Source organism: Nitrobacter sp. TKz-YC02 (assembly GCF_049852135.1).
Taxonomy (GTDB): Bacteria; Pseudomonadota; Alphaproteobacteria; order Rhizobiales; family Xanthobacteraceae; genus Nitrobacter; species Nitrobacter vulgaris.
Map to the genome: position 1 here is coordinate 3,811,279 of NZ_CP180728.1, position 57,671 is coordinate 3,868,949.

Annotated in this window: 48 protein-coding genes, 1 tRNA gene and 1 pseudogene; 19 read left to right on the plus strand and 31 right to left on the minus strand. The window is 59.9% G+C overall.

Annotated features, from left to right (window positions below):
* Positions 1-84 precede the first annotated feature (84 nt).
* Positions 85-753, minus strand: a complete 669-nt coding sequence (locus ACM561_RS18315; protein ID WP_425906989.1) for a recombinase family protein — start codon at positions 751-753, stop codon at positions 85-87.
* Positions 754-1,032: 279 nt separating this feature from the next.
* On the opposite strand from ACM561_RS18315, the gene ACM561_RS18320 reads away from it, so the two are divergent.
* Positions 1,033-1,806, plus strand: a complete 774-nt coding sequence (locus ACM561_RS18320) for a hypothetical protein (RefSeq protein WP_425906991.1) — start codon at positions 1,033-1,035, stop codon at positions 1,804-1,806.
* A gap of 394 nt (positions 1,807-2,200) precedes the next feature.
* On the opposite strand, the gene ACM561_RS18325 is transcribed toward ACM561_RS18320, so the two are convergent.
* Positions 2,201-2,425: a cold-shock protein gene (locus ACM561_RS18325; protein WP_425906993.1), complete on the minus strand. Its 225-nt coding sequence runs from the start codon at positions 2,423-2,425 to the stop codon at positions 2,201-2,203.
* Between the two features lie 503 nt (positions 2,426-2,928).
* Between ACM561_RS18325 and ACM561_RS18330 the strand changes: the two genes are divergently transcribed.
* Positions 2,929-4,071, plus strand: a complete 1,143-nt coding sequence (locus tag ACM561_RS18330) for a hypothetical protein (RefSeq protein ID WP_425906994.1) — start codon at positions 2,929-2,931, stop codon at positions 4,069-4,071.
* Positions 4,072-4,110: 39 nt separating this feature from the next.
* On the opposite strand, the gene ACM561_RS18335 is transcribed toward ACM561_RS18330, so the two are convergent.
* From ACM561_RS18335 to ACM561_RS18350, 4 genes are all read right to left on the minus strand, one after another.
* The gene (locus ACM561_RS18335; RefSeq protein WP_425906996.1) at positions 4,111-4,239 is read right to left on the minus strand and encodes a hypothetical protein; all 129 of its coding nucleotides are present in this window, start codon (positions 4,237-4,239) and stop codon (positions 4,111-4,113) included.
* A gap of 901 nt (positions 4,240-5,140) precedes the next feature.
* Positions 5,141-5,437, minus strand: coding sequence for a hypothetical protein (locus ACM561_RS18340; RefSeq protein ID WP_425906998.1), 297 nt, complete (start codon positions 5,435-5,437; stop codon positions 5,141-5,143).
* 52 nt (positions 5,438-5,489) lie between these two features.
* On the minus strand, positions 5,490-5,861 hold the full coding sequence (locus tag ACM561_RS18345) for an STAS/SEC14 domain-containing protein (RefSeq protein WP_425906999.1): 372 nt from the start codon (positions 5,859-5,861) through the stop codon (positions 5,490-5,492).
* Positions 5,862-6,130: 269 nt separating this feature from the next.
* Complete coding sequence (locus tag ACM561_RS18350) at positions 6,131-7,885, minus strand: hypothetical protein (RefSeq protein ID WP_425907000.1); 1,755 nt, start codon at positions 7,883-7,885, stop codon at positions 6,131-6,133.
* Positions 7,886-8,254: 369 nt separating this feature from the next.
* Here ACM561_RS18350 and ACM561_RS18355 point away from each other — a divergent pair, with 369 nt between their 5' ends.
* On the plus strand, positions 8,255-9,130 hold the full coding sequence (locus ACM561_RS18355; protein ID WP_425909825.1) for a caspase family protein: 876 nt from the start codon (positions 8,255-8,257) through the stop codon (positions 9,128-9,130).
* Between the two features lie 230 nt (positions 9,131-9,360).
* Here the strand turns inward: ACM561_RS18355 and ACM561_RS18360 are convergent, their stop codons facing one another.
* Both ACM561_RS18360 and ACM561_RS18365 read right to left on the minus strand, forming a co-directional pair.
* The gene (locus ACM561_RS18360) at positions 9,361-10,266 is read right to left on the minus strand and encodes an efflux RND transporter periplasmic adaptor subunit (protein ID WP_425907002.1); all 906 of its coding nucleotides are present in this window, start codon (positions 10,264-10,266) and stop codon (positions 9,361-9,363) included.
* Between the two features lie 348 nt (positions 10,267-10,614).
* Positions 10,615-10,866 carry a hypothetical protein gene (locus tag ACM561_RS18365; RefSeq protein WP_425907004.1) on the minus strand — a complete coding sequence of 84 codons (252 nt, stop codon included), beginning with the start codon at positions 10,864-10,866 and terminating at the stop codon, positions 10,615-10,617.
* Between the two features lie 693 nt (positions 10,867-11,559).
* Here ACM561_RS18365 and ACM561_RS18370 point away from each other — a divergent pair.
* Positions 11,560-11,793, plus strand: a complete 234-nt coding sequence (locus tag ACM561_RS18370) for a hypothetical protein (RefSeq protein ID WP_425907006.1) — start codon at positions 11,560-11,562, stop codon at positions 11,791-11,793.
* 145 nt (positions 11,794-11,938) lie between these two features.
* On the opposite strand, the gene ACM561_RS18375 is transcribed toward ACM561_RS18370, so the two are convergent.
* Positions 11,939-12,934, minus strand: coding sequence for an alpha/beta hydrolase (locus tag ACM561_RS18375; RefSeq protein ID WP_425907007.1), 996 nt, complete (start codon positions 12,932-12,934; stop codon positions 11,939-11,941).
* Between the two features lie 679 nt (positions 12,935-13,613).
* Between ACM561_RS18375 and ACM561_RS18380 the strand changes: the two genes are divergently transcribed.
* Both ACM561_RS18380 and ACM561_RS18385 read left to right on the plus strand, forming a co-directional pair.
* On the plus strand, positions 13,614-13,886 hold the full coding sequence (locus ACM561_RS18380; RefSeq protein ID WP_425907009.1) for a hypothetical protein: 273 nt from the start codon (positions 13,614-13,616) through the stop codon (positions 13,884-13,886).
* 251 nt (positions 13,887-14,137) lie between these two features.
* Complete coding sequence (locus ACM561_RS18385; RefSeq protein ID WP_425909827.1) at positions 14,138-14,749, plus strand: pyridoxamine 5'-phosphate oxidase family protein; 612 nt, start codon at positions 14,138-14,140, stop codon at positions 14,747-14,749.
* 133 nt (positions 14,750-14,882) lie between these two features.
* On the opposite strand, the gene ACM561_RS18390 is transcribed toward ACM561_RS18385, so the two are convergent.
* From ACM561_RS18390 to ACM561_RS18410, 5 genes are all read right to left on the minus strand, one after another.
* Complete coding sequence (locus tag ACM561_RS18390; RefSeq protein ID WP_425907010.1) at positions 14,883-16,814, minus strand: AsmA family protein; 1,932 nt, start codon at positions 16,812-16,814, stop codon at positions 14,883-14,885.
* A 184-nt stretch (positions 16,815-16,998) separates the two neighbouring features.
* The gene (locus ACM561_RS18395; RefSeq protein ID WP_425907012.1) at positions 16,999-20,121 is read right to left on the minus strand and encodes an efflux RND transporter permease subunit; all 3,123 of its coding nucleotides are present in this window, start codon (positions 20,119-20,121) and stop codon (positions 16,999-17,001) included.
* On the minus strand, positions 20,121-20,969 hold the full coding sequence (locus ACM561_RS18400; protein WP_425907014.1) for an efflux RND transporter periplasmic adaptor subunit: 849 nt from the start codon (positions 20,967-20,969) through the stop codon (positions 20,121-20,123). Before ACM561_RS18400 ends, ACM561_RS18395 begins: the two co-directional genes overlap by 1 nt.
* Positions 20,970-21,158: 189 nt before the next feature.
* Positions 21,159-22,634: a caspase family protein gene (locus tag ACM561_RS18405; RefSeq protein WP_425907016.1), complete on the minus strand. Its 1,476-nt coding sequence runs from the start codon at positions 22,632-22,634 to the stop codon at positions 21,159-21,161.
* A gap of 203 nt (positions 22,635-22,837) precedes the next feature.
* Positions 22,838-23,476 (minus strand): OmpA family protein, encoded by a 639-nt coding sequence (locus ACM561_RS18410; protein ID WP_425907018.1) that lies wholly within the window; start codon positions 23,474-23,476, stop codon positions 22,838-22,840.
* 380 nt (positions 23,477-23,856) lie between these two features.
* Here ACM561_RS18410 and ACM561_RS18415 point away from each other — a divergent pair, with 380 nt between their 5' ends.
* The 7 genes from ACM561_RS18415 to ACM561_RS18445 all read left to right on the plus strand — a co-directional run bounded on the left by ACM561_RS18415 (position 23,857) and on the right by ACM561_RS18445 (position 31,433).
* Positions 23,857-25,302 carry an MFS transporter gene (locus tag ACM561_RS18415; protein WP_425907020.1) on the plus strand — a complete coding sequence of 482 codons (1,446 nt, stop codon included), beginning with the start codon at positions 23,857-23,859 and terminating at the stop codon, positions 25,300-25,302.
* Between the two features lie 11 nt (positions 25,303-25,313).
* A complete protein-coding gene (otsB, locus tag ACM561_RS18420; protein WP_425909828.1) occupies positions 25,314-26,123 on the plus strand; it encodes a trehalose-phosphatase in 810 nt (269 codons plus the stop codon).
* On the plus strand, positions 26,120-27,913 hold the full coding sequence (locus tag ACM561_RS18425; RefSeq protein WP_425907022.1) for a glycoside hydrolase family 15 protein: 1,794 nt from the start codon (positions 26,120-26,122) through the stop codon (positions 27,911-27,913). The genes otsB and ACM561_RS18425 overlap by 4 nt, the downstream gene beginning before the upstream one ends.
* Before the next feature lie 180 nt (positions 27,914-28,093).
* Entirely contained in the window at positions 28,094-29,569 is a 1,476-nt protein-coding gene (locus tag ACM561_RS18430) for a trehalose-6-phosphate synthase (RefSeq protein WP_425907024.1), read from the plus strand.
* Positions 29,570-29,918: 349 nt separating this feature from the next.
* A tRNA-Ser gene (locus tag ACM561_RS18435) sits at positions 29,919-30,008 on the plus strand.
* Positions 30,009-30,142: 134 nt separating this feature from the next.
* Entirely contained in the window at positions 30,143-30,847 is a 705-nt protein-coding gene (locus ACM561_RS18440) for a tyrosine-type recombinase/integrase (protein WP_425907026.1), read from the plus strand.
* Positions 30,834-31,433 carry a tyrosine-type recombinase/integrase gene (locus tag ACM561_RS18445; RefSeq protein WP_425907028.1) on the plus strand — a complete coding sequence of 200 codons (600 nt, stop codon included), beginning with the start codon at positions 30,834-30,836 and terminating at the stop codon, positions 31,431-31,433. The genes ACM561_RS18440 and ACM561_RS18445 overlap by 14 nt, the downstream gene beginning before the upstream one ends.
* Positions 31,434-31,646: 213 nt before the next feature.
* Here ACM561_RS18445 and ACM561_RS18450 read toward each other — a convergent pair whose 3' ends face one another.
* The 4 genes and pseudogenes from ACM561_RS18450 to ACM561_RS18465 form a co-directional block, all read right to left on the minus strand.
* Positions 31,647-32,561, minus strand: a complete 915-nt coding sequence (locus ACM561_RS18450) for a helix-turn-helix domain-containing protein (protein WP_425907030.1) — start codon at positions 32,559-32,561, stop codon at positions 31,647-31,649.
* 322 nt (positions 32,562-32,883) lie between these two features.
* Positions 32,884-34,386 carry a lipase family alpha/beta hydrolase gene (locus tag ACM561_RS18455; protein ID WP_425909829.1) on the minus strand — a complete coding sequence of 501 codons (1,503 nt, stop codon included), beginning with the start codon at positions 34,384-34,386 and terminating at the stop codon, positions 32,884-32,886.
* A gap of 9 nt (positions 34,387-34,395) precedes the next feature.
* Positions 34,396-34,617: pseudogene (locus tag ACM561_RS18460) on the minus strand (ATP-binding protein); the annotation flags it as partial.
* A gap of 66 nt (positions 34,618-34,683) precedes the next feature.
* Complete coding sequence (locus ACM561_RS18465) at positions 34,684-35,064, minus strand: hypothetical protein (RefSeq protein ID WP_425907032.1); 381 nt, start codon at positions 35,062-35,064, stop codon at positions 34,684-34,686.
* Positions 35,065-36,614: 1,550 nt separating this feature from the next.
* Between ACM561_RS18465 and ACM561_RS18470 the strand changes: the two genes are divergently transcribed.
* Positions 36,615-37,055, plus strand: coding sequence for a globin family protein (locus ACM561_RS18470; RefSeq protein WP_425907034.1), 441 nt, complete (start codon positions 36,615-36,617; stop codon positions 37,053-37,055).
* A gap of 82 nt (positions 37,056-37,137) precedes the next feature.
* On the opposite strand, the gene ACM561_RS18475 is transcribed toward ACM561_RS18470, so the two are convergent.
* Complete coding sequence (locus ACM561_RS18475; protein WP_425907036.1) at positions 37,138-39,084, minus strand: 3-hydroxyacyl-CoA dehydrogenase NAD-binding domain-containing protein; 1,947 nt, start codon at positions 39,082-39,084, stop codon at positions 37,138-37,140.
* 130 nt (positions 39,085-39,214) lie between these two features.
* Between ACM561_RS18475 and paaG the strand changes: the two genes are divergently transcribed.
* The 4 genes from paaG (at position 39,215) to ACM561_RS18495 (ending at position 42,507) form a co-directional block, all read left to right on the plus strand.
* Positions 39,215-40,009 carry a 2-(1,2-epoxy-1,2-dihydrophenyl)acetyl-CoA isomerase PaaG gene (paaG, locus tag ACM561_RS18480; protein WP_425907038.1) on the plus strand — a complete coding sequence of 265 codons (795 nt, stop codon included), beginning with the start codon at positions 39,215-39,217 and terminating at the stop codon, positions 40,007-40,009.
* Entirely contained in the window at positions 40,006-40,455 is a 450-nt protein-coding gene (paaI, locus tag ACM561_RS18485; RefSeq protein WP_425907040.1) for a hydroxyphenylacetyl-CoA thioesterase PaaI, read from the plus strand. Before paaG ends, paaI begins: the two co-directional genes overlap by 4 nt.
* Positions 40,456-40,484: 29 nt before the next feature.
* On the plus strand, positions 40,485-41,795 hold the full coding sequence (paaK, locus tag ACM561_RS18490; protein ID WP_425907041.1) for a phenylacetate--CoA ligase PaaK: 1,311 nt from the start codon (positions 40,485-40,487) through the stop codon (positions 41,793-41,795).
* Between the two features lie 112 nt (positions 41,796-41,907).
* Positions 41,908-42,507 (plus strand): TetR/AcrR family transcriptional regulator, encoded by a 600-nt coding sequence (locus ACM561_RS18495; protein WP_425907043.1) that lies wholly within the window; start codon positions 41,908-41,910, stop codon positions 42,505-42,507.
* A 65-nt stretch (positions 42,508-42,572) separates the two neighbouring features.
* Here the strand turns inward: ACM561_RS18495 and paaZ are convergent, their stop codons facing one another.
* From paaZ to ACM561_RS18555, 12 genes are all read right to left on the minus strand, one after another.
* The gene (gene paaZ, locus ACM561_RS18500; protein WP_425907045.1) at positions 42,573-44,648 is read right to left on the minus strand and encodes a phenylacetic acid degradation bifunctional protein PaaZ; all 2,076 of its coding nucleotides are present in this window, start codon (positions 44,646-44,648) and stop codon (positions 42,573-42,575) included.
* Positions 44,649-44,730: 82 nt separating this feature from the next.
* A complete protein-coding gene (locus tag ACM561_RS18505) occupies positions 44,731-45,483 on the minus strand; it encodes a Phenylacetic acid catabolic protein (protein WP_425907047.1) in 753 nt (250 codons plus the stop codon).
* 18 nt (positions 45,484-45,501) lie between these two features.
* Positions 45,502-46,578: a 1,2-phenylacetyl-CoA epoxidase subunit PaaE gene (gene paaE, locus ACM561_RS18510; RefSeq protein ID WP_425907049.1), complete on the minus strand. Its 1,077-nt coding sequence runs from the start codon at positions 46,576-46,578 to the stop codon at positions 45,502-45,504.
* Positions 46,579-46,596: 18 nt separating this feature from the next.
* Positions 46,597-47,121 (minus strand): 1,2-phenylacetyl-CoA epoxidase subunit PaaD, encoded by a 525-nt coding sequence (paaD, locus tag ACM561_RS18515; protein WP_425907050.1) that lies wholly within the window; start codon positions 47,119-47,121, stop codon positions 46,597-46,599.
* Between the two features lie 9 nt (positions 47,122-47,130).
* A complete protein-coding gene (gene paaC, locus ACM561_RS18520) occupies positions 47,131-47,982 on the minus strand; it encodes a 1,2-phenylacetyl-CoA epoxidase subunit PaaC (protein WP_425907051.1) in 852 nt (283 codons plus the stop codon).
* On the minus strand, positions 47,982-48,266 hold the full coding sequence (gene paaB, locus ACM561_RS18525; RefSeq protein WP_309775800.1) for a 1,2-phenylacetyl-CoA epoxidase subunit PaaB: 285 nt from the start codon (positions 48,264-48,266) through the stop codon (positions 47,982-47,984). The genes paaC and paaB overlap by 1 nt, the downstream gene beginning before the upstream one ends.
* A gap of 55 nt (positions 48,267-48,321) precedes the next feature.
* Positions 48,322-49,311, minus strand: a complete 990-nt coding sequence (gene paaA / locus ACM561_RS18530) for a 1,2-phenylacetyl-CoA epoxidase subunit PaaA (RefSeq protein ID WP_425907053.1) — start codon at positions 49,309-49,311, stop codon at positions 48,322-48,324.
* 13 nt (positions 49,312-49,324) lie between these two features.
* Positions 49,325-49,531, minus strand: a complete 207-nt coding sequence (locus ACM561_RS18535; protein ID WP_425907055.1) for a hypothetical protein — start codon at positions 49,529-49,531, stop codon at positions 49,325-49,327.
* Between the two features lie 1,382 nt (positions 49,532-50,913).
* Positions 50,914-54,108, minus strand: a complete 3,195-nt coding sequence (locus ACM561_RS18540; RefSeq protein WP_425907057.1) for an efflux RND transporter permease subunit — start codon at positions 54,106-54,108, stop codon at positions 50,914-50,916.
* A 9-nt stretch (positions 54,109-54,117) separates the two neighbouring features.
* Positions 54,118-55,245: an efflux RND transporter periplasmic adaptor subunit gene (locus ACM561_RS18545; protein WP_425907059.1), complete on the minus strand. Its 1,128-nt coding sequence runs from the start codon at positions 55,243-55,245 to the stop codon at positions 54,118-54,120.
* Between the two features lie 162 nt (positions 55,246-55,407).
* The gene (locus ACM561_RS18550; protein ID WP_425907060.1) at positions 55,408-55,773 is read right to left on the minus strand and encodes a ferrichrome ABC transporter substrate-binding protein; all 366 of its coding nucleotides are present in this window, start codon (positions 55,771-55,773) and stop codon (positions 55,408-55,410) included.
* A 161-nt stretch (positions 55,774-55,934) separates the two neighbouring features.
* Complete coding sequence (locus ACM561_RS18555) at positions 55,935-56,489, minus strand: flavin reductase family protein (protein ID WP_425909831.1); 555 nt, start codon at positions 56,487-56,489, stop codon at positions 55,935-55,937.
* Positions 56,490-57,094: 605 nt separating this feature from the next.
* On the opposite strand from ACM561_RS18555, the gene ACM561_RS18560 reads away from it, so the two are divergent.
* Complete coding sequence (locus ACM561_RS18560) at positions 57,095-57,667, plus strand: carboxymuconolactone decarboxylase family protein (protein WP_425907062.1); 573 nt, start codon at positions 57,095-57,097, stop codon at positions 57,665-57,667.
* Positions 57,668-57,671: the final 4 nt, after the last annotated feature.

The following is a 57,671-nucleotide window of genomic DNA, read 5'->3' on the forward strand; positions in this document are numbered from 1 at the left end:
CGGATCGGCAAGAGCGCGTTGTGAGTATTGGTAGAGCCGTCTCGCGGATTTCGCTGTGGGACGGCTTGATTGGCAGTTCGGATTTCATCCGGCCACTTCCCGTCCTAAAATGCGCTGAACGGTCTTCGCATCCAGCGCGCCCAGGCCGAAATTATGCTTCCACTCCGAAGCAACGGCACGCAGACTGAGGCCGTTGGCGCGCATCGTCCTTGCAGCATCAAGTGCAGCCTGCTCTTTGACGTTCGGCACCAGCCGACCTTCCACCACATCGAATCCGAACGGCCGCTTCCCGCCGTTGTAGAGCCTCTGGGAGGCCCGATGCTGTTTAGCGTCACGCACGCGCTCCCGGATGCGGTCACGCTCGTTCTCGGCGACTGCGCTCAAGATCGTGAAGACCAGCTTGCTGATTCCGTTGCCGGTGACGTCGCCGCCGAGATCGATCATGTGCAACGCGACCTTGTCGTCCTTCAGTTGCTCAAGGGTACCGAGCGCGTCGGCCGCAGAGCGGAAGGCGCGGTCCAGCTTCGCGGTGATGACGACGTCACCGGGCTGCAACGCCGCCAACATGCGCTGACCTTCCGGCCGATCAGCAAGCGGTACAGAGCCCGATACGCCAGCCTCAACGAAGAACCCATCCACCTGCCAGCCCTTCATCATCGCGTAGCCAGTGATTTGCTGGCGCTGAGTGTCGAGCGAAAGTCCACCATTCGCCTGCTCGGCAGTGGAGACTCGGCAATATCCATAGACCTTCATGGGCGCCTCGTTGTGGCGTTGCTGTAGCAATGCCACATAATCGGCAACGCCACAGATAAATGCAAGCAAAATCAGAGGCAAGTACGCGAGGCTGCTCGGGCCCTCAAAGTGCGCGGATGGGGGCGAGCGGGGCGCTGGCTAGGGCGTCAACCGCAGGTCGGGTTGGCGGCCCATCGGCTCAGGTTTTTATTCTGGAACGTGTCTGCGCTTAGGACAGATGCTGTTGATAGCCGCGAGCAGCACTCGCTCCCTCCGGGCATAAACCTGTAACTTCTTTCGATGGATTGGAATTTGATAGGCTGGCTGGCTGCTTTTGCTTATGGCGGGGTCGGTGTTGCCTTGCCCATCCTTTTTCCCGAGTACAGGTCGTCGGGATACTTCTTTCTGTCGAGTGCTGGCCTGGCTGGATTGCTGACGGTGATTGGCCTTGTGCAAAGGGTTGGCGGCGCTCTACGTACTCGCATTGGAATGGGGCGGACTGTGCTGATCGGCGGGCTGATAGGTACTTGGCTTTTTCTGACCTTCAGCATTGGTGTTGCGGTCTGGCTGCTGCTTCAACCCTCATCAATGGTCTCAACACAGCCGACCGCGGCGGCTCAAGATGGCCCGTTGACGTGGTACACGAACTTATCAATGGAGGGCGGTCCCCCTATCGGGCGGCCGGTCTATAGTTTGACCTTCTTGGGGCAGAACACCTCCCAAAAAGAGGTCGCGCTGAAAAGTGCCAGCATCATTTCGTTGAAAAGCGGCAGAAAGATCGACTTAGAGGTTATTGCACAAGACAACGCCGGCGACGACCGAATTGTGCCCACCGATGAGATCAATCTGATTCCACCCGGCGCACCGATCAAGTTGATTGCAAAATTCGGAGATCCGGACCCCAACGCCCCCGGAAAAATTCGGGGCTTGGAGTCTAAGACCTTTCTAGAGACGTGGAGTCAGTTTCACTTAAGTGTGAAGGATGACACGCGATCTTATCGTCTGCCCTTTAATGAAGGGAGCTTGATGGCGTTCTTCCCCGGAATGGTCGGCCCGCATATCACGACGAAGTAGGCTGGCTCCGGAGTGTTGGTCCGCGCCGCACCGTTCTTTCTACTCTTCGGTCCTTGCCTGTTGGTGAGACCCGAGCGAAAGGCATAGGACGACCAGCCCCACCGAGATGGCGGGGTTGGTCCCTACGCCCTTGCGATCTTGCCTGCCGGAGCCGACCGTCGCTTTAGGCGGTGATCTTCGCGACGGTGCGGATCACCTTGATGCCAACTTTACGGTGCTCTGCGTCGCACCGGCGATCAGCCCTCGCATCTTTCGGACCGGGCCTTGTCTATGATCGCGCCCCACAGTAAACAGTCCATCTTGCTGTGATGGTGGCGCCGCTGCCGTGACTTATCCGAACCAGCGCCATTTTTGCGGGCTCGACCTCGGGAAAAGGTCGGGCCCGTTTTCGTTTTTATGAGTGATCGACGTCGACGCTGATGGCCTTCAGGCCCTTGTCACTTTCGACCACGGCGAATGACACCCGCTGGCCTTCGACAAGCGTCAGGGCTTCGTTGTCAGCCCCGCGGAATGCCAAGGCGGTGCGATGGACGAAGAGCTCATCGCCGCCGTCATCCGGGGCGATGAAGCCGTAGCCAGACTTTTCTTTGAAAAATTTCACCCTGCCGGAGCGCCTCATGCGGCCCTCCGGGCAGCGACGGCTTCGGCAAATGAGCGGCTCTCGAACGGGCCGGCAGCGCCGTCGTGCCAGCCGACTGCGAACTTTCCATCGTCGCGCTCGACGACCAGGAAATGGTTTGCGATGGGGGTGCTAAGCCATTGACGCCTTTGAGGGCACAAAGGGCTCGGTTTGCAAATTTGTTGAGACGCCTCAGATCGAGGGCTTAGACTACGAATCTGGAGGTCAGGAGTTCGAATCTCTTCGGGCGCGCCAGCTTTATCAAGTCGGATCAGGCGCTTGGGCCGCGGCTCGCTTCGGCCTATGACTCCGCGTTTCAGAAAAGCACCGGATAAGCACCGTTTTCGGCGTTCGGGCTATATGTGCCTCCTTTGATGGGCAACCCTGCAGTGGTTTTGCAAACCGAAGGGCGAGAGTTCGATCTTTCACTCGGCACCATATCCAGCGCTGTTACACGGGCTTAGCCCTTCAACGTCCGTCGGCAACAGACTATCCTATACCGTATGACGCTTGAAGAATTCACCGCTCAGCTGAACGCCAACACATTCTGGAAAGAATTCACCTTCTCTGAGACGCGGTTCTTCCCCCGTCCGAAGCAGCAGGTTGAGTTGGCAGACGGGATAGTCAAAATCGGCTCGCTAGCCCTTGTGTTCCAGCTCGAGGAACGGACTGAGGAGACGTTGGATCCCAAAACCGAGCGCCAGTGGTTTCGGAGAAAGGTGCTCGGGAAGGCGATGGATCAGATCAAGGCATCGTTGCGGTACTTGGCCGAAAACGAGAAGACGGACAAGGCCACGAGATTGCGGTTAGAGGTGGTGACCTTGAAGACATCAAAAAGATCGTCGTTTTCCTCCCTGGACAGTCGCTACCTAAGGACTGCTGGGAGACCAAATTCCACGTCTCGACGACCGCCGGCTTTATCCACTGTGGCAGCACATGACTATCTAGGCATCTTGGACAAGCTCCGTGTCCCCGACGATGTACGACTCTACTTCGAGTATCGAGAAGCAGTGCTGCCGCGGCTGCGTGAGGCTGGAACGGTCATGGAGGAGCCCGATATCATGGTCGCGTTCCTGTCAGAGAAGGATTTACCGGAGCCGGAATCTATCGGGCGGTTGCACGCCTTCGTGCAAGACCTCGACGCGTTCGATCTTTCAAACATCATGCGCGACCTCGAAGCTCATATCGTCAACCCTGAAAGGAGTTCGGACTACTATCGGATCATGGAGGAGTTCGCTCGCGTTCCACGATCTGTCTGGCGTGAATTCAAAACTCGGCTCGTTATCTCCCTTGAGGCCCGTGCTTTCAGGTTCGCATTGCCGAAGACCGACTGCACGTTCATGGTCGCCAGCATGGACCCGGATTGGCCAGTGACGGGCGTGGACGGAACGAGAATGAGGACAAATGCCGTCGTAATGTTTACCAGAGCGGCCAAGTACGATCTGAAGACCCGGGTCGGGGTAGGACTTCTGATCTCGAAGGACGGTGAGTATTTTCAGCTCGACTGGTGTGTCGTCGATGAGTCCTGGGCGGCTAACCCCAAGATGGAAGAGTTGCTCGCAACGACCTCTCTGTTCGGACCCACTCGTGAGAGGATGGTGGACAGCTTCCTCTTCCTCAACGCCAACTCCGAGATGGAAGTCTAGGATTCGTGGCGGGCCTGATCGGGACATGGAAAGCAAATTTTAAAGTGTCACCGATGCCAGGATGAAGCCGGACCCGACGAGGGCCGCCAAGACTCCGAAGCTGCCGAGAAAAAAGAACAGATCGCTAGCGCGCTTCTGGGCGGCGTGATCATCTCTGCATTCATCCATTGCAACCATCCTACTTTTTAAAACTCCACGTCGGGCCAGATAATGCGCGGGGCGGGGAAAGGGTTCCGAGAACTGAATCGTTGTGCTGAATCTGCGCCTAGCTGCCGCTTTCCCCACTTGTGGTCCGTCAAGCCGCTCTGTTGAGCCTCGGGTCCGCACTCTTGGTTGATCGAGATTGCGTCTGGGCGATGCGGGCAGCGCTTCAGTGCTTGGTTCGGGGTTGATGATGTGCGCGGCGGGATAGGCTATGTCAGGGGACCGCCGCAAGGAGGCCAGTTGACTACGGTGCAGATTTGCGCTCCCCGTTGGCGATAATTCGGAGCGGCGTCCCTCGTGGGCGCACAAACAATAAGAGGGATGGGTATGCCTAGCACCGGACGGCGCTTTTGGACCCTGAGCGGTCGTGGCATGAAGACGATTATTGCCATTGCTGTTTTGATGTCTGTGACGCCAGCTCTGGCTGATAATAGCTATATCTCGGAGAGTGGAACCTGCCCTACCGGTTACGTCCTTAATGGGAGATTCTGCGTAGCTATCGAAACCGGATATGAGGTTCGCTCATGTCCGAGATCAACATTCCAAAGTGGCGCTTTCTGTAAGGTGAAACCCGATCCCGCGTATCATCTCCTTGATCAATGGTTTTCAGATCTCGGCTTTTGGTCTCGATAGCCCAGTGACCAGCCAGCGCTGGCCTATGCGCGCGCCGGTTCATTTCAAAACCAATCTGCTGCGTTACCGCAGTCAGACGACATTGCTTAGGCAGCGGGCTAAGGCCACGTCTCTCACCGATCCCTCGCCAGTTTCCGCTTTCCCCAATTGTGCCCCGGATTGCCGATCGGCGGCGGCTTCTCGCCGTGCACGGCCTTTGAGAATACGATGCGCGTTGTTCGCCGTCATGATCTCACCCACCTTTGGCGGCCCTCAGGACACTCTCAGCTTCGCCACCCTCTGTGCGGGTTCGCAAATCACCTTCCACGCGGACCCACTCTCCGTCGAATCTCTCGGACTGCGCGACGACTATTCCACTTTGCGGAGACGAACTGTCGAGCCACTCAGTTACTTCCGCAATTAAACAATCCGGATTCTCGCCGAGTTCTGCCAGCCTTACGATAGCAGCGGCCTCATCCGGGTACCTGCCTTCGTCTGTGAAGACGCCTTTGCTCTTGCGGACGGCCGTTACCCAGTAGTGATTGCTCATAATCTACCTCCGAATAGTCGCAAACATAGGTAGATTGCGATAACAGATGAAGTTACGGCGCTAGGTTTTGTAACCATTCGAGCGCCTTGACCCTCTCTCCACTGGCGAAGACCCTAATCTCAGGATGAGCAAAGTGTTGTGCTATCGTGGGGGCGATTTTCAAAAAGGCATCGTCCGTAACAATGGCAACGCGATCAATGTTGCGGTGGTGGTCGTGTACGAATTTCAAATGCTCAATAAGCGCGCCGAAACTGTCCCATCCGGGAAATGACGCTGCCTCAATTAGCAATCCAGTCAGCTTGCCCTTCTCGCGAATGTAGGGGTCTATCCCTCCGGAAATTTCACGGAAATCTTCAGCCGAAAGTGCGCCTTTCGGCTCCACAACCAGCACGCCAGCATCGCTGAGAAGCTCGAACCTGATCACTGGACGTCTTCCTGTTTTCCTCCGGCCAGTCCCGGACTTGGGACATCGGGCGACGATTGGCCTTGATCTAAGTCAAACGGAAGTGAGTTTCGCTCGCGAGCCACCATGCCGCTGAGTGACGATTCTTCCGGAGCGTGCGGAGCAAATTTTGGCCAAGGGGACTATCGGTACCGACCGTTCGCCTTCCCTTACGGTGCATCGGGTTAGCGCGTCAGGGGAGTCACTCGCTAGCGCTTTGCCTCCTCGTAAAAGGACTTGGCAGAGCATCCTTAGCGGCACGCTCCGGACGTGTCGCTGGCCTCAGGTTTCATCGCCTTGCGTGCCAGCGCTAGCCCCATCAGCACGAAGGCGGAGGTCACCTCCGGACCACCCACCACGATGCGGGTCGGAGTTTTCATCTTGTTCCATTCATAAGCCCTGAAGGGTCCGCGCCGCCCGCCTTCGCCGGCGTGGCTGACGATGCAGTTCAGCGCAGGCGTGAAAGCCGCCCGATCCGCGCCGAGATGACCTAAGGCGATGAGCGCCAGCGCCGCATCGAACGCGTTCATTTCGGCGGCGATCAGGATGTCCTGCACATATACCAGAACCCGGCCGCGCATGTAGCCGAAGCTGTCATCGGGATCGATCGCCTGACGGGTCGCATCCGGCAGCATCGCGAATGCGGCGTAACAGCGTCCGAAGTAGGCGCAATAGAGCTCCGGCAGATAGTAGATATGCGATCTGGGATCGCTGAACGCGCCGCTCTCGACCAGGCGTTTTTGGAAGCGGATGATCCGCTGCACCGTTTGCAAGCGTCGCGGCGTCTCAAGAATGCGCCACCGCGAACAGTTGCGGAAGCTGACCTCGAGGACATCGAGATTGAGGGTAGGATCGAGATCGTTGCCGTAAGGACGGTCGCCCGCGAGATTGTCGATCCAGGTGACGATGCCGCCGTCGTAATCAATGTTGTCGTTCAATGGCACGGTCACAAGCGGTTCATTGGCGCCGCTATCGACCTGATAGCCGGCGTAGAAATCGAGCAAGGGCTGATCGAGGATCGGATCGTTCGAGCCGACTTGCGTGGCGACCGAAAACGAACAGGCCGTGGTATCGCAGTCCGGGACGTAAATGCCGAAGCCGAGATTCTGCTTGATGTGTGTGAAAAACCGGCTGAACCGCGGATGGGGATTCGGCGCCAGCGCCGTGATCACGCTGACCCGGCTACCGTCGCGCGAGAACACCTCCTCGCGGCTGGTTTGAAGGCAGAAATCGATCATCTCATTGCTCGCGCGGCGGATCGCATCGGTTTCCGCAAGCGTGGCAAGACCGGTTTCGGCAAAACTCAACAGCGCCTCGGTGAAGAATGCATCGTAATAGGCCGAGCGATGGCGGATCTGAACCGGCTCCCACATCGGTTCGGCGATGCCGCGCCACGGCGGGTTGATCACCTCGCGTGCCGGCGACCGCGCAATGAAGACCCGCGCTAGATTAAAGAGCAGCGTCGAGTTCTTGTAGCCGCGCGCGTCGAGCCCGGTAAGGGCGGCGAGAAAATCCCGACCACGCAGATCGGGATCGCCGATCAGATTGAACGCCGCAAAGGTGGGGATGAACCCGTTGTTTCGGAATGATTGAAGCAGATGCGCGCCGCAGGTCCGGATAACGCGCTCGATATCGGCAAGGCTCGGCTCCGGCGCAGAGCGGGACATTGCTCCGGGCCGGGGATGATTCAAAGTCACCGTGTCCAGCAATGCAGCCACCGGTCGGCCGATCGTCGCCCAATCTGGTGATTCATCGTCCCGCGCTTGTCGCAGCGCGTTTTGCAGTTCCTGAAAACAGGTCTGGTCCCTCAGTTCTGGCAGGCCGGCGCGCCGCAACAGCGGGCGCAGTGCCGGATTCGCCAGCGCGGTCTTGTAGAATCTGGCGAGATGGCCGTCGCCACCCTGGTGGCGCAACAGCACAGGATCGCACACATCGTACAGTGTTGGGCCGTCCTTACGGTTCGTCAGCGCGCGGTAGACAGCGCCGGCCACATGGCGAGCAGTCATTTTCTTTCGGCGTCCCCATGCACGCTCTAGGCTTGTTCCAGCCAAGCTATTGGAAAAATTACACGAATAGTGAAAAATAACAAATGGCGACCACCAAGCCACGGCATCCGGCCATCGGTAACACCTGCTTGATTATCGGACGTCCGGCCCTCCTAACTTTCGCGGCCGTAACGTTGCTTAACCAATTGTGTTTCCAATAAATAAAGGTTTCATGTTGTTCATTGAGGAGCCGCGATGTATGACCCTTTCTTATGCTGCGGTGCCGCAAAACGAGCGTAATTGACCGCAATAGGTCAGACGCTCCCTGAAACCAATCTGGCGTTGGCGCGACTTACAAGCGCAATTGAGCGCGACCAGGAATTGATTGTTATGAAGTTCGGGCAGTTTCGCGTTTCCCCACGGTCCTTCACATTGGCCGCAGTCTTCGTCGGGATGGTATCGCTGGCGATCGGAGCCCATGCAGCCTTTAACAAGCGCAGCCTGGAGGTCGCGAAGGCCCTCGACGTCGAGGACACGACCGGCAGCATCGCCGTCAAGTCGTCGCGGGTCGCGCTGGTGATCGGCAACGGGCACTACCCGGATGCGAACCAGCCCTTGAAACAGTCCCTCAACGATGCCCGGGCGCTGGCAACGGTTCTGCGGCGCGACGGCTTCGACGTCATCATGGTCGAGGACGCCGACAAGGACGACATGTCCCGCGCGGTCCGCCGTCTGGAATCAAAGATCGGTCCAGATACGACGGCGCTGCTGTTCTTCAGCGGGTTCGGCATTCAGTCTGGGCGCGAGAGCTACATGATCCCGGTCAATGCGCAGATCTGGAAGGAAGCCGACGTTCGGCGCGACGGGCTCTCCATCGAAACCGTTCTCGGGGCGATGAAGGAGCGCGCCGCCAAGGTCAAGCTCGCCGTGATCGACGCATCGCGGCGCAATCCGTATGAACGGCGCTTTCGCTCCTACTCGCACGGTCTTGCGCCGATCAACGTACCGGACAACGCGCTGATCATGTCCTCGGCCACGCCAGGACGGGTCATCGACGAATCGAGCGGACAATACAGCCTGCTGATGGCTGAATTGCTCAAGAGTCTCGACAAGCCGGATGCGGACGCCGAAGCCGTTTTCAGCAGGACTCGCGTAGCGGTTTCGCGTGCGAGCGAAGGGGAACAGGTCCCAACCGTGTCGTCCTCGCTGGCTCAGGGCGTGCCTTTCAGGTCTGATGCGGCGGTGGCCGTGCACAAAGGGCTATAGCTAGCGATGAGAGCCCTCTACTCTGATTGAATTAGAAGCAGGGTTCTCTGTTTTCGTTGACGCGTTTCCCTCACGCGAACCGGTAGCCACTTCCGCTCGAAAAGACCTGTCCTGCCGTGAGGCAGACGCTTCGGCCGATCCAGCATCGAGAGATCGAAACCGTCGCCCGATCCTTTCCTTGGACGAGGAGCGCTCACCGCGGCAACCCACTCCCGAAATCCGGGAGAGATCTAGCGGGCCGCACTCGCTTCCATGGCGATCGGTCTGACCGGATCGCCTTCGCGTAGCAAGGCGCCCGCGCGCGCCACCACAACGTCGCCTTCCGACAATCCCTCGCGGATCTCAACCTGCCCTCCCGATCGCAATCCAACCTCGACGTGCCGCATTTCAACACGCTGGCGCCGGACGACCTGAACCACTGCGCCCGCGTTTCCATACAGGATCGCGGTCAGGGGCACCGCAATGCCGCAGCTTTCGCCGGTCTTGATGATCGCGCGGCCAAACGCATTGACCAACAGGTGCTTGCTGGGGTCAACGGAGATAAAGACCTGCCCGAGTTGGCTGTTCGGTTCGACCGTCGGCGCGATCAGTCGGACCTTGCCGTCCATTTCGCCGGCACCGACGGCCTTGACCTTAACGGTCTGATCGACCGCGAGCTTCGCCAGGTCGCTGCTCGGCACCTGACCCACCAGATCGAACTCGTTGCCTGTGACAATATTGAACAACGCCTCCCCCTTGCCCGACGCCACCGCCCCGATCTCGGCAGACGAACGGCTAACGAGTCCCGCCACCGGAGAAGAAACCTGGATCGTTCCGCCTTCGGGCCGAGTAACGCGGGCAAGCGCCTGCCCGGCGGTGACGTTCTGTCCCGGCTCTGCCAGAACCTCAGCGACCTTCAAGCCCGGCCGCTCCGGCCGTACCGCGGTCTCATTCTTCGGGATCAGGATTCCCGTTACCTGGACGCTCGCCAAGAAGCAGAATCTGGTGGCTTTCAGGACACTAACGGCGGCCGCATTCGGAGCAGCCTGTTCATCCGCGGACAATCCCGACGGAGCAATGACGGTTGCCACCAGCACAACGGCGAGAGCGAGAGCCTGCATTGTAATGTAGTACGGACCCGGAAGTTTCGTGGACATTGATCAAAGACTCTTTCCGGGAAAATCGCTGCGAGAACGCGACCCACTTCGCTTGAGAACGCTATAATCAAGCCACGATCGCGTTTCAACAACCAGCACGATCGTCTCCGGCCTGCAGCCTAGCGTACAGGTTCGCCCTCAGCGTGATCTCGCCAGCGATGAATCTCGACGGCCGCGATCGGACAAGGGAAGCCTTTCAGGACCAGCGGCGCCAATTCAGTCGCGTCGACCCGGTCGATCGACCATGCCATGGCCGCGCTGCAATAAGCTCACGCTCCCAACCAACCTCAATCTTTGCAAACAGCACGAGAAACCCCGCCGGAGCGGGGTTGTGCTTCGACTCGCGCTTTACGTCGACGCGAACTTTTGTCTCAGCGCTTTTTCTTCAACTCCGAGTGTGTCGCAAATCGCCTTCAGACGCGAAGGATCCGGAAACTGAATGCCGCGCATGTAGAGTGAGATCTCGCAACGGCGGAAATCCTGAGTGCCGCGAAACAGCTTCGATACTTTGCGGGCAAATTCCGCTTCTGTCCAACGCTTGTCAGCGACAAGTTTTGCAAGGCGATTTCCAAACCCTATTTTATCTGCATCTGTCATCATTTTCTTTTCTTTCTGAATTCCCCTTCACGCACATCAATCGTTCGGACGACGATCCGCGACGCAAGCCGCCGGCCTTCCGGCGAGTTTTCTTCCGTCAAAGGGAATGTATCTCTTACTATACATCGCTTCATTTACTTCCCACGCCAGCGTCGGAGCACCCCTGCGCATTCTGCATAGGGATTTCACTTTCGAGCATCGCACGCGGCTTCGAACGTAAAGCTCTTGACTCAACTCGCTTCCTCTCCGGTAATTTGACGGCCCGACTTCTTGCTTCAGCCATCGCCACGACGAGGGACGCGGTTGATGATTGGCGAGCGCCAGCGCAACGTGAGGATGACGATCACAGCGATGCGCCCAACGTCTTTCCGTTTCTGTTAAAGTCGGAAGCGTGAGTCGCTCTCGCTTGAACCACGACCCGTCATCGCGCTTTTCAAATATGGGGCGCCCATGTAGTCGGTCTACACGACCTTAAATCTGGCCAAACCAACTAAAGCCGAGTAATTCGGGATGGTGACTGGTCCAGCTCGCGCTATCAGATATGACAGAGGCAGACAGTCATCGTTGCAGTAACTATATCCATTTGAGCTAACCACAGCTTCTGACATGCGATCACTCCATTATCTAAAGTGAACTGCCGAAGCTCTGCCGACACAGATCGTCATCCTCCGTCGAAAGATCGAAAGTCAGTCTCATATGGCAACTCCCACGACCTCCGACCACGACCAGACACGCGTCGAAGCGCCCAAAGCTCAGGCCGACAAATCGCTTGACCCCGACTTCGATTCCATGACGGACCGCGAACTCCTTATGGCCGCGGCAAGCAACGCCTTTCATAACGGGAGAGCATTGCGTCAAATCAAGATCATGGCGACGGTGCTGGGGCTCGTCGTCAGTCTCATTCTCATAAAGCTTTTTGGCCTGACGTGACAGGATGCCGCGCCTGCAGATTCCCGCAGGTTTCGATCCGGTCGGCAGTGGTGATCTAAGATTACCACCAGCATGTTGGGGGGGGGGGTCGCAAGCCGCTATCAGCAGACGCTAATGCGGTATCATGCGCAGTCAGGACGCCGCCTCAGGCCCCGTCAACCGGGGGGCGTCCGTCAACGGCGCGTCGAATGACCTGACGGACCTTCGCATTAGACAGAAACAGGTCGTGGTTGATAAAGCCCCAACCCTGCGCCGAGGCGTCGATGACGCGCAGCCCAAGTTGCTCAAGTTTGGCCTTTTCGGCAGCGCCGACGCGGGTAATGCCACCCGCCAGGAAGCCCGAGAGAGCCAACGCGCGGTCGTTGGTAGCGGTGACGACCGTGATCTTCCCGGCGAGCGGACCGACGCGCTCGACCGAGGAGGTGAAGACATCGAGGTCAATGTCGGGCGAAGCGAAGACAACGGCTCCGATGCGATCGCCTGCCGCCGGCTGTCGCGCGCAAATCTGGCGCAGCGCCTCCATCGTCAGCATGGTGCCGACTGAATGCGCCACGATGTGGATGCGACCAGTGACCGGACTCGCCATCAACCCGGTCAACACTTGATCAAGCGCGTCGCGTGACCACATCGCGCTCTCTCGGTCGTAGCCGTAGTCGAGCAGGCTCGCTTTCGAAGGCCAGGAAAACACCATAGTCTCGCCGCGAAAGCGGATGCCTTCGGAGATTCGGGCGGCGTCGAGCGCCGCGTTTTCAAAGGTCTGATTGAAGCCGTGCACGTAGATAAGCACGTCACGGGTGCCGCCCGGCTCAGCGTAGAGGTCGCCGATTTGGCTGGTCGGCTCGATTGCGTCCAGGCGCCAATCGTCCAGCCCGACGGCATTGAGCGAGAAGCGCCCCCCGCTTGGCGGTGTGAGCTTGGCGCGAGCGACGTTCAGTCGCGCGGCTCGTTCAGACCCATACCATGGCTTGGCACGCGCACCGTTCACAGGCTTGCGCGTGGTGGCAACGAGAAGCGTCGGATTGGTGGAGAGTTCGGCGGCATCGAAGGTCGCGCCGCCGGAGGAGAGAGCGGCACTGGTGCAGCCGCCGACGGACGCGCCGAGAGTCAATGTGCAGGCGGCGCTTGCAAACGCGCGTAACACAGCGCGGCGGCACGCGAGCGACGGTTGGTGAACATGATGTGGCAATGTGCAGGTGTCCCCACGATTGAAGCGTGGTGCACGGCAATCGCGGCGAGAATGCGGACATATTGAATTGACGCGAGCAGACCTCGGTTCCCGAGGCCGCCCGCAGATTGTCTCTGACCCAGGGTATTTGTATGGCCGGTGTTGGTATGGCGTGGTTAGCAAGATGGCTAGCGCAAGCTTCGGACCGACGACGCATGCCGTGGTGTTGGCCATGCCTGAGCACTCGCTGCGCACCTGCCTTGGCTAGGTTGTCTTGGCAAGTTTGCCGCCAATTTGGCGCGCTTTTCACTGGTTCTGATCTCAATAATTTAGCGCTCCTCGCGGAGGCTGATGTCGGATCGATCACCAGAAAATCTGGCGCTCCGAGTTAACCGCACAAGGGTCTGGAACCATCGTTTAACCGACGGAGAGCTAAAATGCGGAAATTCATCTTCGCGTGACGACGGCATACAGCCCGCCGTAACGACACGGCGCCCAACAAGGGCGTGGCTTTCGGAAGCGACAGCGAACAGCATCCGGTATGGGGAAGTTTATGGCTCCGGAGTAGATATCCTGCATCACTTCGCTAAAAAGAGGAGACTAATTTAGCGACGGGGCCGTCGCTTACTTCATTTCGGATTCAGTCGGAGGATCGATGCTCTTTATTATCGTTGTGGCTTTGGTGGCGACCTACTTGATATCGCGGCTGGTCGGGCTGGTTGCCAGGAAGTGGCCAGACACAATCGGCAAGGCCGTGTGCGTCAATGCCGTGAGCGCTATAATTGCCGTGGCAGCGGGAGCATTGGCCTCCGCCGCGGACGGCGGGCAGCCGAAATTTTATTTCGCGTTTTTGATTTACGGCGGAGCGCAGTTGATTGTGCTGATTTTTGATGTGCTCCGGATTATGCGGCTTAAGTCGACAGCGTAACCACGTGAGTGCCGGTGGCTCAAAGACGATCCGGCCAAACCGGGACATGGCGCCGCTGCTGGAATGGAGGCGGACTCCTGCCCGACAACTATTGCGCGATCCATGAGGGTGCCGCGTGGACCGTTCACAACATCGCCAGGCTCGGGGCACGCAGTTTCACAGACGCGCGCCGCGCTGTATAGGATGGCATTCCAACTGGACCATCATCCACGGCAGAAGAGGCCGTCTCAGCGCAGGGAGTAGCAATCGTGGTGACCGCCATCGAGACGATCGAGCAGCTCGAGGCCATTTATGGCCAGCCGGGCGAGGCGGCGACGATCAAGGTGGCGCATCGGATCACGCCGTCCTATCGCGCGCTGATCGAAAGCTCTCCGTTCGCCATCTTGGCGACCTGCGGGGAGGAAGGGCTTGATTGCTCGCCGCGCGGCGATCTGCCCGGCTTCGTTCGGGTTCATGACGATCTCACGTTGATCATTCCGGATCGGCGCGGCAACAACCGCATCGATTCGCTGCGAAATCTCATCCGCGATCCAAGGGCCGCGCTTCTGTTTCTGATCCCGGGATCCGGCACCACCCTGCGCGTCAACGGCCGCGCGCTGGTGTCAGCCGACCCCGAGCTGCTCGCGTCGTTTGACGTCGAAGGCAAAACGCCCCGTTCGGTCATCGTCATGACTGTGGAGGAAATTTACTTTCAGTGCGCGCGCGCCATCATCCGTTCGTACCTCTGGGATCCCGGCCGGCACGTCGATCTCAAGACCTTGCCGACGCCTGGAGAAATCCTCGCGGAGATGAGCAAGAGCCGCGTCGGCGGCGAGGAATATGACAAGGCCTGGCTCGAGCGCGCGCGGCAGACGATGTGGTAATGCGTCTCCACGTCCGGCGCGCCATTGCGATCCTGCAACAGAGAGTTTGATTCAACGCAGTTGAATCGGACTCAATATTTTGATTGGACGCATTTTCTTCACGCGAACCGGATCTACTTCGCTCGAAAACGCTCTAGCGGCCGAACAGTTGTTTCATGATCTCATCGATAGGCGGCGGCTTGTCTCGGGATGGCACGTTCTGGTGCGACGGTCCTTGAGAAGGCTTGCCTGTAGCGGGCGGTCTGTCGGGAGCGGGATCGGTTCCTGCGCCGAGACCCTGCCGGATCAAGGTATCAAGGGTCTCTCCGATGCTGGGGCCGGACCGGTCAGAACTGCCGCTCCCGCTGCGGCCGAACAATCCCTGCCCCCATTCCCTCAGCTTCGCATCGACCGCGTCGGGATCGTCCAGAATGCCGGCCACATCAGGATAGATGCGCGGCTCACTCCATGCCCCTTGCACGACAATCGGAATGCCGAGGCCGATCGGATCGGCGCGACCCGCTTGGCCCTCGGTGGTCATGACGAGTTTCGGCTCGACCCGCAATGCCAGCGTCTTCGAGCCGAGATCGAAGGTGCCGGCGCCGCTCATCCGCACAAGTGGGCCGGTTAGAAACAGGTCGTTCGTGGTGGCCTGTCCTTTCGCGATGGTCGCGGTTGCGCTGAGTTGCGACATGTCAGTGGTCTGATCAGGGCGTTCCTGCCACCCCGACAGAGTACCGGACGTCAACGCACGGATCATTTTCGCAATGTTGAGGTTGCGGATCGCGCCGTCGCGGACGTCGATCGAAGCTGTCCCAGTGAGGCTCAACATGATCGCGCGCGCACTGACGCCAGTGCCGCGGACGTCGGCTGTCGCCCGCATCCTGCCATCGACATTGTCGAAGTCGGCAAGGCTCGACAACAGCGGCAGCGCGCGAACACCGCTCACGTCACCCTTGAGCGCGTAGGACGGATCGTTCAAGGACGCGTCGATCGACAGGCTGCCATTAGCTCGCCCGTCATAGGCGCCGAGGTTCGAAAATGACGCTTTCAACACGCCGCGATCAATGGCGGCGTCGACCTGAGCCGGCGCAAAGCGCGCTCGGCCGATATTCAGTTCCGCCACTGAAATCGTCGCCTGCGCGTCGACATACTTTAGCCCGCTGACATCGATCGGCGCATCGCTCCATGGTTGCGCGCCGGAGCGCGGTGCCGAAGGCTGGCTCGCTGCTGCGCCGAGGTCGAGCCGCTGAAAATCGAGATCGACTTTCACAAGCGGCTTGCTCGAAAGATCGACCGATGCCCAGCCGTTGAACTTTCCGTCGTCGAACGATCCGGACAAGCCATTGATGAGAAGCATTTCCCCGTTGATCCGGACCTCGGCCCTGGCTGTCAGTCGGCGGGGCGGCGCACCTAAAATCTCGAGCTTCAATTCGGTCGGGATATTTCGACGCCCGAGTAAACCTGCAGGCGGCGATGCTGCAATGGTGAATGTCAGCGAACGGTCGCCGGGACGCGCCTCGCCCCTGATGTTGATTCGCCGGTCAGCACCAAGCGTCACGCTCGCGTTCACACCATCGACGCGATTCTCCCAGCCGGTTTGCGGATCGAAGAAAACGATCGCGCCGTTTGAAACCGTCACCCGGTCAACCGGAAATTCCGTACTGTCTTCCGCTGTCTCTCCGGCCCGGTCCGACTTGGATGAAACGCCGCTGCCGGTGAGTTCACGAAGCAGCGGCACCCGCAGCGTGGGGCGGTCGATATTCAATTCCGAGATCTTTAAAGTCCCCGACAGGAGGCTCGCAGGCTCGAGAGCAGCGCGGATTTCCTCCACGGCAAACTGCGCATCCGTCGCGGTCTTTCCAGGACGATCGAGCGTAACATGACGCAGCGCGAATCCGAGCGAAGGCCATAGGTCAATTCCGATCGTGCCGTTGATCGCAATCCGGCACCCCGTGTCGCGCTCGATCCGGTCCTGCACCAGCGACGCGACGTAACCGGAAGGAAATCCGGTTACGAGAATCACGATGACGATCGCGATCAGGCTGGCTGCGACGACGCCTGCGATTCTTAATGCTCTTGCCATCTCGAAACAGCGCGTCCTTGCATGCAAACCGTCAGAAATTGAACAGCAATGTGATTCCGCGTTGAATATGGAGATGTCGTGTCAAACTGGCCGAAAAGAGCTAGTGGAATGAATTTGACATTCGTCAGAGACGCGTCAGATCAGAATCTGAAAACCCGCTTCTGAAACAGAAAGGCTATGGCACCTATTCGGCGCCCGGAAGCGAGGCGGCGTTTGGCGTTTTTTGTTCGGCGGCTGCAGGCTCAATGACATCGCCTGATGTGAATAGCCGTTTGCTGTGACGCCAGATGAACTTGCCGACATCATCCATCAGCAGGAACATCGCAGGCACGAACACGAGCGAGAGCATCGTCGAAAACAGCAGGCCACCGATTACCGCGAGCGCCATCGGCGAGCGGAATTCACCGCCGGCGCCGAACGCCAGCGCGCTCGGCATCATGCCCGCGACCATCGCGACGGTCGTCATGACGATCGGACGGGCGCGCTTCATGCCGGCATCAATGATCGCCTCTTCCCGCGCGCGGCCTCCGCGGATTGATCCGACCGCGAACTCCACCAGCATGATCGCGTTCTTTGTGACGATGCCCATCAGCATCAGGATGCCGATCCAGACGGGTGTCGTGAGCTGCTTACCGGTGAGCAGCAGAGCCATGATCGCGCCGCCGATCGATAGCGGCAGCGAGAACAGGATGGTGATCGGTTGCAGGAACGTGCCGAACAGCAGCACCAGAACCGCATAAACCATCATCAGTCCGGCCGTGATCGCTGTTGCGAATCCTTCAGATAGCTCGTTCAGGCTCTCGGCGTCGCCCGAAGGACTGACCTTCACGCCCTTGGGCAGGGTCTTCATCACCGGCAGATCGTTGATCCTCTTGGTCGCGTCGCCGAGCGCGGCCGTGCCGACGAGGTCGGCCGCGACGGTGGCCTGCCGCTCGCGGTCGTAGCGGTTGATGTTGGTGGGGCCTTGATCCAGCCTGATATCGGCAACGACGGAAAGCGGGACATGACCGCGGCCGCCACCGATCGGCACGCGCATCTGCTCCAGCATCTTCAAATCGGAGCGCGCGTCCTCTTCGAGTTGCACACGGATTGGAACCTGACGGTCACCGGCATCAAACTTCGCCAACGCCGGGCCAACGTCGCCGATCGTCGCTACGCGAATGGTTTGCGAGAGTTGCTCGGTCGATACCCCGAGACGCGCGGCGAGATCGGCTCGCGGCTGGATTCTGAGTTCGGGACGGTCGAGCGACGTCTCCGGCGTGACATTGGCAATCAGCGGAATGCGCTTCATCTGAGTCGCCAACTCATTCGCAACATTGCTGACGATGCCGATGTCGGGTCCGGTCACCACGAGCGAGACCGCGCGCAAGCCATTCTCGTCAAGGAACCAGTAACGGATGTCGGGAACACTTTCGAGTTCCTCCCCGATCGAGAGTTCCAGTTCCCGCTGGGTGATGTTGCGGTCTTGCTTCGGGGTGTAGTTGATGATCAGGGATGCACGGCGCACCTCCTGCAGTCCTGGCGGCACGCGCCCGCCGTCCACGAATACGCTCATCACCTCCGGCCGCTTGCGCAGCCGCGACGCGATCTCTTCCGTCACCTTTTCGGTATGAGCGAGCTGCGACCCCGGCGGCAGCTCCATCGCCAGCAGCGAGCGCGCGGTGTCCTGCGCCGGCAAGAAACCCTGCGGCAACAGCTTGATGCTCCAAATCGAGGCAGCAAAGACCGCGAAGCCAATCAGGACGGTGATGATGTAGTGCCGCACCGACCAGGTAACGAGGCTGATATAGGCGCGCAGCACGCGACCCGGCGGCGGCGGATCATGCGGATGGTCCTTCATGAAGTAAGCGGCGAGTACGGGCGTCACCAAACGCGCGGCCAACAGCGAGAAGAACACCTGCACCGACACCGTGATGCCGAACTGTTTGAAGAACTGCCCCGCGATGCCCGACATGAAACTCGCCGGCGCGAAAATCGCGATAATGGTGAGGCTGATCGCGATCACCGCGAGGCCGATTTCATCGGCCGCTTCGAGCGCGGCGCGGTAGGGCGATTTGCCCATTCGCATATGGCGCACGATGTTCTCGATTTCGACGATGGCGTCGTCGACGAGAATTCCGGTTGAAAGTGTGATGGCGAGGAAGCTGACCAGGTTCAGCGAGAAGCCGAGGATGTCCATCGCCCAGAAGGCTGGGAAAATCGACAACGGCAGCGAGATCGCGGCGATAATGGTGGCGCGGATGTCGCGAAGGAACAGGAAAACGATGATGACGGCGAGCGTCGCGCCTTCGAACAGGGTCGAGATTGCCGCCTCATAGTTGCCTTTTGTGAACTCGACGGAGGAGTCGATCAGCTTCAGATCGACGTCGGGATATTGCCCTTTCAGCGCGTCGATCCGATCCTGCACGGCCTTCGCCACCACAACGTCACTCGCTCCCTTGGAGCGTTTGATGCCGAGCGCGACCACCGGCTGGCCGTTGAAGCGGGCAAAGGTCCGACGGTCTGCGATAGTGTCAGTCACCGTGCCGAGATCGTCGAGACGGATTTCGCTGCCGCCCGGCAGAGAAATCATCGTGCCTGCCAGCTCGTTGAGGGTCTTGGCGCCGGCTAGGGTCCGGATCGCCTGATCGTTCTGTCCGATCTCCGCCCGTCCTCCGGCGACATCGACGTTGATACCACGCAGCCTCTGACTGACATCGACCGCCGTCAGTCCCACCGCGTGCAGGCGATCCGGATCGAGCGACACCAGAATTTCACGCTCGACACCGCCGATGCGCTCGACCTGGGCGACGCCACGGACGCCTTGTAATGCCCGCTTGACCACGTCGTCGACAAAGTATGACAGTTGTTCGGGCGTTTTGCCGGGCGAGATCGCGGCATAGGTGACGATCGGCAACCCGATGACGTCGACACGCTGGATCAGCGGCTCGTTGACGTTCTGCGGGAGATTGGCGCGGACCCGCGTCACGGCGTCCTTGACGTCGTTCAGCGCACGATCCGTATTGGTCTCGAGCGCGAACTGAATCGTGGTCAGCGACAAGCCATCTGTGATCGAGGACGAAATATGACGGACGCCCTCGACGCCCGAGACGCCATCCTCGATGGTCTTGGTGACCTGTGACTCGAGTTCGGCGGGCGCAGCGCCAAACTGCGAGACCGCCACAGAGATCACAGGGATATCCGCGCTCGGCAACCGTGTGATCGCGAGCTTGGTGAAGCTGACCCAGCCCAGTATCAGCAATATTATCGAGAAGAGGACGGACGGGAGCGGATGCCGGATCGACCAGGCGGAAATATTGGAGGCCATCAACGTGCTCGCAATCGATCGTGATCATCGGGGAATATGGCCTTGACCCGATCGCCGTCATGCAGCGACGTGCCGGCATCGGCCACGACGATTTCTCCGACTTTCAATCCTTCCAGGATCTCGACGGCGACGTCGGACGTCAGTCCGACGCGAACGCGCCGCGTCTCCACGACATCTCCGTTGACCACCTGAACCGTCAGGTGATCGATCGCGGAGCGGGGAATGGCTACGCCGCAACTGCGCTTGGCGTCGATGCTGGCGCGGGCGAACATTCCGATCCGCAACGTCGGATCTTCGCTCAAGGACAGCCGGACATGACCCATTTGGGTTTTGCGATCGATCTCGGGCGAAACCAGCCGGATGTGCCCGACCAGATCGGGCCCATCCTCGCGGCTGACGCGCGCGCTCGCGCCCGGGTTGAGCTTGAGCACATGAATCGACGGCACCTCGGCATCCAGTTCAACCTCATTATTGACTGCAATCCGAAACATCGGCCCGGCTCGCAGCGAGGCCGGCGCTCCGACGGCGGTACCGACTTGGGTGACGAGGCCCGCAGCAGGCGCGCGCACCGCCGATCCTGATTTTCCGCCGGGGGGTGGCGTCAGCCGGGCCAGTTCCTGATTCAGTGCGACGGTGTCGCCCTCGCGGACAAGCACGTCGGTGACCTGCGATCCTTCCGAGTCGGGGCTGACCACCGCTTCCCGGCGTGCAACAACGAAGCCGGTCACACGAACCATGTCGGAAAAGCAGGCATTGGTCGCGCGGGCTACCGTCACGAGGGCGCCTCCGGATGACCCGGTGTCGTCGGCGGCGTACAAAGAGTTCACGAGGCCGATAGTCGCCACCATTGCGCCCAAAAGCAGGCCGGAGACGAGCTTATGCGCGCACCGCGGCCGAAATCCTGAATCCGAAAGTTGCCTCACCCTGCAATTCTCACATTGAACGCGCCGCGTGTCTCGATACGGCGACAACCTATACGGCGCATCCGCAATCGCAAAACAAACGGGTCGAAATCATCGCCGTGCAGGTACACGACCTCAGCGCACGCCGTATCCGGTAAACTCCTTCGCGATGTCCGGATCCATTGCCTTGGCGTTGGCGATGTCAAGGTTACCCTCCGCGACGGCGCCGCTGCGCCGCCTGGCAAGGCCCCGGCCGTAAAGCGAGGAGGTCAGCCTGGGGTTGATCTTGAGCGCCGCATCGAAGTCCGCGATCGCGTCCTTGTTCGCGCCGCTCTTCAGGTTGAGCAGGCCGCGGCTGTCCAGCGCATCCACAAAATCCGGCCTCAACCGGAGAGCCTCGTCGCAGTCTCGCCGCGCGGACGGCAACTCGCCGATCACAGTCCGGGTCCAGCAGCGATTGTTGTAGGCCTCAACGTCCTTCGGATTGAGTCGGATCGTCGCATCGAAATCCTTGATGGCGAGTGCATAGGCGCCCTTGCTGGCATAGACCTGCCCACGCCGATACAGTGCGTTGGCGTCGTCTGCCTTGGCGGCGATCCTGGTCGTCAACGATTTGATCGTTGGATCGTCCGCCAAAGCCAGCGCGGTCTTTCCGTCATCCCGGGTTTGCTGCGGAGGTTCCGCCGGAGGTTTGGCTTGGCCCGATGAGGCTTTGGGCGTCGGAGGCGCCGACGCAACAGGTGTCGGTGCGGGCGGAGACGACGGAACGGGTGGAGATAAAGCCTCGGTCTGCGGGCTGGGCGGCAACGATGGCGCTGCGGCGACATCTGGCTGGCCATCCCGGCCGGGAATAAAATGGAAATCCTCGGCCAAAGACGACGAAATCCACGGCACCTGCTCAGCGCGCGAGGCTCGCGTCACCCCGACACGGGTGCGATTCAGCGTTTCCTCGGCTGTCAGGCCGGGGACGCGGATCTCCTTCAGCAATTCGCTGACGAACAGGCTGTGATCGGTGCCGGCATCGCTGGACACCGAACTCAGCGCCGCAGAATACATCACCAGCGTTCCGTTCGGCGCGATCACCGGAGCCAAACCGGCCGAAAAGCTGCGGAAGCGGCGCTCGAACGGATTGCGGCGGGAGGCGTCAAGCAACGCGATCTTGACTCCTGCACCGCGATTGTTGATCTCACCCAGAATGGTCTCGAGGCTGAAGCCGTCACGGCGCACATCCGCTTCGGTCCAGAGTTGTGCGTCGACCGGAATGAGGTAGCTTTGGCGTCCGGACTGGATACCGTATCCGCTGAAGAAGATCAGCGCGACGCTGCCAGGCTTGATGCGGGTGTATAGACGCTTTAGCGCGAGGCGCATGGCTTCGCCGGTCAGATTTTCACCTGTTTCGACATCAAAGCCGTCGTGCTTGAGTTCGGCGGCAACATCGCGGGCATCGTTGATCGGCTCCTTGAGCGGCGCTTCGCTGTCCGGATAGACGGCGTTGCCGATGACAAGCGCAATCCGCGTGCTTCCGTCGGTCGCGGCCGATGCGACCGCCGGCGCCATCGCAAGCGCCATCGTCAGCGTCCACACGGCCAGCACCGCAACTCGAATGTTCATGCGACGACCGTCCAAAGTCAGACGCCGTTCCAGCCCGCGCCGTGGTGACCTTATCTTACGCGATCCGCATTTTCAAACCAACGACGCGGCAGCTGTCAACGGCCGGCAAAATACAAGGCTTGCGCATCGACGACTACATCGGGCTGCGTAGTCATGTCAGCGACATGGTGTGCGGCATAAGCGCGGCACGCGCAATATCAGCATTATTTATTCGCGGCCTGCTCTTTCGCCGCCATGTTGACGACCTCGACGCGACGGTTTTCCGGAGAGAACGGGTCTGCAGAATTCTTGTATCCCTCTTTTCCATATCCGGCCGCGACCAGATTTTCCGCCGGAATCTTATATGTCTCAATAAGGAATCGCTTCACGGCTTCAGCGCGGCGTTCAGAGAGGTCATGATTGTAGGCATCGGAGCCCTTGCCGTCAGTGTGGCCACCGAGCATGATGACGGAGCCTGCCAGCTCGTCGCTCGTCAGCGCCTTCCCAAGGCTGTGCAATTGCGGCTCGGTCCGCGGCGTCACGGCCGCGGAATCGAAATCGAAGTTAATATCCAGATCGATCTTCGGGCGCTGGGCGGCAATCTCAGCCAGGTGATCGCGGTCGCCCATGGACAGCGAGCGGGTCTTGCCGCGCACGTTCCTGACGAAATCCAGATCGCTGGGGCTCAGCGCTGGCCGTGTTGGCGCGCTCAGGCTACGCGTCTTCGAAGTCTTAAGTCCGTCGATAATCTGCTGCGCGGAAAGGTCGCCGGCCGAGGCCTTCTGTGGTGCGGCGATCACAACCAGGCCGGACGCCAGAATGGCCGCCCTCAGCCTTTTTCCGGAAATCGTCTGAACCCACATGATCATCTCCCTTTCTGTTCATTGGTCCGCCACACGATAGTGTTGTTGCGCAGCATTCTATGGGTGACCTGCCGCCCGAACTTCCTGATTTGACGCCGCTCGGCGGAAGTTCGTTCAAAATTATTCAAGGCATGGACGCACATCAATAACGACGGGGACGAGGTCAACAGGCCTTCGAAATCGGGGAACTAGGGACCGGAGTGGCGCGTTTCTGGTCAGCCAACAGGCGGGAACAGGGCCTGCCAGCAGCGGCGGATTGCCAACGGACCCATGTGGAATATCACTGAGCGAGCCTGAGCATTAGCTCAATCTTGATCGTTGCTTGCGAACGGCGGGGAGAGCCGGCCGGGCAACGTGTTCTGACGACTGAAAGGTTATCATTGCAGGAACCGAAGGACCGGATCGTCGAGACAGACATTCCCGCGCGTCTCGACAGCCTGCGCTGGAGCCAATTTCATACGCGGGTCGTGACCGCCCTTGGAATCACCTGGATACTGGACGGGCTGGAGGTAACGCTCGCAGGCGCGCTGTCCGGCGCGCTCAAGGACAGTCCCACCCTTCGCTTCAGCAACCTCGATATCGGCGTCGCCGGCAGCGCTTATCTTGTCGGAGCTGTGCTTGGGGCGCTGGGCTTCGGCTGGCTGACGGATCGCATCGGGCGCAAGAAACTTTTTTTCATCACCTTGACGCTCTATCTAGCCGCGACGGCGGCGACCGCGCTGTCTTGGGATGTCGCCAGCTTCGCGCTGTTCCGGTTTCTCACGGGGGCAGGCATCGGCGGCGAATATACCGCGATCAATTCGACGATCCAGGAACTGGTGCCAGCGCGGTACCGTGGCTGGACCGACCTGACCATCAATGGCAGTTTCTGGATTGGCGCCGCTCTTGGCGCGGTAGGTGCGATCGTGCTGCTCGACCCACAAGTCATCGATCCGGAACTGGGGTGGCGGCTCGCGTTTCTCACCGGCGCAGTCTTGGGACTTGTGGTGTTTGTGATGCGACTGTGGATCCCGGAAAGCCCCCGCTGGCTGATGATTCACGGACGGCCGGACGAAGCGGTGGGCATCGTCGCCGGCATCGAACGGATAGCAGTTCGCCATTCCGATGCACCCACCGGAGGGGTCTGGCCGACGATCAGGCTTCGGATGCGCAGCCACACACCGCTGCGCGAGGTGGCGCGGACGCTGTTCAAAACGTATCGGCAACGCTCGCTGGTAGGCCTTGCGCTGATGACCGCGCAAGCGTTCTTCTACAATGCGATCTTCTTTACTTACGCGCTGGTGCTGTCGACCTTCTACAACATTCCGGCGGAGCGGATCGGGTGGTACCTTCTGCCGTTCGCGGCGGGTAATTTTCTCGGACCATTGCTGCTCGGCCGGCTGTTCGATACCGTCGGACGCCGCGCGATGATCGCGTTCACCTACGGAATCTCCGGCGTTCTGCTCGCCATAACGGGCTATCTCTTCGCCACCGGCGTTCTGACCGCACAGACCCAGACGATCGCGTGGATGGTCATCTTTTTCTTCGCTTCGCCGGCCGCCAGCTCGGCCTACCTGACCGTGAGCGAGACCTTTCCCCTTGAAGTGCGGGCGCTGGCGATCGCGGTGTTCTATTCTGTGGGAACCGCAATCGGCGGCGTCGCCGGCCCGACGCTGTTTGGTGCCTTGATCGACAGCGGCTCGCGTGACAGCGTATTCGCCGGATACTGTTTCGGGTCGGCGCTAATGATCGCAGCCGCGCTGATCGGCTGGCGATATGGAATCGCTGCCGAGCGGCAGTCGCTCGAGTCGGTAGCGTCGCCGCTTGCCGTTGTGGAGTCACGATGAATCATGGTGTGATGAATCAGGGTGTAATGGAAAACGTGCCGAACAAAACCGCTTCCGTGACCGACGACCCCGAGCCTCGCGCGCTGCCGCTCGGTACATCTGCGCTGTTGCTCGATATCGATGGCACACTGCTCGATCTCGCGCCGTCGCCCCACGAGGTTTACGTGCCTCCCAAGCTCGCTTCGTCGCTGTCGCGGCTGTTGTCGCGGACGGCTGGCGCGCTGGCGCTGGTCAGCGGTCGATCGCTCAGCGATATCGACCGGATCTTCGCACCGATGCTGTTTCCCGCTGTCGGTGGCCACGGTGCGGAGATGCGGATTTCGATCGAAAGCGAGGCCGTGGCTGCGCATGCGCCGCCGATGAATCCGGATTTAATCCAACGGTTTGCAGCGATCGCCGAATTGCATCCCGGCATCCTGGTAGAAAACAAGGGTTACTCGCTGGCGCTCCATTTCAGAAAGGCGCCGGATGTCGAACGCGCGATCTATGATCGGGTATCGGCAATACGCGCCGACCTGCCGAACGCGGCCATAGAGGTGCTGCCGGGCAAGTTCGTCTGCGAGATCAAGCATTCGGGATTTACCAAGGCGACCGGCGTGACCGAGCTGATGTCGCATAAGCCGTTCAAGGGACGGCGGCCGGTCTTCATCGGCGATGACGTAACCGATGAAACGGTCTTTGCCATCATGCCAGACCTGAACGGCTTGTCGTTCTCCGTCGGACGGCGCGCCCAAGGCGTGAACGGCCATTTTCAAGCACCCAGCAACGTCAGGGCCTGGCTGGCCCGTCTGCTCGACGACGAACGAGCGGTCGCTGAATGACCGATCATGGGCTCGATCTCGCTGTCATCGGCAACTGCCGGACGGCGGCACTCGTCGATCCGACCGCGCGGCTGGTATGGTGGTGTTTCCCGCGCTTTGACTCGGACCCGGTATTTTCGCGCCTGCTCGCGGGGGACGAAGAAAAAGGTTTCAGCGATGTCGTGCTGGATGGCATGGCCGATTTTCAGTCGGACTATGTTCGCAACACCGCGATCGTCTCCACCGTCCTGACCGATACGCACGGCAATGCCGTGCGTATCACCGACTTCGCGCCGCGTTTCCGGCAATATGGCCGCATGTTCCGGCCGCCGCAGTTGTTTCGCATCATCGAGCCTGTCGCGGGTCTGCCCCGGATCACCATCCGCATCCGGCCGACGCACGCCTACGGCAAACCGATGGTCCGGCACTCGATGGGCAGCAACCACATCCGCTATTTCGAAGAAGACGGCACCGCGATCCGCGTGACCACCGACGCGCCGCTGGCTCTGATCGAAAACGAAACGCCGTTCGTTCTGACGCGGCCGATGTATCTCGTCTTCGGCAACGACGAAGCATTTCCCGGCGATCTGGCGTCAACCGCCCAGCGTTTTGCGGACGAAACCAAAACCTACTGGCTGAGCTGGGTGCGTCGTCTTTACATCTCCTATGAATGGCAGGAAGCCATCATCCGCGCGGCCATCACGCTTAAGCTGTCCAACTTCGAGGAAACCGGCGGCATCATCGCCGCGCATACCACCTCGATTCCCGAGGCGCCCGGCTCGGGCCGCACCTGGGATTATCGTTATTGCTGGCTACGCGACGCCTATTTCGTTGTGAAGGCGCTCAATCGCGTCGGTGCGACGCGGACGATGGAGGACTTCATCGGTTTTACGCTCTCGCTCGCATCGAATGCCGAGGAGGATCTCAAGCCGGTCTACAGCGTGGTCCCGAATCTGCCGCTAGATGAGTGGACTGCCGTCGATCTTCAAGGCTATCGCGGCGACGGGCCGGTGCGTGTCGGCAATGCCGCGGTCGACCAGAAGCAGCACGACACCTATGGCAGCGCCATCCTGGCGGCGCTGCCGCTGTTCTTCGATCGCCGGTTACCGCGTCCCGGTGACGAAAGCCTGTTCACGCTGCTTGAATCGCTAGGCAACAGGGCGGCCCGCGTTGCGATGACAAGTGATGCCGGCATCTGGGAATATCGCGGTCGTCAGCGTGTCCATACCCACTCCGCAGCGATGTGCTGGGCCGGCGTCAACCGACTCGCGGCTATCGCGGAACGGCTCGGCCTGCCAGAACGCGCGGCGCACTGGAATGCAATCGCTGATCCGTTGCATGCCGAACTGATCGATCGCGCGTGGAACCCGAAGCGCGAGGCCTTTACCGCGGCATTCGGATCCGACGATCTCGATGCGAGCGTGCTGTTGCTACCCGAACTCGGGGTTTGCGAGGTTGACGATCCACGATTCATCAAGACTGTCGCTGCCATGGAGCGCGAGTTGCTGCGCGAAAAGCATGTAATGCGTTACGCGGCAGAAGATGACTTCGGTCTTCCCGTGACTGCGTTCCTAATCTGCCGGTTCTGGCTGATTGATGCGTGGTGGTCGCTCGGGCGGCGAGAGGAAGCCCGTGAGGCCTTTGTGGATGCGCTGGCGCATCGCAATCGCTTCGGGCTGTTATCGGAGGATGTCGATCCGAAAACCGGCGCGTTGTTTGGGAACTTCCCGCAAACCTACTCCATGGCCGGATTGATCCTGACCGGCATGAAATTGTCGCGCAATTGGGAGGATCGTTACTGGCGTAGCTGAATCGATGAAAAACACTTCTCGTTAAAAGTGACGAGATAACCGTTTCATTCTCAAATGACCGGGAACTTTGAGTTTCCTTCTAGACTGCCTGAATTTGGCGTCAATTTGGTAGGAAGGAGGCAGGAACCATATTGATGAACGCGCGTTTATCTGCGGGTGCAAAACCAGGAGGGGATCCTTGTGAACCTCGTTGTCGTTTCGAATCGCGTGGCGCGTGCGCGGGCTAATGAGCCCCTGACAGGCGGCCTAGCGGCGGCGCTGTTACCAGTTGTTGAAAAATCAGGAGCAATTTGGGTAGGTTCCAGCGGACGGGTACGCGACGGGTCGCACAAGGAACCCTTTGCTGAAGTTGAAGCCCTCGGATCCGGAGCACTTGCATTGCTGGATCTACCGGCCGCGCACTACGGCGGATACTACGAAGGCTTCGCGAATTCGGCGTTGTGGCCTGCGCTTCATTCCCGGTCCGATCTCATTCGCGTGTCGCACGAGGACTATCAATCGTATCGCGAGGTCAATGCCTTCATGGCGAGGGCTCTGATGCGCTTTCGCAAGCCCGACACTGCGTTCTGGATTCAGGATTATCATTTCCTCTCGCTCGGTGCCGAACTGCGCGATCTGGGTGTCAGCAATCCGGTCGGTTTCTTCCTGCATACACCCTGGCCGGCTCGCGCCGTCATGGGGGCGGTGCCGCATCATCGCGAATTGATCGAAGCGATGCTGGCCTATGATCTGATCGGATTCCAGACCGACGACGACTGCGAAAATTTTCTCAGCTATCTTCAATCGGAACTCGGCCTCAAGATACAAGACGGCGTCGTGACGTCGCGTTACGGCAAGTCGCGATGCGCCGTATTCCCGATCGGAATCGATGTCGAGAAATTTGCGTTGCAGGCCGCCAAGGCATCCTCGCATCCGGACGTGTCGCGATTGCGCCGTAGCCTGAACGAAGAACAACTAGCGATCGGCGTCGACCGCCTCGACTATTCGAAGGGCCTTGTGAATCGGATCAATGCATTCGATCGCATGCTGGTCTTGAACCCCGCGCTGAAGCGCACTGTCTCGCTGCTGCAAATTGCGACGCCCTCCCGCGGTATGATCGAGGCCTACGGCAATCTGCAAAGCGAACTTGCGAAATTGGTCACCGACGTCAATGGCCGCCACGGTGAAACCGACTGGATGCCGATCCGCTACCTCAACCGGGGTTACAGCCAGACCGTGCTGGCCGGCCTCTATCGCACCGCGCGCGTAGGCGTGGTGACGCCGCTGCACGACGGGATGAATCTCGTCGCAAAGGAATATGTGGCCGCGCAGAATCCCGCCGATCCGGGGGTGCTGGTATTGTCCAAATTTGCGGGCGCGGCGAACGAGTTGCAGACAGCGCTCCTCGTCAACCCTCACGAAATCGACGGGATGGCCCGCGCCATTGCCGCCGCATTCGCGATGCCGCTGACAGAACGCAGGACGCGTTGGGAGGCTATGATGCGGAAGCTACGTGCCGGGACCGTCCAGCAATGGTTTACGGACTTTTCCGAAGCACTGGAGGACGCGCGCGTGGCTAACAAAAAGACCGCAAGCGACCGTCCCGCTGCTGCGGTAACACCGAAATCATGGCCGCTGCATGTGGTGGGTTCGCGTAGCGGCGCCGGCGTTCACTAGGGCGCTTCGGCTGGAGTCGGAAGAGATTACTAAGGTGATTGACCCGATTTTTCGGTAAAACGTTTTCGACGAACCATCCTCCTCCGCTCTGAACGCAAATTGAAGCGATTTTCGCTCGGCAGAGCCGGTAATCCCAACCCGGGGCTTGCAATCCCGGGATCATCCGGCGTTTCCGCCGAGATTCTTCATTTGCGGAAATTCACATCCGTGCCGGACGGCCCCTGAATGGTGGGAAAAGTTCTGCTAGGGCGAAGAATAACTGCATCAGCCATACTGTTAGGGAAAATCCCGACGTCACAGCCACCGCTCTCTTGCAAAAACCGGCACGCCCCGTCATGAGAAGGTGCCCGGAGAGATGGCCGAGTGGCTTAAGGCGCACGCTTGGAAAGCGTGTGTGCGGGAAACCGTACCGTGGGTTCGAATCCCACTCTCTCCGCCATTTAGTTTCTCAGGCTGTCGCACAGCGTCTCAAGACCTCAAAATAACTCTGCAAAAATAGACATTTGGGTCTTTACGCGGGTCGTGCCGTCTCTCAGAATCTCACAGATGCTTGTGGGTAGATTGGGGGTAGCGATGGCAAAGACGGTCGGGAAGCTCACTGCGCTGAAGGTCGCGCGGCTTGCGGAACCTGGCATGTATCCCGATGGGGCTGGGCTCTATCTGCAAGTCACGGGTTCCAGCCAGCCTCGCTCCGACAACGATGCGACGCGTGGCTTGGCGAAGTCCTGGATTTACCGGTTCACGCTACATGGGAGGTCCCGAGAGATGGGCCTAGGCTCGCTGAACGCCATATCGCTCGCAGACGCCCGGATGGCCGCAGCCGACTGCCGCAGCCAGCGGCAGGAGGGCGTAGACCCCATTGAAGCAAGAAAGGCTGAGCAGGCTCGGGCGCGCCTAGAGGCCGCGAAGGCGGTAACCTTTGAATATTGCGCAGACAGGTACATCGCCGCCCACGAGACAAGTTGGCGTAATGCGAAGCATCGGGCGCAGTGGAAGTCGACGCTTTCAACCTATGTCTATCCGGTCTTCGGCTCCCTGCCCGTCGGTGCAGTCAATACCGGCCTTGTCGTCAAGGTTGTCGAGCCGCTTTGGGGCACCAAACCGGAGACGGCAAGCCGAGTGCGGGGCCGCATCGAAAGCATTCTGGACTGGGCGAAGGTCAACGGCTTCCGGGAAGGCGAGAACCCTGCAAGATGGAAGGGGCATTTGGGGTTTGTGTTGCCGAAGCGGTCGAAGGTGAAGCGCGTCCAGGCACCACCCCGCTTTGCCCTACGATGAAATTCCGACCTTCACAGCGGAGCTTCGCAAACGGGAGGGGCAGAGTGCCAGGGCTCTAGAATTTTTGGTCCTTACCGCTGCACGGACTGAAGCCGTTATCGGCGCGCTGCTCAGTGAAGTCGACTTCGACGAAAAGGTTTGGACCGTCCCACCCGACCGTGCGGGAACGAAGATGATGGAGGATGACCCCAAGCCGCGCCGCGTCCCGTTGTCCGATCGTGCGATCAAGCTTTTGAAGTCGCTGCCGCGTAACGATGGAAACCCGTACCTGTTCATCGGCGGGAACGTTGGGAAGCCGCTGAGCAACATGGCCATGCTGGAGCTAATGCGCGAAATGCGCCCCGGCTTTGTACCGCACGGCCTTCGTAGCACCTTCAAGGATTGGTGCGCGGAGACAACCAACTATCCAAATGAGGTTTCTGAAGCGGCGCTTTGGCATGCTGTAGCCGACAAAGTGGAGGCCGCGTATCGGCGCGGCGATCTCTTTGAGAAGCGACGGCGGCTAATGGCTGAATGGGCCAAATACTGCACGGGGCCGGATGTGGCGAAACGGGGCGCAGTCGTTCAAATCCGGGCCGCCATCTAGCGCGCGTATCCGCCGCTGGAGTGAAATCGCGTCCGGCGCCTCGGACCATCCTGGCCTTGCGCTTCGGAAAGGCCCCCCCCCTCAACTTTTTCGGCCGGGGCAGAAGGAAATCTCGCCCCCCTACACCTTCAGCGTTCCGAAAAAATTTGTGCTGCTGAGCAGTATACCTCCGCGAAAAATTTGAAAAATTTTGTGAGTATTGATCGGAGCTAATCAGTCGGGCCAATCGACGGTTACCATGTCCCTGACTACCGAAATTGAGCCCTTATACAAGCGGCTATAACCAGGCGTTGCCACGTGGGCTGCAACGAAATAGGTCGCGTCCTTCTGCAAAGACGTAGCGATTTTGATTTCAATGGGGTCCGGGGGCGTCTCCCGAAAGATTGGAAAGTCGTCGGGGGGAGCAAAGTTTCTAAAGACTGTGACTACGTCCTCTTGTCCAAGCGAAATTGCTCCGTTCGGGTACATTGGGCCTTGGTCAATGATCTCGAAACGACGATCAAAAAAGATGCGCAGCGCCGTGTAAATTGCTGGGGTGGAGTTCCTGTTTAAGAGTGCGGCTTTGATCGGGATAACGACGCTGTCTTCTCCAAATGGACCCTTCGATGCATATGCGCTTAGGTTCCATAAGTCCACGGCCAAGACCGGCTGCTCCCCACGGCGCATGACGTCCTTGATCTCGTAATCCTTCATCGGCGTGCAGAGGCCGTCAAAGCGCTTGTAGTATTTGTCGTCGGGCGCTTGGTGTGGCCCGGCTTGAGTTGCTGGCACTTCGACTACATAGATAGCCGCCCCCGAAGGAAGAACAATCCGAGTGATACTTATGCCGTCCATTCTTGGATGAACTCGACTGTTCAAAGTCTGTTGTATCCACTCGCGTGTTATCTTTGGGTCGGAAACGCCTTGATCTAATCCCTTAGGCTTTCGCGCCGTTTTGTCCTCTTCCACACCGTAGATAATCTGGCCACCCGCGGAATTCGCCATGGCCGAAACGTCCTTGCATAGTTCGTTGACATTGGCGCTGTCCCGAGAGAGCGCGGGAGAACCCTTATACTCAAGCTCCAGACCCTCTTCGATCCCGTCATCTATGAGCGACTGAACGTCCTCGATAGTCTCAAGCTTGAGCATTGGTCGAAATCCTTCTCCTAGTATCCCCTTTAACTAGGCCATGTACCTACAAACCCGGCGGCGTGTGTGACGGGTGACTACGTCCGCTTTGCTCCAATAGCGACCAGTTTTCGTGCGGCAGCGTAATATGTCGCGATGGGCCAACAGCGGACATTAACCTTCGTCAGCGTTCCTATCCTGGCGAACCTTATCAGTTGCCCACCGATTTTGACGAGATTTGGAAGACGCTTTGAGCTGTGGCGAAGCTGGAAATCTAGGCCGCGGCGGCGTGACCTTTGTCGAGCACGTTAGTTCGTGCGTGTGGCAGCACTGGCCAGGCAAGTCAGAAGCACTCTTTTCCTGACGAGTCCGTCACCTTGATAATGGAGACGTCCTCCGTGTATCTAAACGCTTCTGCGGAACCTGCATTCAGCAGCTGCAGCTCATTCTGGGCGTAAAGGTACTTGTCGATCCAAGTTCCGGTCACGGGATCACCATCGCGCCGGCGTGCGGACGCGATTACCTCGCTCTCCGGCCCCCAATAAAACCGATATTGGTCTAGCGTGACGCCGGACAAAGCACTAACTTTGGCATACGCAAGCGGCTGATTGATCGCAAAGGCTTGCCGGTACGCATCGGCCGAATACGACTGGTAGATCCACGGCTCAATGTCGGCCGGTATTAGCTGTCGGAGAAAGTCGACGCTCGCAAGCAGCTGCAACAGGTCCTGCAACGCGCTCAAATGACAAAGCGTGAGGAAGTTCGTAAGGCTCCTGGCAACGATATCGTCAAGCGCTGGCAGCCAGTAACCCCGCATCCGCTCGACCATCAGCTCCGCGCGCTTGTCAACCCCCTCGCGGATGCGTGCCACGTGCTCGGTGCTTCCGTACCCGCGATCGAGGAACTCGCGTATCGTTTCCGGGGGCTGACCATGAAATCGTGAGGTAGGCTTGCTGTGCTCCGCAGCGTCAACCAGAAGGCTGGCGACCAGCCTCTCGATCGCCAGCGTTGTCTCCGGCCAGACTGTGAGGACACCCGGAAGCTTCCCTTCGACCTCTTTCAGAGCAACCTGACCCTTCACAATATCGGCGCGGACTCCATCGGGGAATCCCACCCTCACCCGTCCGTCCTTCCCAATGGCTTCGACACCGGCCTGCACATGGGGGTCCAGTTTGCCAAGGAACTCCACCAACAAACGATGTTGGATCGCTTTCAGATCCGTGGGCGTGGGGATCGTGAAATGGGTGGAGAGCGGCACCCGGTAAGGTTCAGGAAAATATCTGGCGGCCGAGATGGGATCGACGACGGCTCGCATGAAAAAGAACTTCGTAACAATGAACTTGTCTTCGAACAGCTCCTTGCCGGTGATCTTTAACCGCTGAGCGTTCAGCATGGCCTTGAAATCCCGGTCCAGATCAAGGAGCCAGGCGTTCATGGCCGAACTTCTCAAGATGTCGTTTTGTGCGTGTCGGAGAAACACGGAGGATAAAGGGCTAAGAAAGGTGGAGTACTCGGACCCGAGGGAGGGCGAGGCTACCAGAAAGAGGCCAACTTCGATTTTGGCATCTAAGAGATCACGCTCTTCGCGCACCAGGTATCGCCTGGCCACGATACCACCCATACTGTGGCAGACGAAGACGAGCCGTTGGGCGGTCAAGACTTTGTCCAGCCGCAGATGAGTCGTAAGGGCATCAACCGCGTCGTTGATTCGATAGGTCCCCGAGAAAAGTCCGGTCTCGTATTCGAAGATGTAGACGCCGACGCCACGCGTGCGAGGGTCTTCGATGAGGAGGCTTGGCCAGTACGTGCCGTTGGCGTTCCGCCAGGCCTCGGCGTCGGAAATCACGCCGTGGATACCCAATTCGTCGAGAACGATGAAGTCCATCCGAGTTAGATGTTCGGCGAGCCTGCCCTGACGTCCGTTGCGGGTCTCGCTTTCGAGACGGTTGACGAGGTCGACCACGTTGTAGACGCGACCGCGCGCGCCGGAGCGAATGCAGCTTCTGGCGATTGCGATGGCCAGATTGGTCTTTCCGGTACCGGTACCGCCGACCAGAACGGCGATGCGTTGCTGGGCGGAAGCCGACGCCGGATACAATGCAACGTGATCGGAAAATTCTCTAGACGACAGCGTGCTCGGCCTTCATTGAGCTTTGCTCCTGTGTTTGCGCTCGGAAACATCGATGCAGCGCTTGCGGTCCACTATGATGCCAGGAAGCCCATCGAGATAATCCGGCAACCAGCAGCTCCCGGTGCCTCGCCCATGATGGTTCCGAAACAACACGGCGGCGGCATCCGCCTTGCTGTGGCAGTTGGCGATGTCGCGCACCAGAACCTGCACGATCACGCTCGTTGCTTCGTCCACGGCATGCCAGCGCTTTTTCCAGCCGATAAGGAACGGGTGCCTGCGTCGCTCGGTCTCGTCATCCGTCAGCTTCCGTAGAACATCAAGGCGGAGATCAGCGGGAACGCAAGCAAGCGCGGTTTCCATGGCTGTGGTCCAAGTGTCGACAGTCTCTGTCATCGAGTCATTCCTCTACATTGCCGGGCTGGCTGAGCGGTCGTGAGGGTGGCTCCTCGACCGTCTATAGACGATTGAGGATAGGTTCACGCACCTACGTATGATTATGATTACGACGAACCCGTCATACCCGTCAGGTTTAGTTTGGACCATTGCGGTAAGCTGATTGACAACCAGACTCGACCGAGGAGCATTCGTATTCCGTTTCCGTCCTGTCGCCAAAATAGGCGCTGATCTCCGAAACTATTGCCTAATGTCCACCTTCGCAACGCTCCTCCTAGTCTCAGTTTTCGCGAGCAACTTTGCGCCGGCACGTGCCGAGGCGCCTCGTCACTTCAGTATGATTGCAAGAAAAAACCTTTTCCCGCTTGGAGCAATACACTTCTCGCCGAAAGAGCGATGCGTGCTCGCATGGCGTCATGTCTGCGCCTGCAATATCAAAGCTCGAAAAAACTTCTGAGCCTTATCCGCATTCTTGCATTTGTCTGTGCCATCGTCGGAAAGTAGCATCATATTTGGGCTGTCTGGCATTGCAACACCGCTTCGGGTACAAAATCTTCCGGGGTTTTGATGTCTAGTATGACTGGCGTGTTGTCGCCCTCCTTGCCTCTCCAAGTGCAAAGGACGAATGGCGGATGGATATCCAACTTCTCCGCTTTGCCGTGCGACAGGCCACGATGACGTAAGTATTGTTGATCCATTCGATGCTGCGGATGCCGCGTCTCCCAAGTTCGTCGAGCTGCCATAGATTGCCAAAGACAGGGTTCTTGCCGGCATCCACCGCCTGTGTGTGCCGAAAACCTCATCCGAGTTGGTAATGTAACGGAATCGCCTCAACTGACGAAATGATCGGGCTGCTCTGTTTCGCTTTGGCCGTCCTGACCTCGCCATTCAAGTCGAAGTTGCAGCTTGAAGCTGAAAAGTCGCTTCCACTGCTCCCGCGGGAATCCTTACAACTCGCGGCTAGCTGGCGCACTTGATGGCATCTACATCTAGCGCGACCGTCACGGTTCGTGGTAAGTTTGGCAAGGGGAAGCGCGAGAGCCATCGGCAAGTGCGCGCACCGTCACTCGTCGAACCTCCGCGCTGCCCTCGGGCCTTCATTGAGGGAGGCGCCGCGCAATGGCCATCGATTTCAGGCTGACGACAGAACGGCAGAATCTGCGGGAGACCGCGCGTGACTTCGCGCAGAACTTGCTTGCACCGCTAGTTCCCGATGCAGACGCAACGCGAAGCCCGCATGAGGCCTTCGCCAAGATCAAGCCGGTAATGCCGAGTCTTATGAGCTTGAGTTCGCTATGGGCTTCCTCCCCAAGGAATACGGTAGCGGCAGCAAGTTCGACCTCCAGTTGGCCGCCAGGGAGATTTGCACCGTCGACCCGGACTTCGCGGCGAACGGCACAACGTGATGGCCTCGGAGCGGGCAGACGATTCGCGGGCGGAGCGAAGGTCGAGGCCCAGCGATGGGCCGTCGCGGCCTCTGACGGCTGCGGGCCGGTAGGTAAGGGGGACTGGCTGCCAAGCCAAAATCCTGAACTGTCTTGGAGCATACAATGTCCCCTGAACAGAAGGCACTCGTGAAAGAGACGTGGCAGAAAGTTGAGCCAATGGCAGACGCGGCGACGCGCCTGTTCTACGACCGGCTTTTTGAGATCGACGCAACAACGCGGCAGCTCTTCAAGACAACCGACCTAACGGAGCAGCGCCGGAAGCTCTTTCAAACCCTCACGATGATCGTAGGGGGGCTCGATCATCTCGAGACGCTTGTTCCGACCATTGAAGATCTGGGCCGCCGCCATGCCCAATTCGGAGTCACCGACGCTCATTACGAAACGGTCGGTGCGGCTCTGTTGTGGACGCTGGAGCAAGGGCTCGGATCGGGGTGGACGCCGGAGGTGAAAGGTGCCTGGTCTAGCGCTTATGCCCTGCTGGCCGATATCATGCGCGCAGCTGCTGCTCGATCCACTGCCTCAACGGCGACAGCAAACACTTAATCGACGTCAGGCTCGACAACAGGTCAGGTCAACATCATCGTCTTCCGAAACCCCGCACGTTTCCTGTGCCGTCCTGTCCAGTTCAAACGTCCTGCCTATGGCTGTGAGCACGCGCAAACATCGGTCCGCCCCTCCAGCGCGGAAAGCCGTAGCCGTGGATCTCGACGAGATCGATGTCGGACGGTTGCCCGGCAACGCCCTCGGCTAGAATCGCGTCGCCCTCCGCGGCCATTTCGCCAACCAGGTGGCATGCTATGGTGGAATGCGCCGTCATGCGGGCGATCTTCCCGGCCAACAGCTCCGCCACCACCGCAGACGGCTGCGGCTTGCGGTCCCCGGCATAGTCGTACCAGCCGCCGCCTGTCTTCTGGCCCTTGCGACCGGCGCGCACGAGAATGTCGCCAAACGTCTCGGGCACATCCTGTCCGTTGGCGCGAGCGCCTTCACGCTGAAGGTAGGCGATGTCGAGGCCACCGAGATCCTGTGCCTCGAAGGGTCCCATGGCGAAGCCATAATCACGCATGGCCGCATCGATCTCGGCGATGGGCACGCCGTCGCGCACCAGCGCCTCGGCTGCGGCGCGGTAGCGCTTGAGGATGCGGTTGCCGATGAAACCTTCGCAGATGCCTGCCTGCACCGGGATCTTGTCCAGCGCCCGCGCCAGCGCAAAGCTGGTTGCCAATGTCCGCGGTGCGGTTTCGGGGATCGGCACGATCTCCAGCAGCCTCATGACGTTTGCCGGGCTGAAGAAATGCAGGCCGATGAAGCGCGACGGATCGGGAACACCTTCCGCAATGAGGCGCGGATCGAGATAGGAGGTGTTGGTGGCAATGATGGTGTCGGGTCGGCAGAGCTTGCCAAGCTGATCGAACACGGCACGCTTGACGCCGAGTTCTTCGAACACGGCCTCAATCACCATATCGGCGTCGGCGAGAAGGCCGCAGTCTGTGGAAGCCGTCACGCCGGCCAGCTTCGCTTCGGCCTGTGACTTGGTCAGCTTGGCGCGCTTCACGCCGTCCTCGAAGATGGCACGGACGTTGGCGAGGCCGCGCGCCACGGCTTCTGCGTCGCGTTCGATCATCACGACGGGAATGCCGGCGTCCCGCAACGCCGCCGTGATGCCGGCGCCCATCGTGCCGCCGCCCACGACACCCGCCTTACGCAGCGGCAGGGGCTCCACGCCATTCAGGCCCGCAGGGTGCCGCGCGGCGCGTTCTGCGAAGAACACCGTGCGCAGCGCCGCGGCCTGTTCCGAACCGCGTAGGTCGAGGAAGGTCTTGCGCTCGAAGGCGAGCGCCTCATCGAATGACAACTCCACCGCCATGCGCACGCATTCCAGTGCGGCGAGCGGTGCGGTTTCGCCCTTCGCACGTTTGGCAATCGCCTCCTTCTTGTCCTCCCAAAATGTGGACGCAGGTGCCACGACCGTGCGCTGCGACAGCGGAACGGGCAGCGGCCGGGCCACAGCGTCGCTCGCGAACACAAGAACGCTTTGTAAAAGGTCGCCTTGCACGACGGCATCGACCAGACCCATGGAGAGTGCTTTGGCTGCCTTCACCGGCTTGCCGCCCGTCACCAGCTCCACCGCCGCCTCGGCACCGACTAGCCGCGGCGTGCGTACGGTTCCCGATGCGCCCGGCACGATGCCGAGCGTCACCTCGGGCAGGCCGATCGCGGCGTCTGGCACAGTAACCCGGAACCGACAGCCCAGCGCGATCTCGAAGCCACCACCCAGCGCTGTTCCATGGATCGCGGCGATCCAGGGTTTTACCGAAGCCTCGATGCGATTCACGAGATCGGGCAGATGCGGCTCCATCGGCGTCTTGCCGAATTCGGATAGGTCAGTACCGGCGATGAAGGTCCGGCCGGCACAGGCCAACACCACGGCCTTCACTCCGTCGTCGGCGTCCAGTTCGGTGGTCGCATCGAACAAGGCCCGGCGAACAGCCTGGCTGAGTGCATTGACCGGCGGGTTGTCGACGGTGACGACGGCGATCTCGCCCTCGCGGGAGACGGAGACGACGGGCATAGCAGACTCCCTTGCTCCGGCATCCAATCCTCATTTCGGCTCCTCGCCCTCGTTTATCATTGACCGACCGGACGGTCTATGCATTTTATATGCTGGACGGAGAAAGCGATCGTCGAGCAAGGAAGAAGAAATGCCGGCTTCCGAAACTGTGCTCTCGGCGCTGTCCGACGGCGTGCTGTCGCTGTCGTTAAACCGCCCGGACAAGCTGAACTCGTTTAACGGAGAGATGCACCTGGCGCTGCGGGCCGGCATTCAGCGAGCGTATGATGATCCGACTGTCCGCGCCGTCCTGCTGACCGGCTCAGGTCGCGGGTTCTGCGCGGGGCAGGATCTGGGCGATCGGGATCCGCGCAAGGGCGGCCCCGCGCCGGACCTCGGCCATACGCTCGAGACCCTCTACAATCCGACGCTGCGCCTGATGCGTTCGCTGGAGAAGCCGATCATTTGCGCAGTCAACGGCGTAGCGGCCGGTGCAGGCGCCAACATCGCCTTTGCCTGTGACATCGTACTCGCGGCGAAATCCGCCAAGTTCATCCAGGCCTTCGCCAGGATCGGTCTCATACCCGATGCCGGCGGCACATGGAGTCTCGCCCGCATTATCGGAGAGCCCCGCGCCAAGGCGCTGACCATGACCGCCGAGCCCTTGCCGGCCGAGAGGGCCGCCGAATGGGGGCTGATCTGGAAGACGGTCGAGGACGCGGATCTCATGAACGAGGCGCGGGCACTCGCCGTATCGCTGGCTGCGGGCCCCACACTCGGTCTTGGCCTTACAAAGCGCCTTATTCAGGCGGCTGCGACCAACAGTCTCGATGAACAACTCGACATGGAGCGCGATTGTCAGCGAACCGCTGGCCGCAGTGCCGATTATGCCGAGGGCATCATCGCCTTCCTGGAAAAGCGCAAAGCGGAGTTCAAGGGCGAATGAAACCCGCGTCCCAAATGACACCGCAGGAACTGGCGGAGGCATCCGCCAGGGCGATGTGGAACGACGATTCCGCAAGCCAGCGGCTGGGCATGACGCTCGAGAACATCGCGCCCGGTGAAGCCATGCTTTCGATGACGATCCTTGAGGCCATGTCGAACGGACATGGCAACTGCCACGGCGGCTACATATTCGCCCTGGCCGACTCCGCGTTTGCCTTCGCATGCAATAGCTACAACCAGTTGGCCGTCGCGCAACATTGCTCGATCACGTACCTGATCCCTGGCCGCATCGGCGACCGCCTGACGGCGACCGCCAGAGAGGTTTCGCGGCACGGCAGGTCCGGCATCTACGACATCCGCATCACCAATCAGTCGGGCGAGCATGTGGCCGAATTCCGCGGCCATTCGCGCCTAGTGAAAGGCACGCATCTGCCCGTCGAGGAATAAACCGACGGATTTCCGCAGAGAGAACACCCGTGGAGAATCTGACGCCCCGCAGAGAAGACCTTGAGCCGATCGAGTATGCCTCGCGCGACGAAATCTCGGCGCTGCAACTCAAGCGCATGAAGCAGTCGATCAGGCACGCCTGCGAGAACGTGCTATTTTTCCGCAAGCGCTTCGAAGAAAAGGGCGTCCATCCGGACGACCTGAACTCGCTTTCCAACCTGTCGAAATTTCCATTTACCTACAAGCAGGACCTGCGCGACACCTATCCGTTCGGCATGTTCGCCGTCCCGCAGAACAAGCTCGCGCGCATCCACGGCTCCTCGGGGACGACCGGCAAGCCGACCGTCGTCGGCTACACCAAAGGCGATGTCGACATCTGGGCGGACCTGATGGCCCGTTCGATACGCGCGGCCGGCGGCCGTCCGGGCGATATCCTGCACAATGCCTATGGCTACGGCCTGTTCACCGGCGGCTTGGGCGCGCACTACGGCGCCGAGCGCCTCGGCTGCGCCGTCGTGCCGATTTCCAGCGGCATGATCGAACGCCAAGTCACCCTCATCAACGACTTCAAGCCGTCGATCATCATGGTGACGCCGTCTTACATGCTGTCCATCCTGGACGAATTCAGGCGGCAAGGCATCGACCCGCGCAAAAGTTCGCTCAAGGTCGGCATCTTCGGGGCCGAGCCATGGACCAGCGCCATGCGCCTCGAAATCGAGGAGGCCTTCGACATGCACGCAGTCGATATCTATGGCCTGTCGGAGATCATGGGGCCGGGTGTTGCGCAGGAGTGCGTCGAGACCAAAGATGGCCTGCACGTCTGGGAAGATCATTTCTATCCCGAAATCATCGACCCGGTCACCGGCGAGGTCTTGCCAGATGGCAAAATGGGCGAGCTTGTTTTCACGACGCTCACCAAGGAAGCGCTGCCGATGGTCCGCTATCGTACGCGCGACCTGACGCGCCTGCTGCCGGGAACGGCGCGCTCGATGCGCCGGATCGAGAAGATCACCGGCCGTTCAGACGACATGATGATTCTGCGCGGCGTCAATGTTTTCCCGACGCAAATTGAGGAGCAGATCCTGAAATGCAAGGGCCTCGCCCCCCACTTCTACATCGAGCTGACGCGCGCGGGCCGTATGGACAACATGGTCGTGCATGTCGAATGCACCGAGGACATGACTGACGCCGATGCCCGTGCCGAATCCGCCAGGGAGCTCGCGCACCACATCAAGAGCGTTGTCGGTGTCTCGACGAAAATCGAGGTGCGCGATCCGAACTCGGTGGCTCGCTCGGAGGGCAAGGCCAAGCGTGTGGTGGACAACAGGCCGAAGGAATAACGGTCAAGAATCGGGAATGTTTCTTCGTCCACGTCCGGTTGCTAGAACGTGTCATGTTCAGCTTCTGACGATCACGGATTGATCGCCCGGAGCATCAGAAGGTTGGATTGATATGGCTCGGACGCGAGCGCAGGATTTCGAAGAAAAACAACTCGCCATATTGGACTATGCGGCGAATGTGCTGGCCACGCTGGGAGTCGACAAGGCGTCCATGTCTCAGATCGCAGGTCAGGCGCGGATATCGAAAGCCTTGCTCTATCACTATTACCCAAGCAAGGACGCACTCGTCTTCGCGATCATCTTCACTCACCTGGAGGAACTCGACTCGGATCTGGAAGCGTCCGACGATCCGGCCATGGAGCCTTCAGTGCGATTGAAGTTTCTCGTCGGCGTCGTGCTCAAGCACTATCGCGGAGCCGGCGACCGGCACAAGGTCCAGTTGAACGCAATGAGCCTGCTGACCGACGAGCAGAAACAGGCGATCACCGAAGTTGAAAGACGGATCGTGCGCCGGTTCGCAGGCGTCGTGCGCCAGATCAGTCCGCGCCTGGACGACCACGAGCGTCCCTTGGTCATGCCGGTGACCATGTCGCTCTTTGGCATGATGAACTGGATGGACATGTGGTTCAAGGACGGCGGCCGCATCAGCCGCGAGGATTATGCCGAGGTTCTCACCACGCTCATCCTCGGAGGCATTAAGGCAGTGCGTTGAGAGAGGGCTGCCACGGCGGTCGAGCCGAACAGGCTCCATTTCTCCCGACGCAGCCGTTGGATCTGTCATTCGGCCGCCTCTTGTGTTTGTGCCGGCGGCCAGATCTTTGCCACCATCGTCAGCACATCATATTGCGCAACGATCTCACCCTTCTGGTTGGTGACTTGGCAATCCCAGCGTACCTCGCCGTGATCGGCGTTTTCGCGCGGGTTGATTTCCTTGCAGGTCAATCGCACCTGCACCGTGTCACCGAAATAAACCGGGGTGAGGAAGCGCATATTGTCCACGCCGTAGTTGGCTAGTACCGGGCCGGGATTGGGCTCAACGAAAAGGCCGGCGGCGAAGGAGGCGATGAGGTAGCCATGGGCCACGCGGTCGTCGAAGAACGGGTTGGCCTTGGCCGCCGCCTCGTCCATATGGGCGTAGAAAGTATCGCCGGTGAAATGTGCGAAGTGCTCGACATCTTCCAAGGTGATCTGCCGCTTCGCGGTTAATAACTGATCGCCGATCTTCAGTTCCGCCAGCGACTTGCGGAACGGATGCTCACCGTGCTGCACGTCAGCGCCCTCGATCCAGCGCCTGGTGACGACCGACAGCAGACGCGGCGTGCCCTGCACTGCGGTGCGCTGCATGTAATGCTTTACGCCCCGCATGCCGCCCATTTCCTCGCCGCCGCCGGCGCGGCCCGGACCGCCATGGACAAGCCCCGCAAGCGGTGAACCGTGGCCCGTCGATGTCTTGGCGGAGCGGCGGTTGCCGACAAGCACCCGGCCATGGAACGGGGCGACGCCGATGACGACTTCTTCCGCCACCTTCGGGTCGTCGGTGAAGACAGACGACACCAGCGAACCCTTGCCGAGCCTTGCCAGTTCGACGGCCTCTTCGATCGAGTCATAGGGCAGCACGGTCGAGACCGGACCGAACGCCTCCACATCGTGGATTTTGAAGGCGCCGAAAGGATCGTCGGCATAAAGCAGGACCGGATTGAGGAAGGCTCCCTTCTCCGCATCGCCGGACGCAACCCGTACGTTATCCGGATTGCCGGCAACGATCTCGGCGTCCGACAGCAGATCCTGAATGCGTTCGCGCACTTCGGTGCGCTGGTGGAGCGACGCAAGCGGCCCCATGCGGGTCGTCTCGTCGTCTGGCAGGCCGAGCGTGGTCTTGCCCAGCATATCGCCCAGTGCCTTGACCAGCGCATCGACATGGTCGCGCGGTGCGATCACGCGGCGGATCGCGGTGCATTTCTGGCCGGCCTTCACCGTCATCTCGCGCGCCACTTCCTTCACGAACAGATCGAACTCCGGCGTGCCAGGCGTGGCATCCGGACCGAGGATCGAGGCGTTCAAGCTATCCGCCTCCATCGTGAAGCGCACCGAATTGGCGATCACAGCCGGATGCGCTTTCAGCTTGCGGCCGGTCCAGGCCGAACCGGTGAAGGTCACCACATCCTGTCCGGTGACGTGGTCGAGCAGGTCGCCGACCGAACCGGAAATCAGTTGCAGCGCTCCCTCCGGCAGGAGGCCGGTCTCGATGATCCGCCGCACCATCAATTCGGTCAGGTAGGCCGTCTGCGAAGCAGGCTTCACCACCGCCGGCACGCCGGCAAGCAAGGTCGGCGAAATCTTCTCCAGCATGCCCCAGATCGGAAAATTGAAAGCGTTGATGTGGACCGCGACGCCCTGCAGCGGCACGTAAATGTGTTGCGCACTGAAGCTGTTGTCCTTCGACAGCGGCTCCACATTGCCGTCGGTAAGGATACGCGTGTTCGGCAGTTCGCGCCGGGCCTTCGAAGCGAAGGTCAGCATCGTGCCGATGCCGCCCTCGATGTCCACCCAACCGTCGGCGCGGGTGGCACCGGTGCGGAAGCTTTCGGCATAGAACTCTTCCTTCTTTCCCATCAGCGCAAGACCGAGCGCTTTCAGCATCGCCGCGCGCTCGTGGAACGACATGGCGCGCAGCTTCGGGCCCGCGACAGTACGCCCGTAGTGCAGCGCTTCCGCGAAATCGAGGCCCTTGGAGTCGATCAGAGCCACCGGCTCGCCGGTGCCCGCATCGAGCAACGGTAAGCCGTCACCCTTGCCGGCGGTCCACGCCCCATAGACATAGCTCTCCAGTCGACGGGGGGCTGCGCTTGCCATGATGACCTCCTTGATCTGGTGGAACGGACCAGGCGCGAGTGCCGGGTCCAAAATCCTGAGTGTCGACTTCGGATTCGGGACACTAGAGACCAAGCATGCCGAGCTTTTCGCCGCTTACGTTTTCCCACTGCGCCAGCAATTCCTCGTTGGAGGTATGGCGCAGACCGAATTTTCTTAGCGTATCGAAACGGCTCGAGCCCACGACACCGAAAGTGGTCGCAACGCGCGGGTTCCAGTAGGCGATGGCTTCCCGTGCGGCCTTCTTACCCTCTGGTGTCGAAGCAATCCGTTGCAGGCCCTCGTAGCCCAGTTCGGCATGACGCCGTTCGCGCAGTGCGATCTCGCGGAAGACGTCCGCCAGCGGCGCATAGGAGACGCGGGTCAGTTCGTTCATCTGGATGCCGGTCGCCAACCCTTGCAGCACGTTCATCACCACCGCATCGGTCCAGTTCTCGATCGGATAGTGAAAGACGGCGAGTCGCATGTCATCGCCCCGGCGCGCCGCGCCGAGATCCGCGTTGCGTTCGACCCTCGCGCTCCAGTCGTGCTGCGCCTGGTAGCGGTCGGCATCGGTGCCGAAGTCGCTCATGATGTTCAGAACGCGCTCGGCATGGTCCGCCTTTTCGAGCGTGATGCGGCTTGCCGCGATGCGCTCCTTGATGCCAGGTGCGAAGTTGATCGCTCCGGCGAAACCGGCAGAGGCCGCCAGTTCGCTGTCGACGAAAGACGACATCAGCCGCATCAACTCGCCGCGATAGCGCGCCGACGCGTTGTCGGGCGCGGTCAGCACACCGCCCCGGGCGAGGTAGTCTTCGATATTCATCGTATCGGCCATGCGCTCCTCTCCTCAACGCTATTCGTCGTAGGTCACGACGAGGCGATCAGTCAGTGGAAACGCCTGGCAGCTCAGTGCATAGCCCGCGCGCACCTCATAGTCCTCCAGCGCATGGTTCACCGCCATTTCCACTTCGCCTTCCAGAACCTTGCAGCGGCAGGTCGAGCACACTCCCGCCTTGCAGGAGTAGGGCGCATCCATATTGGCGGCGAGCGCGGCATCGAGCACGCTCTTACCCTCGCGCGGCATGACGAAGCTGCGGGTTGCTCCATCCAAAATCACCGTCGCTTCAACCCCAGTGCCGGGTACGACGGCCATCCTGGACACGGCCTTGACCTTGGCCCGGCCCGGCTGGCCGGAGGCAAACAGCTCGAACTTGATCTGCGTGTCGTTCAGCCCGTGCTCGCGCAGCGCCGCGGCAATCGCCAGCATCATCGGCTGGGGGCCGCAGATGAAAGCCGTGTCGATAGAGCCAGCATCGATCCAGTGCCTGAACAGGGCCTTCACCTTGTCGCCGTCAACGCGGCCGGTGAAGAGATCGATGTCTTGCGCCTCGGCTTCGAGAACATGGATCACGGAGAACCTGCCGAGGTGCTGGTTTTTCAGATCCTCCAGTTCCTCGCGAAACATGATCGAGCTGATCTTGCGATTGGCGTAGACGAGCGTGAAGCTTGCGTAAGGCTCCCGGGCGAGCACGGTCTTGATGATGGAGAGAACCGGTGTGATGCCCGAGCCGCTGGCGAATCCTATGTAGTTCCTCCGCGCATCCGGTTTGATCGGCGTGAAGAAACGTCCCATCGGCGGCATGGCTTCGATCTCGTCGCCGGCTGCAAGGGCCTCATTCGCCCACGTCGAGAACGTGCCGCCATCGACGCGCTTGATGCCGACCTTGAGAACACCTTCGTCGCACCCGGCGCAGATCGAATAAGAGCGCCGCAGCTCATCGCCGTCGAAGTTGCGGCGGAAAGTCAGGTACTGACCCTGCGTGAACGCGAACAAAGCACTGTCTTCCGCACGCGGCATCAGCGTCACCACAACGGCATCGCGCGTCTCGCGCCGCACGTCCGTGACTTTCAAGGGATGGAAGCGAGCCATTCGAGATGCTCCCCGCTCTCAAATGCATTTGAAATAGTCGAATGGCTCAAGACAGTCCTTGCAACGGTAGCTCGCCTTGCAGGGCGTCGAACCGAACTGACTTACTTTTTCCGTTTGCTTTGACCCGCAGCGGGGGCATGCGATGATCAGGTCCGATCGTCCCGCGAGTCTGGCGACGCGACCGTTGAGGCGGCCATCCGTAGCGGTTCCGTCGATCGGCGGCACAATGCCGTAATCGTGCAGCTTTTCTCGGCCCTCGCGGCTGATCCAGTCGGTCGTCCAAGGCGGAGAAAGCTGGCGCTCGAGTCTGATCTTCTCAACGCCACGGTCACGCAGCGCGCGCTCGATATCCAGGCTAATGATGCTGGTGGCGGGGCATCCCGTATAGGTCGGGGTCACCGTCACCACCAAAGTGTCGTCGTCCCATGCAACATGGCGGATGATGCCGAGATCGGTCAAAGAGATGACAGGGATCTCAGGGTCGGGAATCTGGCCGAGCCAGTCCCATACCTGATCGGTGCGGGGCAGCGTGCTCGTCTGCATGGCCGTACCTCACCAGCTTGCACCAGGATAGGCGCGCTGCAGGAACTGCATATCGGCGAGGATGTAGCCGAGATGCTCGGTGTGGATGCCGCGTTTGCCGCCCTTATGGGCGAACTTGCTCTCCGGAATCGTCAACGTCGCCGCAGCAAGCACGTCGCGCACCGTCGTCTCCCATGCCGCGCGCAGGCTTGCGGGCTTCGGTGCGATACCCGCAACGGCGACCGCCTCGTCCTTCTCGTCGGCCATGAACATTTCGCCGACATAGGGCCACAGCGCATCGAGCGCGGCCTGCATGCGGCGATGGCTCTCGTCATTTCCATCGCCGAGACGCACGATCAGATTGGACGTTCGCTCGACATGATAGGCCACTTCCTTGTAGGCCTTGGCGGCGATCTCGGCGACCCGCCAGTCGGACGACGTCGCCAGCGCCTGAAGCAGGGCAAGGTGATAAATGTCGAACAGGAAATGCCGCATCAGCGTATGGCCGAAATCGCCGTTGGGCCGTTCGACGAGCAGCAGGTTGCGGAAGTCCCAGGCGTCCCGCAGATAAGCGAGATCGTCCGCTGTCCGGCCCTTGCCCTCCACCTCGGCGGCGAGGCCGAGCCAGAGCTGGGTCTGGCCGATCAGATCCAGCGCCATGTTGGCCAGCGCGATATCCTCCTCCAGCGTGGGCGAATGTCCGCACCATTCCGAGTCCCGGTGCCCCAGGATCAGGGTCGTGTCTCCGATCCGCAGCAGGACTTCGAAAAAGGCGGCCTGGTTGGCACCGGGCGAAAGGGCATGCAGCCCCTGACCATGCGCGACGGCCTCGCGGGCGAGATCTGCTGTGTCGGCTTGGGCAACATCGGGAAGCGATGGCATCACATATGCCCCACTTCTTCAGGTATCTCGTAAAAGGTCGGATGGCGGTAGATCTTCGCGTTCGCGGGATCGAACAAGGGCCCCTTGTTGGAGGGGCTCGATGCGGCGATGTCGGACGAACGCACCACCCAGATCGAAACGCCTTCGTTGCGGCGAGTATAGACGTCGCGGGCGTGCAGGACCGCCATTTCAGCGTCGGCGGCGTGCAGGCTGCCTACATGACGGTGGCTCAGACCATGCTGGCCCCGAATGAACACTTCCCAGAGCGGCCATTCTCTGGACATGCTTTCTCTCCCGTGACTGGGTCGGAGCCAGCCGAACGGCGGCCTGACCCGGTTGCTACTCGTGGGCGACGGCGTATGGGCGCGCGGCCTTCTTGTCGGCATGCGCCACCAGCGCCTCGCGGAACCACGCGCCGTCCTCCCACGCCTTCACCCGCGCGCCGAGACGGTCCTTGTTGCAGGGCCCATTGCCGGCGAGCACATCGTAGAACTCGTTCCAGTCCGGCTCAGAGAAGTCGTAGCCGCCCTTTTCCTCGTTCCACTTCAGGTTCGGGTCGGGAACCGTCAGGCCGATGAGCGCGGCCTGCGGCACTGTCTGGTCAACGAACTTCTGGCGCAGTTCGTCATTGGTGTTCATCTTGATCTTCCAGGCCATGGACTGAGCGGAATGGACTGAATCCTTGTCCGACGGACCGAACATCATCAGCGCCGGATACCAGAGACGATTCAACGCATCCTGCGCCATGCGCTTCTGCTCAGGCGTGCCGGCGGCCATCTTCATCATGATCGCGTAGCCCTGCCGCTGGTGAAAGCTCTCCTCTTTGCAGATGCGGATCATGGCGCGGCCGTAGGGGCCGAAGGAGGTGCGCTGTAGCGGCACCTGGTTGATGATCGCGGCGCCGTCCACCAGCCAGCCGACGGCGCCCATATCCGCCCAAGTCAGCGTTGGATAGTTGAAGATCGACGAGTACTTCATGTCGCCCGAATGCAGGCGCTCCATCAGTTCGTCGCGCGAAATGCCGAGCGTCTCGGCGACGCAGTAGAGGTAGAGGCCATGGCCGGCCTCATCCTGAACTTTGGCCAGCAGGATCGCCTTGCGTTCCAGCGTTGGCGCGCGGGTGATCCAGTTGCCTTCCGGCAATTGCCCGACGATCTCGGAATGCGCATGCTGGCCGATCTGGCGAACCAGCATTTTACGGTAACCTTCCGGCATCCACTCTTTAGGCTCGATCTTTTCGCCGCGGTCGATGCGCGTCTGAAATGCGATCTCTTCCGGCGTCATTTCATCTTTCGACCTGCCTTTCGATTTCACGAGCTGCGCATACATGGCTGGGTTCTCCTCAGACACGTTCGACGATGTTGGTGATGCCCTGTCCTACGCCGATGCATATGAGGTCATCTACCGCCGACCAACCAACGTTGGGATTGCGAGCCATCAAACCCCTTAGCGGTACGGCCGCCAGATCGTCGGCCCGAACCGAACTCAAAGCACCGCCATACCTCCCGATGGGCGTTCTGAGCGCATTGCAGACCAATGCCTGCAGCACCCAAACCCCCAATTAATTAACCGACCGGACGGTTTATATCATAATTACGCTGACCCTGAAAGGGCGGTCCTGATTTTTTGTCGCTTGCTGCTGAACGCCTCCCGCGCGTTGGGGTCATTTCACACTCGGAGCCGTGAATCCGGGCGATAACACCACCTGACGTTGACTGATACATGCAGAAGCGCAGAAGGGATCGGCTGGGCACACAGCGTTTGCAATCCACGCCTCCGCCGACCTCTTGCACCCATACTCCAGCCCATACATTGCGAACGCAATTGGCGCGGCGAATAGTGAACTGACGCGACCTAAAACGACCAGCTTGCGGTTATGGCAGAGGACTATGTCGAACATCGACGAACGTGTGCGAAAGACGGCAATCTATGCTGATTACACCCCAGTAGTTTCCGGATCTGGCTGCGTGCTGGAGGACTCCGTCATGATGCAGCTGAAGGATGGACAACAGATGACACCAGCAGTCCTTCTATGAAGGCCTGCTGATGTTCATGTCGTCGACCGGAACGCCAGCGGCCCCCAACCGGCGAAACCTCGTGCTCTTGATCAAGGACAGTGGTGTCCCGGCGCTCGTGCGCGCACAGCGACCGTTACGGTAACCTAAGGACACGAAAGGCAAGGCGGTCAAAACGAGGAGTATCACGTCGTGTCCACAACGAACGCGCCAGCGGTAGGTACGCGACATCGTTGGCGAGCTGCCGTTTCATCTCCTCGCAAACGTCACGATTCCAGAGCCATTATGCTGCAATGGTATCGCAGGTATGCTGTTTCTGCACTGCACATGAGGTCAAAGTCCTGTTAACCGTTTGCCCGGCTTTCGTAGAAGGGCAGTGAAACTTCCGGCTCTTCCTGAATGACTATCACGCGCCTGTGTTCGGCCGCCTTTGGACCGGTAACAGACCGTTAAGGTTTCTCGCTGTTAAAGAAGGGTCGATAGGGTATGCACATGCAAGTCTGGAACCCTGGGAATTTTACAAAGACACCGGATAACAACCGGGCCGGCTGGGCTATGGCAGGCGCGGTCGTGGCACTGATGGCCAGCCTCGTGTACTTCACGAACGGGCGCAGCGGCCATGAGACGCCTCACGGGCACGAGCAGCATGCCGCTGTTCACTTTCAGTTGCACAAATAAGCTTGAGCCGCACAGGCCGAAAGCCGTCGGCCTTGCGTGAACCAGAGGCTATCCAGCTCGGTTTCGACGGATAGTCGAAGGTTTGCTTGAACCTTTTATCGAGTTCGAGCGCCTTATCATTGCTGGGGATTTCAGGGCCCAGTGCGTATTAGCCAACGCCGGCAGCGAACATACTCCGCTGTCCGGCGTTGTGCGTTTTGGGGCGTTGGTGCCGCCAGGACTAGTTGATGGTGCGCGATCATTCTGCGGCCCTCCGTGTGAGTTCGAAGTTGACCACTTTCTCCGGACGCTTGCGTCCAAATAAGACATAAAGCGCGGGCAGCACGAACAACGTCAGCAGTGTCGCGCTGATCAGACCGCCTATCACTACGGTGGCGATCGGCTTTTGAACCTCCGCACCCGTGCCAGTGGCCAACGCCATCGGGACAAAGCCAAGTGAAGCCACCAGAGCCGTCATTGCGACCGGCCTCAGTCGGGTCAGCGCTCCTTCATAAATCGCATCCAATTTTGCCAGGCCTTGCGCCATGAGTTGCTTGATGAATGCGAGCATCACCAAACCGTTGAGGACCGCGATCCCGGATAGGGCGATGAATCCTACCGCCGCCGACACGGAGAACGGCAAGCCGCGCAGCCAGAGAGCCAGGACGCCTCCGGTCAGGGCAAGAGGCACGGCGCTAAATACCAGCAAGGCATCGCGCGCCGAGCCGAGAGCGCTCATCAACAGCAAGAAGATCATCAGAAAGCACGCGGGAACCACGATCGACAAACGCCAACGAGCCGCCTCCAGGTTCTCGAACTGCCCGCCCCATGTCATCCAGTAGCCGGCAGGCAGCTTCACCTGCGCATCGATTTGCGCACGCGCATCGTTCACCACGGAAGCGATGTCGCGATCGCGAACGTTGGCGGTCACCACGACACGGCGCTTGCCATTCTCGCGGCTGACCTGGTTGGGGCCTTCGCCAAATGTAAAAGCCGCCACTTGGTCCAATGGAATGGTTAGGGGTACCGCGCCCATTGCGGGAAGGGATACGGGCAAACTTTTCAAGGCATCGAGATCGTGGCGGATTGTTTCGGGCAACCGCACGACAATCTCAAAATGCCGGTCACCTTCAAACACGACGCCAGCATCCCGCCCGCCGATTGCCGCGCCGATAACCTCCTGCACCGCCGCGAGGCTGAGGCCTCGCCGGGCGATCTCAGCCTTGTCCACCGCGATGTCCAGAACCGACAGGCCGCTGGCTTGCTCGACTTTGACATCCTTGGCGCCCTTGGTGGCCCTTAGGACGCTCGCGACCTGGTCGGCGGCGCGCAGCAAGGGCTTAAAATCATCGCCAAAGATCTTGACCGCGACGTCGCCACGCACTCCTGCCAGCAGTTCATTGAAACGCATCTGGATGGGTTGGGTGAACTCGTAATTGTTACCAGGTAGCTCACGCACTGCCGACTCGATTTGTTGGATCAAGGCCTCCTTGGAGAGATTTGGATTAGGCCATTGCTCCTCTGGCTTGAAGATAATGAAGGTATCGGCGGCATTCGGTGGCATCGGGTCCGTTGCAATTTCGGCCGTGCCGGTCTTCGAAAAAACAAAGGCGACCTCCGGTAATGCGCTAACCGTCTTTTCAATCTCGATTTGCATGGCCTGCGATTGCGTCAGGCTGGTGCTTGGAATGCGCAGTGCGTGCATGGCGACGTTTTTTTCGTCTAGGGTCGGGATGAACACCTGGCCCAGGCGGACAAACACCAGCAACGCGACGACAAACATGAGGGCCGCACCTACCATCACTGGCAGCGGATGTTTGATCGTGCGCATCAGCAAGGGTGCGTAGGATTTCTTCAGCCGCCGAACGATGCCATTGTCGCCTTCGGCGACACGACTCGTAATGAATATGGCAATCAACGCCGGCACGAACGTCAGCGACAGGACGAACGCCGCGACCAAAGCGAGGATGACGGTCAACGCCATCGGCTCAAACATCTTACCCTCGATCGCGCTGAAGGTCAGCAACGGTACATAGACCAGGATGATGATTGCTTGGCCGTATACGGTAGGGCCGATCATTTCCTCTGCTGCGCTATGCACGGTGTCCAGACGCTCAGAAAGAAAGAGCCCGCGGCCTAAGGTGGCCTGGCGTTCGGCGAGGTGCCGCAGTGTGTTTTCGGCGATGATGACCGCGCCATCGACAATCAGACCGAAATCCAGTGCGCCAAGACTCATCAGGTTAGCGCTGATGCCCCCCCGCAACATGCCGGCTGCCGTCATTAACATGGCGACGGGGATGACAAGGGCGGTGATGAGCGCCGCGCGGAAGTTTCCGAGCAGCACGAACAGCACGAGGATCACCAACAGAGCGCCTTCAACGAGGTTGGTGGCGACGGTCCTCACCGTGGCGTCCACAAGCTGAGTGCGGTTGAGCGCGGTTTTGATTTCAATGCCGGCCGGCAGGGTGCGGCGCACCTGGTCGATTTTCGCGTCGACAGCTGCCGCAACGGTGCGGCTATTGCTGCCAATCAGCAGGAGCGCCGTGCCGACAACGACCTCGTGGCCGTTCTCGCTGGCGCTGCCAGTGCGGATTTCACCACCAATCGCCACTTGGGCAACGTCGCGGACACGTACCGGTACCGAACCTCGCGTGCTGATAACAACATCGCCAATGTCCCTAAGATTTTCGAGTCTTCCACCGGTACGCACGGCGATCCCTTCGCCGTTGCGCTCGATGACGCTGGCGCCGCGGCTGACGTTATTGGCTTCAATGGCGCGAGCGACATCACCGAAGGACAGGCCTAGCGAGGTCAACTTCAAGGGATCAGGTCGGACGTGGTATTGCTTGACATAGCCACCGATGGAATCGACGCCGGCTACGCCCACCACGCTCTTGATCTGCGGCCGAACCATCCAATCCTGCACGGTACGCAAATACGCGGCGCGCTCCACGTCCGTGTTGAGTCGCTCGCCTTCTGGCGTGACGTAAGCACCGGCGTCGGGCGATGTGGGAGCAAAGCCGATCGACCACATGTAGATTTCACCCAGGCCGGTGGAGATAGGCCCCATCTTCGGATCGACACCGGGCGGCAGGTTCGGACGCAATTCCAGCAAACGTTCGCCGACTTGCTGGCGCGCGAAATAGATGTCCGTTTTTTCCGTGAAAACGGCTGTTACCTGGGAGAAGCCATTGCGCGAAATTGAACGGGTGCTTTCCAGGCCGGGTATACCGGCAAGCGCGGTCTCGATGCGAAACGTCACCTGTTTTTCAATTTCGACCGGCGACAACGCGAACGCCGTAGTGTTGACCTGAACCTGCTTGTTGGTGATGTCGGGGACGGCATCAATGGGAAGCCGGATTAACGACCACAGGCCCAACGCCACGGCACCCACGCTGAGGAACACCACAACCCACCGGTACTGAATCGATAGCGCGAGAATGCGGCTGATCATGGTCATCCCCTAGTCTTCATGCTCGGCCTCGGCCTTGCCGAGGTCAGCCCTGAGGGTGAAGGTGTTGGCGACGGCGATGCACTCCCCGGCCGACAGGCCGGCAGTTACCTCGGCCAGGCGCCCGTCCTGCCGGCCAATGGACACCTTGCGCGCCTCAAAACCTTTAGCCGTGCGGACGAACACGACAGTATCGCCTTTGAAGGATTGCAGAGCTGTTTTCGGCACCGTTACAGCTGCTGATGTTACATCCGTCGGGATCTCGGCGGTGATGAAAGAGCCCGGCCGCCATTTAAGTGCAGTGTTGTCGACCGAGGCGACCACGCGGGCGGCGCGCGTGTCCTTATCGAGTAGCGGGCTGACGAACATGATGGTCGCCGGGGATGGCTCACCTCCGGTACCGACCGCGATGTTGATTTTCTGGCCTTCGTGGACGCTCGCCAAGTCAGACGATGGTACCGCAAGCTCGGCCCAAACGACGTCCAGATTGACGATGACGTATAGCTCGCTCTCCTGGCCTTCGCGGCCGACCAGCGACCCAAGCTCGACACGGCGTTCCGCAATACGTCCGGCAATCGGCGCCCTCAGCTCCTGTAGTCGCAGCGTCTCGACGGGCTGTTGAGGCAGGGCTTCAATTTGTTCAGCAGTCAAGCTGAGCGCGAAGAGCTTTTGGCGGGCGATCTCGATTTTAACGCGAGCATCTTCAAACGTGGTACGAGCCCGCAGGAAATCGTTTTCGCTGAGAATCTTGCCTTCAAACAACCTGGTCGAACGATTGAACAAGGTTTGCTGCAAATCGAACACCAACCGCGCGGCTAGGTATTCGCTCTTGGCGTCGGCCACCTCGCGGCTTTCGATCACGGCGACAACTTCGCCCGCCCGCACGGTATCACCCAACCGCTTGCGCAGCTCCGCCACTGTGCCGAGCAGCCGAACCGCAACCCGCGCGATGTGGTCGCCGCTGGGCACGATGGAGCCAGGCACTGCAATGCGTTTGCCCAGCATGCCGCCTTGCACTTCGCTGACGGCGAACTTGCCGGCATCCACCTGCTTCTCGCTGACCGTAACCACGAGTTCATCGTGTTTTTCCTCGTCTCGCTTTTCGTCGTGCGCCGCGAGGGGAAATGCCGCGCCGAGCACAAGCACAGCCGCGAGCAACCAAATCCGGACCATTACCAATATCCCGTGAACGAGCCTCGATCGCTCGTGATTTCGCCAAACCGTTCCCTGAACGCACGCAAGCCGTCGCATTGCCTGCGCAACGGGACGTGCCAACGGGGGCCTAGACGGCCGCCTGGGAGGTTAGGCGCGGGGTGGTTTGAACAGAGGAAGGCCGGCAAGCGCGGCAGGGAATTGCTCCCGACCGGACGCCACCAGGCGCACGACGGGATCCGCCGGGGTCATCGCTACCGTCGCATGCTGGGCGGTAACGTGGGAGAAACAGTGCCCGCTGTGGCACGGCAATTGTTGTTCTGGCGTATCCGGCGAAGAGTCCGGGTTGGCGTTCGTCATCACGACCGCGGAATCGGCTTTGGCAAACGTCAGACCACATCCGGCACAGTGAACCAGCGAGAACAACAGGCCGACGGTGAGCAGCAAAACGAACGGCAGTCGGCAAAGCCGACTTCCGATTTCCTCATTTAACGCCATGCCGCCGAACCGGGTCATCGTCTATTCAGTCAACTCCTCTCGTGGGATCTTTTCAAGGTCCCACTTGTTAAAAAATTATGATCAAAAGCGCGGGCGCAGGCGGAACGGGATTGAGAATGGCATAATGAATGCCGCAATTGCGGTCGCAGTGGTAGCGGGCCAACAATCTGTGGCGAATATCACGTAGTCGAAAAAACTGAGTCAGAAATAGTTCCGGCGCCGGAATTCTGAGTTATTTCCAGATACGTCCCATGCCAGTACGCCAGCGCGCTGCGGTTGCTGGAGAGATGCACATAACGCACGCGGCCAATGACAATGTCGTGAGAATGGCGCTCGATGATGTCGTCGACCTCGCAATCCAGCGCAGCGAGCGCATCCGTCAGAAGCCGCGCACCGGTTATTTTTGTCATCCATTTCGCGCCGAGATAGCGGCCTGCGCCTTTCACGCCGCCGCGCCCTGAAAACCTTTCGGCAATTTCGGCCTGGCGAGCGTTCAGCACGTTTACGCCAAACACGCCATGCCGCAACAGTATCGGCCACGCGGATGACTTTCGATTGATGCCGAAGATGACGGTCTCAGGTTCGATGGAAAGCGACGATACTGACGTTACGGTCAGGCCAGATACATCACTGCCCTGTCCAACCGTGATTACACTTACCCCACTGGGAAGCCTTCGCATCGCGTGGCGAAAGCTTTCGGTTGCGTTAACCGTGTCGGCTTCCAGAATACTCATTCTGGTCACGGTCGGAACGCCGGATCCAGAAGCTAAATCAGCTGCTGCCATTTTTGATTTCAATGACCTTCAAAATTCTGAACAGAACTCATGGGCGATGACGCGGCGCGATGTCGAGTGGTTCCGAAAAATAGCAATGCATGCATCGCGAACGCGATAAGCGCGAAAAAGTTATTTTTTGATTTGCTGCACCGGAACGCCAAACATTCCCTCATCACGTCGACGTCTTGTGAAGAAGCTCGATCGATTCACCTATCCCTTCCGATGATCGAGAAAACGGATACGAACGTCTTTCAAAATTCAATCGTTCGAGAAACGAAGAAAGGAAAATGCCTACGCCGCTAGCGAGCAGCACTACGTCACTAGAGAGTACGCATGGCGCCTCGCCTGATCTTAAAATAATCTCCCTCTTCGTTTGCAGGCCAGAATAGCAGCATGCTCTTAGCCGCCGGCTAAGAAGGTCGTTTCTTGTTATTTTTTCAAACGGGTTGTCGAGACTGGACGCCTGTTTCACCATCATCATATCGAAGGTCTCATAACCTGACTGAGTTGGCCGCCGCTCTTCGCGCCGGTCCGCTTGGATCGATACCACCGATAGGATGCACATGACACGCTTGCCAATTCATACCGCTACCACAGCCCCTGAAGCCGCAAGGGAACGGGCCCAGAATGCCGAGACGGCGAACGGCTTTTTACCTAACCTGATCGGACTTTTGGCCAATGCGCCAACAGCGTTGGAGACCTATCAAACCGTGAGCGGCATCAACGCGCGCAGCGGCCTAACGCTAGCGGAGCGAGAGGCAGTGCAGATCACCGCTGCCGCGACCCATGGCTGCGGCTTCTGCGTCGCCGGTCACACCGCGATCGCTTATAAAAAAGCTGACCTGAAGGACGCTACCGTCAACGCGTTACGCGATGGCACGCGTGGGCCGGATGCACGCCTCAATGCCGTAGCGGACTTCACCCGCGCCGTGATCCGCAGCCGCGGCCGTGTCGAGGATTCCGAATTGAAGGCGTTCCGCAACGCCGGCTTCAACGACGCCAACGTGCTGGAAGTGGTGCTCGGCGTCAGTCTCGCGACGCTGTGCAACTTCGCCAACAACCTCGGACAAACAGACCTCAATCCGCAGCTTAAGCCTTACGCATGGAACAACTCGGCCGCCGTCGCTGCCGAGTGACGGA

What these genes read in the sequence shown, in the direction of transcription:
- ACM561_RS18315 (WP_425906989.1), bottom strand. Translation starts at nt 753, where the DNA reads ATGAAGGTCTATGGATATTGCCGAGTCTCCACTGCCGAGCAGGCGAAT.
- ACM561_RS18320 (WP_425906991.1), top strand. Translation starts at nt 1,033, where the DNA reads ATGGATTGGAATTTGATAGGCTGGCTGGCTGCTTTTGCTTATGGCGGG.
- ACM561_RS18325 (WP_425906993.1), bottom strand. Translation starts at nt 2,425, where the DNA reads ATGAGGCGCTCCGGCAGGGTGAAATTTTTCAAAGAAAAGTCTGGCTAC.
- ACM561_RS18330 (WP_425906994.1), top strand. Translation starts at nt 2,929, where the DNA reads ATGACGCTTGAAGAATTCACCGCTCAGCTGAACGCCAACACATTCTGG.
- ACM561_RS18335 (WP_425906996.1), bottom strand. Translation starts at nt 4,239, where the DNA reads ATGGATGAATGCAGAGATGATCACGCCGCCCAGAAGCGCGCTAGCGAT.
- ACM561_RS18340 (WP_425906998.1), bottom strand. Translation starts at nt 5,437, where the DNA reads ATGAGCAATCACTACTGGGTAACGGCCGTCCGCAAGAGCAAAGGCGTC.
- ACM561_RS18350 (WP_425907000.1), bottom strand. Translation starts at nt 7,885, where the DNA reads ATGACTGCTCGCCATGTGGCCGGCGCTGTCTACCGCGCGCTGACGAAC.
- ACM561_RS18355 (WP_425909825.1), top strand. Translation starts at nt 8,255, where the DNA reads ATGAAGTTCGGGCAGTTTCGCGTTTCCCCACGGTCCTTCACATTGGCC.
- ACM561_RS18360 (WP_425907002.1), bottom strand. Translation starts at nt 10,266, where the DNA reads ATGTCCACGAAACTTCCGGGTCCGTACTACATTACAATGCAGGCTCTC.
- ACM561_RS18365 (WP_425907004.1), bottom strand. Translation starts at nt 10,866, where the DNA reads ATGATGACAGATGCAGATAAAATAGGGTTTGGAAATCGCCTTGCAAAA.
- ACM561_RS18370 (WP_425907006.1), top strand. Translation starts at nt 11,560, where the DNA reads ATGGCAACTCCCACGACCTCCGACCACGACCAGACACGCGTCGAAGCG.
- ACM561_RS18380 (WP_425907009.1), top strand. Translation starts at nt 13,614, where the DNA reads ATGCTCTTTATTATCGTTGTGGCTTTGGTGGCGACCTACTTGATATCG.
- ACM561_RS18390 (WP_425907010.1), bottom strand. Translation starts at nt 16,814, where the DNA reads ATGGCAAGAGCATTAAGAATCGCAGGCGTCGTCGCAGCCAGCCTGATC.
- ACM561_RS18395 (WP_425907012.1), bottom strand. Translation starts at nt 20,121, where the DNA reads ATGGCCTCCAATATTTCCGCCTGGTCGATCCGGCATCCGCTCCCGTCC.
- ACM561_RS18400 (WP_425907014.1), bottom strand. Translation starts at nt 20,969, where the DNA reads ATGGTGGCGACTATCGGCCTCGTGAACTCTTTGTACGCCGCCGACGAC.
- ACM561_RS18405 (WP_425907016.1), bottom strand. Translation starts at nt 22,634, where the DNA reads ATGAACATTCGAGTTGCGGTGCTGGCCGTGTGGACGCTGACGATGGCG.
- ACM561_RS18410 (WP_425907018.1), bottom strand. Translation starts at nt 23,476, where the DNA reads ATGTGGGTTCAGACGATTTCCGGAAAAAGGCTGAGGGCGGCCATTCTG.
- otsB (WP_425909828.1), top strand. Translation starts at nt 25,314, where the DNA reads ATGAATCAGGGTGTAATGGAAAACGTGCCGAACAAAACCGCTTCCGTG.
- ACM561_RS18425 (WP_425907022.1), top strand. Translation starts at nt 26,120, where the DNA reads ATGACCGATCATGGGCTCGATCTCGCTGTCATCGGCAACTGCCGGACG.
- ACM561_RS18440 (WP_425907026.1), top strand. Translation starts at nt 30,143, where the DNA reads ATGGCAAAGACGGTCGGGAAGCTCACTGCGCTGAAGGTCGCGCGGCTT.
- ACM561_RS18450 (WP_425907030.1), bottom strand. Translation starts at nt 32,561, where the DNA reads ATGCTCAAGCTTGAGACTATCGAGGACGTTCAGTCGCTCATAGATGAC.
- ACM561_RS18465 (WP_425907032.1), bottom strand. Translation starts at nt 35,064, where the DNA reads ATGACAGAGACTGTCGACACTTGGACCACAGCCATGGAAACCGCGCTT.
- ACM561_RS18470 (WP_425907034.1), top strand. Translation starts at nt 36,615, where the DNA reads ATGTCCCCTGAACAGAAGGCACTCGTGAAAGAGACGTGGCAGAAAGTT.
- ACM561_RS18475 (WP_425907036.1), bottom strand. Translation starts at nt 39,084, where the DNA reads ATGCCCGTCGTCTCCGTCTCCCGCGAGGGCGAGATCGCCGTCGTCACC.
- paaG (WP_425907038.1), top strand. Translation starts at nt 39,215, where the DNA reads ATGCCGGCTTCCGAAACTGTGCTCTCGGCGCTGTCCGACGGCGTGCTG.
- paaI (WP_425907040.1), top strand. Translation starts at nt 40,006, where the DNA reads ATGAAACCCGCGTCCCAAATGACACCGCAGGAACTGGCGGAGGCATCC.
- ACM561_RS18495 (WP_425907043.1), top strand. Translation starts at nt 41,908, where the DNA reads ATGGCTCGGACGCGAGCGCAGGATTTCGAAGAAAAACAACTCGCCATA.
- paaZ (WP_425907045.1), bottom strand. Translation starts at nt 44,648, where the DNA reads ATGGCAAGCGCAGCCCCCCGTCGACTGGAGAGCTATGTCTATGGGGCG.
- ACM561_RS18505 (WP_425907047.1), bottom strand. Translation starts at nt 45,483, where the DNA reads ATGGCCGATACGATGAATATCGAAGACTACCTCGCCCGGGGCGGTGTG.
- paaE (WP_425907049.1), bottom strand. Translation starts at nt 46,578, where the DNA reads ATGGCTCGCTTCCATCCCTTGAAAGTCACGGACGTGCGGCGCGAGACG.
- paaD (WP_425907050.1), bottom strand. Translation starts at nt 47,121, where the DNA reads ATGCAGACGAGCACGCTGCCCCGCACCGATCAGGTATGGGACTGGCTC.
- paaC (WP_425907051.1), bottom strand. Translation starts at nt 47,982, where the DNA reads ATGCCATCGCTTCCCGATGTTGCCCAAGCCGACACAGCAGATCTCGCC.
- paaB (WP_309775800.1), bottom strand. Translation starts at nt 48,266, where the DNA reads ATGTCCAGAGAATGGCCGCTCTGGGAAGTGTTCATTCGGGGCCAGCAT.
- paaA (WP_425907053.1), bottom strand. Translation starts at nt 49,311, where the DNA reads ATGTATGCGCAGCTCGTGAAATCGAAAGGCAGGTCGAAAGATGAAATG.
- ACM561_RS18540 (WP_425907057.1), bottom strand. Translation starts at nt 54,108, where the DNA reads ATGATCAGCCGCATTCTCGCGCTATCGATTCAGTACCGGTGGGTTGTG.
- ACM561_RS18550 (WP_425907060.1), bottom strand. Translation starts at nt 55,773, where the DNA reads ATGACCCGGTTCGGCGGCATGGCGTTAAATGAGGAAATCGGAAGTCGG.
- ACM561_RS18555 (WP_425909831.1), bottom strand. Translation starts at nt 56,489, where the DNA reads ATGAGTATTCTGGAAGCCGACACGGTTAACGCAACCGAAAGCTTTCGC.
- ACM561_RS18560 (WP_425907062.1), top strand. Translation starts at nt 57,095, where the DNA reads ATGACACGCTTGCCAATTCATACCGCTACCACAGCCCCTGAAGCCGCA.